The 57,671-nt window shown below is 71.3% G+C and carries 46 protein-coding genes and 1 pseudogene (1 of these 47 running past the window's edge); 29 read left to right on the forward strand and 18 right to left on the reverse strand.

Going from position 1 to position 57,671, the window contains the following annotated elements:
* Window positions 1-630: 630 nt before the first annotated feature.
* From ACFVYN_RS09155 to ACFVYN_RS09180, 6 genes are all read right to left on the reverse strand, one after another.
* Entirely contained in the window at window positions 631-1,461 is an 831-nt protein-coding gene (locus ACFVYN_RS09155; RefSeq protein WP_389994733.1) for a helix-turn-helix domain-containing protein, read from the reverse strand.
* Between the two features lie 3 nt (window positions 1,462-1,464).
* Window positions 1,465-1,986: a DUF6879 family protein gene (locus ACFVYN_RS09160; protein ID WP_389994735.1), complete on the reverse strand. Its 522-nt coding sequence runs from the start codon at window positions 1,984-1,986 to the stop codon at window positions 1,465-1,467.
* Entirely contained in the window at window positions 1,970-2,179 is a 210-nt protein-coding gene (locus tag ACFVYN_RS09165; protein WP_389994738.1) for a hypothetical protein, read from the reverse strand. The genes ACFVYN_RS09160 and ACFVYN_RS09165 overlap by 17 nt, the downstream gene beginning before the upstream one ends.
* A 315-nt stretch (window positions 2,180-2,494) precedes the next feature.
* Window positions 2,495-4,042 carry a recombinase family protein gene (locus ACFVYN_RS09170; RefSeq protein WP_389994741.1) on the reverse strand — a complete coding sequence of 516 codons (1,548 nt, stop codon included), beginning with the start codon at window positions 4,040-4,042 and terminating at the stop codon, window positions 2,495-2,497.
* Between the two features lie 228 nt (window positions 4,043-4,270).
* A complete protein-coding gene (locus tag ACFVYN_RS09175; RefSeq protein WP_389994744.1) occupies window positions 4,271-4,528 on the reverse strand; it encodes a hypothetical protein in 258 nt (85 codons plus the stop codon).
* A complete protein-coding gene (locus ACFVYN_RS09180; RefSeq protein ID WP_389994747.1) occupies window positions 4,515-5,999 on the reverse strand; it encodes a PspC domain-containing protein in 1,485 nt (494 codons plus the stop codon). Before ACFVYN_RS09180 ends, ACFVYN_RS09175 begins: the two co-directional genes overlap by 14 nt.
* Before the next feature lie 178 nt (window positions 6,000-6,177).
* On the opposite strand from ACFVYN_RS09180, the gene ACFVYN_RS09185 reads away from it, so the two are divergent.
* Complete coding sequence (locus tag ACFVYN_RS09185; RefSeq protein WP_389994749.1) at window positions 6,178-7,470, forward strand: PspC domain-containing protein; 1,293 nt, start codon at window positions 6,178-6,180, stop codon at window positions 7,468-7,470.
* The gene (locus tag ACFVYN_RS09190) at window positions 7,467-8,177 is read left to right on the forward strand and encodes a LuxR C-terminal-related transcriptional regulator (protein ID WP_389994752.1); all 711 of its coding nucleotides are present in this window, start codon (window positions 7,467-7,469) and stop codon (window positions 8,175-8,177) included. The genes ACFVYN_RS09185 and ACFVYN_RS09190 overlap by 4 nt, the downstream gene beginning before the upstream one ends.
* A gap of 3 nt (window positions 8,178-8,180) precedes the next feature.
* Here ACFVYN_RS09190 and ACFVYN_RS09195 read toward each other — a convergent pair whose 3' ends face one another.
* The gene (locus ACFVYN_RS09195) at window positions 8,181-9,242 is read right to left on the reverse strand and encodes an NlpC/P60 family protein (protein WP_389994755.1); all 1,062 of its coding nucleotides are present in this window, start codon (window positions 9,240-9,242) and stop codon (window positions 8,181-8,183) included.
* Window positions 9,243-9,701: 459 nt separating this feature from the next.
* On the opposite strand from ACFVYN_RS09195, the gene ACFVYN_RS09200 reads away from it, so the two are divergent.
* Complete coding sequence (locus ACFVYN_RS09200; protein ID WP_389994758.1) at window positions 9,702-10,055, forward strand: hypothetical protein; 354 nt, start codon at window positions 9,702-9,704, stop codon at window positions 10,053-10,055.
* 18 nt (window positions 10,056-10,073) lie between these two features.
* Here the strand turns inward: ACFVYN_RS09200 and ACFVYN_RS09205 are convergent, their stop codons facing one another.
* Window positions 10,074-11,219 (reverse strand): NlpC/P60 family protein, encoded by a 1,146-nt coding sequence (locus ACFVYN_RS09205; RefSeq protein ID WP_389994760.1) that lies wholly within the window; start codon window positions 11,217-11,219, stop codon window positions 10,074-10,076.
* 498 nt (window positions 11,220-11,717) lie between these two features.
* Between ACFVYN_RS09205 and pcrA the strand changes: the two genes are divergently transcribed.
* Window positions 11,718-14,201, forward strand: coding sequence for a DNA helicase PcrA (gene pcrA / locus ACFVYN_RS09210; RefSeq protein ID WP_389994763.1), 2,484 nt, complete (start codon window positions 11,718-11,720; stop codon window positions 14,199-14,201).
* Between the two features lie 25 nt (window positions 14,202-14,226).
* Here pcrA and ACFVYN_RS09215 read toward each other — a convergent pair whose 3' ends face one another.
* Both ACFVYN_RS09215 and ACFVYN_RS09220 read right to left on the reverse strand, forming a co-directional pair.
* On the reverse strand, window positions 14,227-15,759 hold the full coding sequence (locus ACFVYN_RS09215; protein WP_389995118.1) for a M23 family metallopeptidase: 1,533 nt from the start codon (window positions 15,757-15,759) through the stop codon (window positions 14,227-14,229).
* A 361-nt stretch (window positions 15,760-16,120) separates the two neighbouring features.
* Window positions 16,121-16,984 carry a lipase family alpha/beta hydrolase gene (locus tag ACFVYN_RS09220; protein WP_389994766.1) on the reverse strand — a complete coding sequence of 288 codons (864 nt, stop codon included), beginning with the start codon at window positions 16,982-16,984 and terminating at the stop codon, window positions 16,121-16,123.
* 570 nt (window positions 16,985-17,554) lie between these two features.
* Between ACFVYN_RS09220 and ACFVYN_RS09225 the strand changes: the two genes are divergently transcribed.
* A complete protein-coding gene (locus tag ACFVYN_RS09225) occupies window positions 17,555-17,971 on the forward strand; it encodes a cobalamin B12-binding domain-containing protein (protein WP_389994768.1) in 417 nt (138 codons plus the stop codon).
* A gap of 279 nt (window positions 17,972-18,250) precedes the next feature.
* On the opposite strand, the gene ACFVYN_RS09230 is transcribed toward ACFVYN_RS09225, so the two are convergent.
* Window positions 18,251-19,867: a DUF5691 domain-containing protein gene (locus ACFVYN_RS09230; RefSeq protein ID WP_389994771.1), complete on the reverse strand. Its 1,617-nt coding sequence runs from the start codon at window positions 19,865-19,867 to the stop codon at window positions 18,251-18,253.
* Window positions 19,868-19,908: 41 nt separating this feature from the next.
* On the reverse strand, window positions 19,909-21,264 hold the full coding sequence (locus ACFVYN_RS09235) for an SWIM zinc finger family protein (protein WP_389994774.1): 1,356 nt from the start codon (window positions 21,262-21,264) through the stop codon (window positions 19,909-19,911).
* Window positions 21,265-21,421: 157 nt separating this feature from the next.
* On the opposite strand from ACFVYN_RS09235, the gene ACFVYN_RS09240 reads away from it, so the two are divergent.
* The 7 genes from ACFVYN_RS09240 (at window position 21,422) to sucD (ending at window position 32,362) form a co-directional block, all read left to right on the forward strand.
* Window positions 21,422-22,552 (forward strand): AAA family ATPase, encoded by a 1,131-nt coding sequence (locus ACFVYN_RS09240; protein ID WP_389994777.1) that lies wholly within the window; start codon window positions 21,422-21,424, stop codon window positions 22,550-22,552.
* Between the two features lie 398 nt (window positions 22,553-22,950).
* Window positions 22,951-25,473 (forward strand): DUF5682 family protein, encoded by a 2,523-nt coding sequence (locus ACFVYN_RS09245; RefSeq protein WP_389994780.1) that lies wholly within the window; start codon window positions 22,951-22,953, stop codon window positions 25,471-25,473.
* A gap of 193 nt (window positions 25,474-25,666) precedes the next feature.
* Window positions 25,667-26,938 (forward strand): VWA domain-containing protein, encoded by a 1,272-nt coding sequence (locus tag ACFVYN_RS09250; RefSeq protein WP_389994782.1) that lies wholly within the window; start codon window positions 25,667-25,669, stop codon window positions 26,936-26,938.
* 256 nt (window positions 26,939-27,194) lie between these two features.
* Window positions 27,195-28,226, forward strand: a complete 1,032-nt coding sequence (locus tag ACFVYN_RS09255) for a hypothetical protein (protein WP_389994785.1) — start codon at window positions 27,195-27,197, stop codon at window positions 28,224-28,226.
* A 172-nt stretch (window positions 28,227-28,398) separates the two neighbouring features.
* Window positions 28,399-29,790: a hypothetical protein gene (locus ACFVYN_RS09260; protein ID WP_389994788.1), complete on the forward strand. Its 1,392-nt coding sequence runs from the start codon at window positions 28,399-28,401 to the stop codon at window positions 29,788-29,790.
* 487 nt (window positions 29,791-30,277) lie between these two features.
* A complete protein-coding gene (sucC, locus tag ACFVYN_RS09265) occupies window positions 30,278-31,456 on the forward strand; it encodes an ADP-forming succinate--CoA ligase subunit beta (protein WP_389994790.1) in 1,179 nt (392 codons plus the stop codon).
* A gap of 21 nt (window positions 31,457-31,477) precedes the next feature.
* Window positions 31,478-32,362 carry a succinate--CoA ligase subunit alpha gene (sucD, locus tag ACFVYN_RS09270; protein ID WP_389994793.1) on the forward strand — a complete coding sequence of 295 codons (885 nt, stop codon included), beginning with the start codon at window positions 31,478-31,480 and terminating at the stop codon, window positions 32,360-32,362.
* 226 nt (window positions 32,363-32,588) lie between these two features.
* Here sucD and ACFVYN_RS09275 read toward each other — a convergent pair whose 3' ends face one another.
* A complete protein-coding gene (locus tag ACFVYN_RS09275; protein WP_389994797.1) occupies window positions 32,589-33,416 on the reverse strand; it encodes an RNA polymerase subunit sigma-70 in 828 nt (275 codons plus the stop codon).
* Window positions 33,417-33,530: 114 nt separating this feature from the next.
* Between ACFVYN_RS09275 and ACFVYN_RS09280 the strand changes: the two genes are divergently transcribed.
* Window positions 33,531-35,234 (forward strand): DUF6350 family protein, encoded by a 1,704-nt coding sequence (locus ACFVYN_RS09280; protein ID WP_389995121.1) that lies wholly within the window; start codon window positions 33,531-33,533, stop codon window positions 35,232-35,234.
* Between the two features lie 6 nt (window positions 35,235-35,240).
* Here ACFVYN_RS09280 and ACFVYN_RS09285 read toward each other — a convergent pair whose 3' ends face one another.
* A complete protein-coding gene (locus ACFVYN_RS09285) occupies window positions 35,241-36,038 on the reverse strand; it encodes a hypothetical protein (protein WP_389994800.1) in 798 nt (265 codons plus the stop codon).
* Between the two features lie 289 nt (window positions 36,039-36,327).
* Here ACFVYN_RS09285 and purN point away from each other — a divergent pair, with 289 nt between their 5' ends.
* Together purN and purH are read left to right on the forward strand one after the other, a co-directional pair.
* Complete coding sequence (gene purN, locus ACFVYN_RS09290) at window positions 36,328-36,975, forward strand: phosphoribosylglycinamide formyltransferase (protein WP_389994803.1); 648 nt, start codon at window positions 36,328-36,330, stop codon at window positions 36,973-36,975.
* Entirely contained in the window at window positions 36,972-38,546 is a 1,575-nt protein-coding gene (purH, locus tag ACFVYN_RS09295) for a bifunctional phosphoribosylaminoimidazolecarboxamide formyltransferase/IMP cyclohydrolase (RefSeq protein WP_389994806.1), read from the forward strand. Before purN ends, purH begins: the two co-directional genes overlap by 4 nt.
* Window positions 38,547-38,571: 25 nt before the next feature.
* Here the strand turns inward: purH and ACFVYN_RS09300 are convergent, their stop codons facing one another.
* A complete protein-coding gene (locus ACFVYN_RS09300) occupies window positions 38,572-40,239 on the reverse strand; it encodes a protein kinase (protein ID WP_389994809.1) in 1,668 nt (555 codons plus the stop codon).
* Between the two features lie 169 nt (window positions 40,240-40,408).
* On the reverse strand, window positions 40,409-41,077 hold the full coding sequence (locus ACFVYN_RS09305; RefSeq protein WP_389994812.1) for an RDD family protein: 669 nt from the start codon (window positions 41,075-41,077) through the stop codon (window positions 40,409-40,411).
* A 239-nt stretch (window positions 41,078-41,316) separates the two neighbouring features.
* On the opposite strand from ACFVYN_RS09305, the gene ACFVYN_RS09310 reads away from it, so the two are divergent.
* From ACFVYN_RS09310 to ACFVYN_RS09330, 5 genes are all read left to right on the forward strand, one after another.
* The gene (locus ACFVYN_RS09310; protein WP_389994815.1) at window positions 41,317-42,171 is read left to right on the forward strand and encodes a bifunctional methylenetetrahydrofolate dehydrogenase/methenyltetrahydrofolate cyclohydrolase; all 855 of its coding nucleotides are present in this window, start codon (window positions 41,317-41,319) and stop codon (window positions 42,169-42,171) included.
* Window positions 42,161-42,823 (forward strand): DUF3017 domain-containing protein, encoded by a 663-nt coding sequence (locus ACFVYN_RS09315; protein ID WP_389994818.1) that lies wholly within the window; start codon window positions 42,161-42,163, stop codon window positions 42,821-42,823. The genes ACFVYN_RS09310 and ACFVYN_RS09315 overlap by 11 nt, the downstream gene beginning before the upstream one ends.
* Window positions 42,824-43,063: 240 nt before the next feature.
* Entirely contained in the window at window positions 43,064-43,537 is a 474-nt protein-coding gene (locus ACFVYN_RS09320) for a helix-turn-helix domain-containing protein (protein WP_389994821.1), read from the forward strand.
* A 217-nt stretch (window positions 43,538-43,754) separates the two neighbouring features.
* Window positions 43,755-45,035: a DUF2690 domain-containing protein gene (locus ACFVYN_RS09325; protein WP_389994824.1), complete on the forward strand. Its 1,281-nt coding sequence runs from the start codon at window positions 43,755-43,757 to the stop codon at window positions 45,033-45,035.
* 328 nt (window positions 45,036-45,363) lie between these two features.
* Complete coding sequence (locus ACFVYN_RS09330) at window positions 45,364-46,353, forward strand: malate dehydrogenase (protein ID WP_389994827.1); 990 nt, start codon at window positions 45,364-45,366, stop codon at window positions 46,351-46,353.
* A gap of 179 nt (window positions 46,354-46,532) precedes the next feature.
* Here ACFVYN_RS09330 and ACFVYN_RS09335 read toward each other — a convergent pair whose 3' ends face one another.
* A complete protein-coding gene (locus ACFVYN_RS09335; protein WP_389994830.1) occupies window positions 46,533-46,730 on the reverse strand; it encodes a hypothetical protein in 198 nt (65 codons plus the stop codon).
* A 34-nt stretch (window positions 46,731-46,764) separates the two neighbouring features.
* Between ACFVYN_RS09335 and ACFVYN_RS09340 the strand changes: the two genes are divergently transcribed.
* Window positions 46,765-47,397, forward strand: coding sequence for a hypothetical protein (locus ACFVYN_RS09340; protein ID WP_389994833.1), 633 nt, complete (start codon window positions 46,765-46,767; stop codon window positions 47,395-47,397).
* 196 nt (window positions 47,398-47,593) lie between these two features.
* Window positions 47,594-48,181, forward strand: a pseudogene (locus ACFVYN_RS09345) (LysR substrate-binding domain-containing protein); the annotation flags it as partial.
* Here ACFVYN_RS09345 and ACFVYN_RS09350 read toward each other — a convergent pair.
* The gene (locus tag ACFVYN_RS09350) at window positions 48,133-49,029 is read right to left on the reverse strand and encodes a GNAT family N-acetyltransferase (RefSeq protein WP_389994835.1); all 897 of its coding nucleotides are present in this window, start codon (window positions 49,027-49,029) and stop codon (window positions 48,133-48,135) included. The pseudogene ACFVYN_RS09345 and the gene ACFVYN_RS09350 sit on opposite strands and share 49 nt — an antisense overlap.
* A gap of 140 nt (window positions 49,030-49,169) precedes the next feature.
* Between ACFVYN_RS09350 and ACFVYN_RS09355 the strand changes: the two genes are divergently transcribed.
* From ACFVYN_RS09355 to ACFVYN_RS09385, 7 genes are all read left to right on the forward strand, one after another.
* On the forward strand, window positions 49,170-50,939 hold the full coding sequence (locus ACFVYN_RS09355; RefSeq protein ID WP_389994838.1) for a hypothetical protein: 1,770 nt from the start codon (window positions 49,170-49,172) through the stop codon (window positions 50,937-50,939).
* Entirely contained in the window at window positions 50,926-51,282 is a 357-nt protein-coding gene (locus ACFVYN_RS09360) for a hypothetical protein (RefSeq protein ID WP_389994841.1), read from the forward strand. Before ACFVYN_RS09355 ends, ACFVYN_RS09360 begins: the two co-directional genes overlap by 14 nt.
* A gap of 95 nt (window positions 51,283-51,377) precedes the next feature.
* Entirely contained in the window at window positions 51,378-52,541 is a 1,164-nt protein-coding gene (locus tag ACFVYN_RS09365) for a hypothetical protein (RefSeq protein ID WP_389994844.1), read from the forward strand.
* Window positions 52,542-52,727: 186 nt separating this feature from the next.
* Window positions 52,728-54,254: an aldehyde dehydrogenase family protein gene (locus ACFVYN_RS09370; RefSeq protein ID WP_389994847.1), complete on the forward strand. Its 1,527-nt coding sequence runs from the start codon at window positions 52,728-52,730 to the stop codon at window positions 54,252-54,254.
* A gap of 50 nt (window positions 54,255-54,304) precedes the next feature.
* Window positions 54,305-55,834, forward strand: coding sequence for a GMC family oxidoreductase (locus tag ACFVYN_RS09375; RefSeq protein ID WP_389994850.1), 1,530 nt, complete (start codon window positions 54,305-54,307; stop codon window positions 55,832-55,834).
* Window positions 55,834-56,967, forward strand: coding sequence for a glycine betaine/L-proline ABC transporter ATP-binding protein (locus ACFVYN_RS09380; RefSeq protein ID WP_389994853.1), 1,134 nt, complete (start codon window positions 55,834-55,836; stop codon window positions 56,965-56,967). Before ACFVYN_RS09375 ends, ACFVYN_RS09380 begins: the two co-directional genes overlap by 1 nt.
* Window positions 56,967-57,671, forward strand: partial view of an ABC transporter permease gene (locus ACFVYN_RS09385; protein WP_389994855.1) — the start only. The gene runs 1,248 nt beyond the window's last position; only the first 705 of its 1,953 coding nucleotides appear in the window; the start codon lies at window positions 56,967-56,969; the stop codon falls past the right edge of the window. The genes ACFVYN_RS09380 and ACFVYN_RS09385 overlap by 1 nt, the downstream gene beginning before the upstream one ends.

Raw genomic sequence — 57,671 nt, forward strand, 5'->3', positions numbered from 1 at the left:
GAGGTCTACGCTGACCTCCTGAACAGTGGTGATGCGCTGACCGCTTGAGCTCGCCAAGGTTTCTGAGAGGCTCTCCGCTCTCCCCTCAGGGGAGCACCCGCGGGTAATGAGGGTGACGATCCGCATCGGGACCGCAGGGGGCAGGTTCCTTCGATGCTGTACGGGTTTCAGGACTTGCCGAGCCTCGTGCACCGTGTGCACTGACAGGGAGGCCAAGCCAGGGTGATGAGAGGCTGAAGATCGTCCGCCGTGGACACGGTTCGCTCGGGTTCCCAGGTCTTACCCGAGTCGCGGGAGACGCGCATGGTCATTGAGGGGCGGTCGTCGAAGAGTCCAACCGCCTTCTCGGGGCTCATGAGTTGTGCGCCTCGGAGCGATGCCGGCGCAGCTCGACGTTCGCATCAGAGACGGCGCTGTAGTCGCCTCTGGACCGGGAATTCTTTCGACGTACGCAGAGGTCGAGACAGGCGCTGCATCCTGGTGCCGCTCTAGGTTCTGGCGGCAGTTCGGTGAGTCCGTAGCCCTGAGGTTGCGGTGTGCTCGCCATCAGTCCTCCCCGGTTTCGTGACCCATCCATGGTCCACCGGTTGACGAGCAATGCCGATCATTATTCCCGTTGCTGACTAAAGATCATCGATAGTGGTCTGCGCACTGCTCAAGCAACTCCCTTGCTTCGCCTCCGAATAGAGCGTGACGCTCGAACGAGGTAAAGACGGCAAGGTACTCGGAGATGTCACGGGGATCGCGAAAGACCATGCGGCCAGTGAAGTTCTCGACCGTGGCCAACCGGTCGTCATAGATGGTGAAGGTGTTCATCGGTCCTCGTGGTATCACCGTCCCCATCGGGATAACTCCCATATGGATGTTGGGAAGGTGGGAGACTGATGTGAGACGGTCAATCTGAACGGCCAGGGTGGGGTGGGGGACGGCTGCCCACCTGATTGCCTGTTCCGTGAGGAGAAACATGAATGTCTTCGCCGTGTCGTAGAGAACGGCCTGACGCTCCAGTTTCCTCATGATGGTTTTGGAAGGGTCGCCTGGCGTGTGACTCAGGCTGGCACGGATGTATTCAGGTGTCGCCAACAGCCCTGTGATCATCGCTGGCAGAAAGTACCGCAGCTCCGTCGCTTCGGACTCCAGTGAGGCCAACTCCGTCTGACGCTTCTCCATCCCCCTGCGCCAGGAAGAGCGCTTGGCCTGCCACTCGGTGTTGGCGATTCGAGCAAGGGCGGTAACCTCCGGGACCAACTCAGGGGGAGCGTCCAGAGCGCGAAGGATGCGTTCGACGTCGACCAGCTTCGGTGTCTTCTTGCCGGTCTCGAACTTGCTGATCTGACTCTGGGACATGTTGCAGCGACTTGCGAGCCGATCTCCCGTGAGACCGGCTCGCCTACGCAACTCGCGGAGCTTTTCTGCCAGATCAGTCTTCGACTGTCCTAGCTGCTCAGGATCGAACGTCACTCGTCACTCGGCATCTTTCATGTACTCGAAGAACGGTACGGAGTGGGCCAGGGCTATGCGCTTCCACTCCAGATACGGAGTGACGTCACCAGTGAACAGTTCACGGTTGATCTGTGTCCCGTCCGGTCGGAAGTTGAGGTGCACCACTTGTGTCTCGTCGAACATCCACCAGTCGGTTCCCAAGCACGGCAGTCCGTAGTCATCGTGCGTGACATCCAGGATACGGATATCCTCCCCAGCTTGGATGTTGCCGGGGATTCCCCAAGAGAACTGGTATCGCTGATAGTCCGTCAATGGCCGTCGTACGATCCGTACTCGCCCGATGCTCCGACCCGATGCCACGTAGTCGTGAACACGCTCATGCCAGCGTGAATTGTGGTCAGCAGGCTTGGGTTCCCCCCGAAGGAACCGACCAACGTTCTCGGCTTCCTTGGGCATGGTGTACGTGGGCTGAGCCTCGAACCGCCAGGCCTCACGCTGGAAGGCGTCGAACGTCCTGCGCCACTCATCACCATCCAAGAGCACGTACGGCCTCCCTGAGCACTGATTCGGGGATCTTCACCAGGGCCTCACCCTCGGGGGGCTGGAAGGCGCTGGACGCGTCCCCCTGGACCACGATGGAACCGCTTGCCGTGCGGTAGACGTTCGGGCAGTCGTCGTCATCGCAGTTGGGTCCGCCGAACTTGCCGGTGAGCCGGGTCAGTTCCTCACGTGCCATGGTGCCCCCTCGTCTGTGGCCCCTGTCGGGGCTCTTGCTGATCGACGCTACGTAGGCCGTTGTTCCTCGTCTATGCCGACTCCGAACTATTCCGGTTGCGGAATAAAGGATCTTGAGAGACTCCCTGAGGTAGGTCTCGGTGCCCCAGCCGGTCGCCGCGTGATCCCGCTCTCACTCCTGTGGTTTCAGTCCCAGACTTCAGTAAAGGACACGTACATATTTATTGTGGGGGGTTGTATATGCCCCCCACGAAAAGACTCTCCAGGAGTCACTAGCGCCTAGTGGGCATCCCATTCAAGAGGGATGGCCTCCGAGTCAGTGAACAGTGAATGGCTCACTTCGGTTTCCTAGGTCCACTTCTCCACCGAAGTCGGTGGTGTTGGAGACTCCCTTGGTGAGGGGATTTAGTCGGATGGTGATTCCTGCCTTCAGTAGGTGACGTGTCCTCTCGACCTCATTGTCTTTGTTCCTTTCCCACATGTGACGGAAGGTCTCCCCGGTGTCCCGGTACTCGTACCTATCCGGCTTGTCTCCTTCGGCGGCCAGAGAGTCATGTTCCTCATAGAGAGCCGCAATCTCTTCCTCTGTGGCCTTCTTTGCGAATCCCGATGAGTTCTTGCCGCCAGGGCGGAGGGACCTCTGTAGTTCCGTTACGTACTCTTCGATCTCCCGGAGCCTCTGAGAGTTGTTCGACCCCTTTACGTAGTGGCGCTCGTGCATAGGGAAGTCCCCGATGGTTCCGAGGATCATTGTCTCGACAAGTTCCTCCACCTTCTCGGCACGGAAGGCGTACCCCTTGCCGCAGGACTCCCGATTCGCTGCTTTATTGCATCGGTACACCGGCTTGCCTTGCTGTCTCTCCGGGTTGAATAGGTACAGGTTTTTGCCGCACCCGCCGCAGAGCACAACTCCGCGATAGGTGGTTGTGTTCTTGGTGGAGCGGCGGGCGGCACCAGGACGTCCGTTCATCTCATCCTGGAGCTTCGCCCATTCATCGTCTGTGAGAATGGGGTCTGCCATCCGAATCTTCCCCTCGGAAGTGAGGATGGCTTGGGATACCCCGTACTTCTTTCCGGGAACCTTCACCTCTTCGCATTTCCAGCCGAGGATGGTTTCTGACCTCAGAATGTTAGTGATGGTGCGGCTCCGCCATACAGGAACCGATGTACCGTTTTTCTTTCGGCGATCCGACATCCTCTCACCCGCAGGGGAGGGAATCCCCCTGGCGTTGAAGTCGTCGCAGATGGTCGAGTAGGGGTCCCCGTCCTCAACTACTCGCTTGTACATCTCCCGGATGACTTGCCTTTGATTCTCCCGGACTCGAAGCCTCATCGCGCCGTCGGTGTCTCGGAAGGACTCGTATCCGTAGGGCGGGTTTCCCTTGGCCCAGACGTTCTTTGACTTGGCGTAGCTCTGGAACGACTTGACTCGCATGGAGATGTTCTGGGCTTCAGTCTCGGCAATGGCAGCGAATAGATCGATGATGACGTGCCGGAAGGGGCCGATCATGTCGAGTACTGGTTCCTTGACCGAAACCAAGGCCTTGCCGCCGTGTGCAGTCGCCCATTTGATCACGTCCTGCATGTCGACGACCTTGCGGACGAACCGGTCCATCTTCCAGAACAGTAACAGGTCGAATTCTGGAGCCCGGTTGTTCAGCCACCTCCCGAGTTCCGGTCTCTCGAAGGGGTGTGACTTGGTGGCGGAGATGTGGGCGTCTCTGGCTACGCCCACCACCTGCCACCCAAGGTGCTGCCTCTCGTTCACGTAGGCCGTGCAGTCCTGGAGCTGTCGTTCCAGCGAGGTGGACGCATCGGTCTCATTGCTGATCCTGAGGGCGATCAGTACACGCACAGGCTTCATGGATGGTGACCCTATAACAGCTGTACGCAAGTGACCTCGCCTATCTGATGGCCTGCCGCTTGTCCTCGCGGGCGCCTCCGTGTTCTCCGTGGACGCCGCCTTGCGGGCCCGGCGACGGCGGCGAGTGGGTGGTTACCGGTAGCTCCGGTCGGGGGATCCGGTCAGTGATCAGTGATCAGTGATCAGTGATCGGCGGTCAGGGGCAGTGATCGGTGATCAGTGGTCTGGTCAGGGGGTCAAGGGCGGCTGGGGTGTCCGGTCGGCCTCCAGAGGTGTGTTCGTACGGCGGCTGTCGCGGCGGTTGCGCACGGTCCGGGCCAGCAGGCCCACAGCGCCCGCGAGGCAGAGGCCGCCGACGACCATGGGGATCACCGCGAACCACGGGGTGTCCCAGGCGTCGCCCGCGTCACCGGCGTAGGTGATGCCCGCGACGGTCAGGAAGAGGCCGGCGACCAGTTTTCCCGGCTGGAACTCATGACGCAGCACGGCTCACCTCCGCCTGGCCGATGCCCACCCGTAGGTCGAGGTCGAGGGTGGCGGTCTTCTCGGTGCCCGGCGCCGGTTTCAGGGTGATCTCCTTGCGCTTGCCCGGTGCCACGTCCACGTCCGCCTTGTCGTCGCCCGGCAACTGGATGTCGCCCACTCCCACGTCGATGACCGCATTCACGGTCACGCCCGGGGGCACGATCACCACAAGGCGGCCCACTCCGACCTCGCCCCGGGTCGTCACCGTCCGGCCCTTGGTGAAAGCGACGCGCGACAGGTCCAAGGTGCCCACGCCGGTGCCGAGTTCGTACTGCGTGCGGATGTTCTGCGTCGCTGCCGGTGTCCAGTTGGTGCGGACCCAGTGGGTGGTGATGTCCTTCGGGAGAGCGGTGGACGTGGCGAGCAGGCCCGCTGTGATGATCGCCAGGAAGACCGAGCCCGCTCCGGTGCGGCCCAGGAAGGAGCTGGTCGCGATGCCCAGGCCCAGGACGATCAGCGTGCAGGACAGGCCGGTCTGCAGGCTGGTGCCCAGGGCGTGGTCCTCCCAGGTCGCTGCTGTGCCGAGGCCGCCCGCCAGCAGGGCGAGCAGGAAGACCCAGCCGCCGATCCAGCGGGGACCGCGGGGCTTCGGCGGGTGGATCCGGGCCGCGTCGATGTCCTCGCGCCGGCTCCAGGAGACGCCCCGGCCGATGTTGACGGCCGCCGCGATGTCACGGTCGCGGGAGTCGCTCGGGCCCCACAGATAGCCCGTGCCGCCGACGTGGGTGCCGTCCTTGACTATGGGGTCGCGCCACCAGGACGGGTAGCCGGCGGGCACCGGCGGGGCCTGGGCCTCCGGCGGGGCGTCGGCGACGGCCTGGGCGGCGAGCGGGTCGGGGTCCGGGGTGCCGCGGTTGCGCGACCAGTACCCCGCGCCCGCGAGGAGCAGGGAGAGCACCACGGCGAAGGCCAGCACGCTGGTGTTGCTCAGCATGGTGAGGAACACCCCGCAACCCACCAGGGCGAAGAGCACGCCGGTCAGGGCCTGCCCGTCGACCCGGCCGGTGAGCAGCTTGCGCACCTCGTTCTCCTCCTCGTCCTCGTAGGGGACGAAGAGCCAGGCGAAGCCGTAGAAGATGAGACCTATGCCGCCGGTCGCCGACAGCACGGCGAGTGTGATCCGGAAGATCACCGGGTCCATGTCGTACTGCCGCCCGAGTCCGGCGCACACCCCGGCGAGCAGCTTGTGCCGCCGGTCCCGCCGGAAGCGCGGGGGGGCCGGGGGCGCGTCCTCGGCGGGGGCCGTGTCCTGGGGGGTGACGGTGGGTGGGGCCGGTGTGCCTCCTTCTCTCCGCGTGCCCGCCCGCCCGTGCGCGCCCGAAGCCCGGCCGGGGGCGGCGGCCGTGCCCGCGCCGAGGCGGGTGCCGGGGCCGGTGCCCGGGTCCGGGCCTCCGCCGGATCCGGCGCCCGCGGCGTGCTGGTGATCTGTCATGTGTCCATGGTGACGGGCGCCGGGTCGTGACGGGAGTCGGAACGACCCTGGCCGGACCCTGATATCGGCCCTGAGAGGGGGGAGGGAGGTGTTCGGGAGACGCGCCGTTCGAAGATCAGGGGAGTCTCGGGGGACAACCCTGATGCCCCCGCACTCCGCCCGTGTGACCATCGATGGCATGCCGGAAGCCGCAGCAGCGCCCCTCGTCGAACCGCGGCCGCCGCGCAAGCTCTACCGCAGCAGTGACGGACGCTGGCTGGGTGGTGTGGCGCGGGGGCTCGCCGGGCACCTCGGGCTGCCCGTGATCTGGGTGCGGCTCGTCTTCGTCGGCCTGTTCATGGCGGACGGGCTCGGCGCGTTGCTGTATGCCGCGTTCTGGTTCTTCGTGCCGCTCGGCATCGGCGGGGTCGGTGGCCAGCGGCTCCCGTCCCTGGTCACCACCGAGACCTCGCCGGACGGCCGCCGCAGACTGGTCGCCCGCCGCCCGGACAAGGGCCAGATTGTGGCCCTGCTGCTCATGGTCGTCGTGGCCATGGTCTTCGTCGGCAATGTCAAGGTGGGCAATGGCGCCAAGGCCTACCTCTGGCCGGCCGTCCTGGTCGGCGCGGGCGTCGCCCTGGTCTGGCGCCAGGCGGACAACGCCCGCCGGGCCCGCTGGATGGAAGTGGGCCGCCGCCGGCGCACCCTGACGCTGCTGCGCGCCGCGGGCGGAGTCCTCCTCGTCACCGCGGGCGTCTCCGGGGTCTTCGTCCTCCAGGGCTCCACAGCGCACCTCGGCTCCGTCCTCCAGGCGGCCCTCGCGGTCCTCGTCGGGATAACGCTCCTCGCGGGGCCGTATCTCGTCCGCATGACCCAGGACCTCTCCGAGGAGCGCCTGATGCGCATCCGTGCCCAGGAGCGCGCGGAGGTCGCGGCCCACGTGCACGACTCGGTGCTGCACACCCTGACCCTGATCCAGCGCAACGCGGAGAACGCGAGCGAGGTGCGGCGCCTGGCCCGCGCCCAGGAGCGCGACCTGCGCACCTGGCTCTACAAACCCGAGGGCACCGGCAAGGACGAGGCCGACGAACCCACCGACCTCGCCGACGCCGTGCGGCGCAACGCGGCCGAGGTCGAGGACAAGCACGGCGTCCCCATAGAGGTCGTGGTCGTCGGCGACTGCCCGCTCGACGAGAGGACCGGCGCACAGATGCAGGCCGCGCGTGAGGCGATGGTCAACGCCGCCAAGTACGGTGGCGAGGGTGGCGCCGTACAGGTCTACGCCGAAGTCGAGGGCAGGACGGTGTTCGTGTCCGTCCGGGACCGCGGCCCCGGCTTCGACCTCGACTCGATACCCGCCGACCGGATGGGTGTCAGAGAATCGATCATCGGCCGCATGGAGCGCCATGGCGGCACGGCCCGGCTGCGCGCGGTGCCGGGCGGCGGCACGGAGGTCGAGCTGGAGATGGAGAGGGCGGAGAAGACGTCATGAGCGACGAGGCGACTGGCACGACGGAGGGTACAGGGGGCGCGGACGAGCGCCGGGTGCGCGTGGTCCTCGTCGACGACCACCGCATGTTCCGTACGGGCGTCCAGGCCGAGATCGGCCGGACCGAGGAGACCGGCGTCGAGGTGGTCGGGGAGGCCGCCGACGTCGACCAGGCGGTCACCGTCATCACCGCGACCCGTCCCGAGGTCGTTCTCCTCGACGTCCACCTACCGGGCGGCGGCGGCGTCGAAGTGCTGCGCCGGTGCGCCCCGTTGATGGCCGACGCCGAGCAGCCCGTCCGCTTCCTCGCCCTGTCCGTCTCGGACGCGGCCGAGGACGTGATCGGAGTCATCCGGGGCGGTGCGCGCGGCTATGTGACGAAGACGATCACCGGCACGGACCTCGTCAACTCCGTCTTCCGCGTCCAGGAGGGCGACGCCGTCTTCTCGCCGCGCCTGGCCGGCTTCGTCCTGGACGCCTTCGCCTCCACCGACGCCCCGCCGGTCGACGAGGACCTCGACCGCCTCACCCAGCGCGAGCGGGAGGTGCTGAGGCTCATCGCGCGCGGCTACGCCTACAAGGAGATCGCCAAGCAGCTGTTCATCTCGGTGAAGACGGTCGAGTCCCATGTCTCCGCGGTCCTGCGCAAGCTCCAGCTCTCCAACCGCCACGAGCTGACCCGGTGGGCGACGGCGCGGCGGCTGGTCTGACGCTCACACCACGCGCGTGGCGCCCGCGAACGGCATCTGGTCGATGGGCGCCACCCGCACCGGTGCCGACGGGTTCGGAGCGTGGATCATCTGCCCGTTGCCGATGTACATGCCGACGTGGCTGATGCCCGAGTAGAAGAACACCAGGTCTCCGGGGAGCAGTTCGGAGCGGGAGACGCGCCGGCCGGCGTCGATCTGGGCGTAGGTCGTGCGGGGCAGGGAGATGCCCGCCGAGCGGTAGGCGGCCTGGATGAGCCCCGAGCAGTCGAAGGCGTCCGGACCGGTGGCGCCCCAGACATAAGGACTGCCGAGCTTGGCGTAGGCGTAGGAAACGGCTGCTGCGGCGCGGGAGTTGGGGGCTGCCGTGGTGGCCGCGCCAGGGGACGTCAGCTCCTCGCGTGCGCTCGCGGTGGCCCGTGAGGCGCGATCCCCGCCGTCCCCGAGCAGCGCCCGTTCCCCGGCCGGCAGCTGGGACATCAGCCGACGGGCCGCGCCCAGTTTGCCGGTGATCGTCTTCTTGTGGCGCTTCAGCTCCGCCTGGCGCGACTTCAGCGAGGCCAGCTCGATGTGCGCCGCCCCGCGCAACTGCTCGATCTCCCGCAGCTGCCGGCGTACGTTCGCCACCGAGGCGGCCTGGCGGTTACCGGCTCGTTCGGCGAACTCGGCGCTGTCCAGGTACCGGTCGGGGTCGTCGGTGAGCGCGAGCTGCATCGCGGGGTCGAGGCCGCCGCCGCGGTACTGCGCCGCGGCCATCGACCCCAGCGCGTCCCGCTCCTCGTTGAGCTGTTCCGTCCTGCGGGCCGCCTCGTCCCGCAGGCTGTCCAGCCGGGTCTCGGCCGCCTCCGCCTTCTCCTTCGCGCCGTTGTACTTCTCGGTGGCCGACTCGGCCTCCTGGTACAGCTGGTCCACCTTCGCCTTGACCTGCGCCGGTGTGAGCTGCGGCTCGGCGTGTCCGATCCCGTCGAAGCCCGTCGCGGTCGCCGCCCCTGCGAGGGCGATCGTCGCTGCCGTACGGACCGTGTGGCCGCCGGCCGAGCGGCTGCGGGGCTTGCGGTGCGCTGCCACGTGGACTGCACATCCTTTCCTGCGATCGTCAGCCCCGGGGCTCAGGGACGTACGAACGCCAGGGGTGAGCGGCCGTACGACCGCCCGGGGCGGTGGTGCGCGTCCGGCGACGGCCCGCACAGGGGGAGCAGACCGCCGCCGGACCTTTTTCGGCGGTGGTGGCCGACTGCCGCCCCTGGCCCGGGCGGCGGTGGGGAGCCGGTCACCTGAGGGAGGACGCTAAACCTGAGCGTGTCCGGGAGGTAACGCGTTGTGCGGAACTGCCGCCAGGGGATCGCCGGGTGACCGAAGGTGACCGTGATGCCGGGGTGGCGCCGTCGACTTCGCGCGGGGCGCTGACCGAAGTAGGGATTCCGGGGCTCGCGGCGGGCGTGGAGTGCTATGGGCCGCATATATGCAAGATCCGCTCAGAGGGCCCGGTGCGTGTGCCCCTCGGGCCCCGGAATAGGCTCCGGCCTCATGGACGTACTCATCCATCTCTTCGTCGGCCTGCACATCATCGGCATCGCCGCGCTGCTCGGTGGCTTCCTCACCCAGATGAAGGCGATGGGCCGGGGCGCCGCCCGGTTCGTCCCCGCGATGCTGCACGGCGCCGCGACGATGCTGGTCACCGGAATGATCCTGGTCGGTCTCAACCAGGCCGACGACCAGCACGTCAACAACATCAAGATCGGCGTGAAGCTGGCTCTGCTGATCGTGATCCTCGGTCTCGTCTACGTGAAACGGGACGACGAGAAGGTGGACAAGAGCCTGTTCGGCCTGGTCGGCGCGTTGACCGTGGCCAACATCTTCATCGCGGTGCTGTGGACCTGACGGCGACGCCGGCAGGCCTCAGGCCGGGCGCACCACGCTGTGGATGCCCGACTCGCCGTCGTAGTAGATCGACTCCTCGCGGACGTACGCGCCCGGCTTGGGAGCGTGAATCATCATGCCGTGGCCGATGTAGAGGCCGACGTGGCTGATGTCGTCGTAGAAGAAGACCAGGTCACCGGGTTGGGCGTCGGCCAGGGAGACCGCGGTGCCGGCGTCGGCCTGGTCGTAGGTGACGCGGGGGAGGTCCACTCCGGCGGCCTTCCAGGCGGCCTGGGTGAGCCCTGAGCAGTCGTAGGAGTCGGGGCCGGTGGCGCCCCAGACGTACGGCTTGCCGATCTGCGCGCGGGCGAAGGCGAGGGCCTTGGCGGCCCTGGTGGCATACGAGGAGTCGGCCGCCGGGGACGTGCTCTCCTGCGGGCCGGTGACCTTCTGCGCGGCCTCCTGCGCGGCCTTCTCCGCCGCCGCCTGCTGCCGCGCCAGCTCCGCCGCCCTGCGGGCCGCCTCCTGCTGTTTGCGCTTCTCGATCGCCGCGAGACGCGCCTTCTCCTGCGCAGTCAGCTCCGACAGCAGCTCGCGCGCGTCGGCGAGCTTCTTCTGGACGGTCGCCTTGGCGGTCCTCAGGTCGCTCTGGGTGTCGGTGAGCGTCCGAAGGCTCTGGGAGGCCTCCTGGCGCTTCTTCATCGTCGCGGACTGCTCGGAGACGTAGTCGTCGACCGCGCCCTTCTGGCGGCTGGTCAAGCGGCCCATCAGCTGCGTCTGGTCGAAGTAGTCCTGCGGGGTGTCGGCGAGCAGGAAGGTCGCCGTGTCGGGCGCGGCGGCGCCGGTGCGGTACTGGGCCGCGGCGAAGGAACCGAGTTCCCCGCGCGCCTCGTTGAGCTTCTGCGTGCGCTGGGCGACGTCGTCGAGGAGGGTCTCGACCTGCTTGCGCTGCTTGGCCGTCCTCTCCTTGGCCGCGTTGTAGGTGTCGGTCGCCGACTCGGCCTGGCGGTAGAGGTCGTCGACCTTCTTCTCGACCTCTTCGAGACTCGGCTTGTCATCGCCCGGCGCGGCGTTCGCCGACTGGGACAGCAGGGCCACGGAGGTGAGGGCGGCCGTCGCGAGGGCCGGGGTCCGTATGCCTGCTACGCGCGTACCGACGGGACGCGACTTGCGGTGCGACGCCAAGGGAGGCGACTCCTTCCGTGCTCCGCCTACCGGGTTGGCGATGGGGGTCCTCCCAGGCCGTTCAGGCACTGGGGGAGGGTTCGGGCGGGAAGGGTTGCCCTACGGCGCTCCCGCGGGCGGGAGTCGGCCGATTCACCCCGGGTTCGGTGGGTCCCCGGCTCCGGGCGCGCGGCGGCGCCTGTGGACTCGGCGGAGGCCGTGCGGCCCGGCGACGTTCGCCGGAGGGGGTCGTACGGCCTGCCCGGAACGGTAGCCAACTGGTGTGGCGCGTGTGAAGGTTGATGTTCGATATGCCCGATACATTTTCGTGACCTTCGTCGCGGGCGTCGCTCGGTGGAGTGAGTTTCGGGTGATATGTCGCGGTGTGGGGGTGTTCCCCGTCCCCGGCGCCCTGGGCGTGACACGCAGTCCCCAGGTCCGTCACGGAACGTGACCGCGCGGTGGATGTTCTCAGGGCGGCGGCGGGCTGTCAGTGGGGCACCCTAGACTCGGAGAGCGATGAGCAGCCTCTTTGACGACAGCTTCCTGGCGGACCTCCAAGCCCCTCGCGGGCACGCGGAGGAGCCCCCGCCGCCGCCCGAGGACGACCACGTGCCGGAACCCGTTCCGGACGACCTGTTCGGTGGGAAGTTCGACGTGCCCCCGGACCGGGACGCCTACTACCGCGACGGCGCCCCGCGCCCGGTGGTGGACCCGGCCGCGCTCCTGGAGGGGCTGAACGAGAACCAGCGCGCGGCCGTCGTGCACTCCGGTACCCCGTTGCTCATCGTGGCCGGCGCCGGTTCCGGCAAGACCCGGGTGCTCACCCACCGCATCGCCCACCTCCTCGGCGAGCGCAAGGTCCACCCGGGCCAGATCCTCGCGATCACCTTCACCAACAAGGCCGCGGGCGAGATGAAGGAGCGCGTCGAGCAGCTCGTCGGCCCGCGCGCGAACGCGATGTGGGTGATGACCTTCCACAGCGCGTGCGTGCGGATCCTGCGGAGGGAGTCGAAGAGGCTCGGGTTCACCTCCTCCTTCTCGATCTACGACGCCGCCGACTCCAAGCGGCTCATGGCCCTGGTCTGCCGCGATCTGGACCTCGACCCCAAGCGCTACCCGCCGAAGTCCTTCAGCGCCAAGATCAGCAACCTGAAGAACGAGCTGATCGACGAGGAGGACTTCGCCGCCCAGGCCACCGACGGCTTCGAGAAGACCCTCGCCCAGGCCTACGCGATGTACCAGTCGCGCCTCCGCGAGGCGAACGCCCTCGACTTCGACGACCTGATCATGACGACGGTCAACCTGCTCCGGGCGTTCCCCGACGTCTCCGAGCACTACCGCCGCCGCTTCCGGCATGTCCTCGTCGACGAGTACCAGGACACCAACCACGCGCAGTACGCGCTGGTCAGGGAGCTGGTCGGGACCTCCGAGCACCCGGTGGACGTACCGCCGAGCGAGCACGACCTGCCGCCCGCCGAGCTCTGTGTCGTCGGTGACGCCGACCAGTCGATCTACGCCTTCCGCGGCGCGACCATCCGCAACATCCTCCAGTTCGAGGAGGACTACCCGGACGCGACGACGATCCTCCTGGAGCAGAACTACCGCTCCACCCAGACGATCCTCACCGCCGCCAACGCCGTCATCGAGCGCAACGAGTCCCGCCGCCCCAAGAACCTGTGGACCAACGCGGGCGCGGGCGCGCGCATCACCGGCTATGTCGCCGACACCGAGCACGACGAGGCGCAGTTCGTCGCCGACGAGATAGACCGCCTCACCGACGCGGGCGACGCGAAGGCCGGCGATGTCGCCGTCTTCTACCGCACCAACGCCCAGTCCCGTGTCTTCGAAGAGGTCTTCATCCGCGTCGGCCTGCCGTACAAGGTCGTCGGCGGCGTCCGCTTCTACGAGCGCAAGGAGGTCCGGGACGTCCTGGCCTACCTGCGCGTCCTCGCCAACCCGGAGGACTCCGTTCCGCTGCGCCGGATCCTCAACGTCCCCAAGCGCGGCATCGGTGACCGTGCCGAAGCGATGATCGACGCCCTGTCCCAGCGCGAGAAGATCAGCTTCCCGCAGGCGCTCAAGCGCGTCGACGAGGCGTACGGCATGGCCGCGCGCTCCACCAACGCCGTGAAGCGGTTCAACGTCCTGATGGAGGAGCTCCGTACGATCGTCGAGTCCGGCGCGGGCCCGGCGACCGTCCTGGAAGCCGTCCTCGAACGCACCGGATATCTCGCCGAGTTGCAGGCCTCCACCGACCCGCAGGACGAGACCCGCATCGAGAACCTCCAGGAACTCGCCGCCGTGGCTCTGGAGTTCGAGCAGGAGTCCGGCGAGGGCGAGGAGACCGGTTCGCTCTCCGACTTCCTGGAGCGGGTCGCGCTCGTCGCCGACTCCGACCAGATCCCCGACGAGGACGAGGACGGCTCCGGCGTCATCACCCTGATGACCCTGCACACCGCTAAGGGCCTGGAGTTCCCGGTCGTCTTCCTCACCGGCATGGAGGACGGCGTCTTCCCGCACATGCGCGCCCTCGGCCAGACCAAGGAGCTGGAGGAGGAGCGGCGCCTCGCCTACGTCGGCATCACGCGCGCGCGTGAGCGGCTGTATCTGACCCGGTCCTCCCTGCGCAGCGCGTGGGGGCAGCCGTCGTACAACCCGCCCTCCCGCTTCCTGGAGGAGATCCCCGCGCAGCACGTCGACTGGAAGCGCACGGGGGCGGCCGGCGCTCCCGCGGGGCCGGTATCTGGGGTCGCCGCGTCGCTGTCGTCGTCCCGTTCCCGCTCCTCGACGTCGGGCGCGTCCGGCTTCGCGACGCGCAGGACCTCGGAGAAGCCGGTGGTGTCCCTGGCCGTCGGCGACCGTGTCACCCACGACCAGTTCGGTCTCGGCACGGTGGTCGGAGTGAAGGGCACGGGCGCGAACGCCGAGGCCACGATCGACTTCGGGGAAGCCAAGCCGAAGCGGCTGCTGCTGCGGTACGCGCCGGTGGAGAAGCTGTAGCTCGAGGGACCCTGGACCCGAGGGACTACGTCGGGTCCAGGCCGTGGCTGCGCAGCCACGGCAGCGGGTCTATGGCCGAACCGCCCGCCGGGTGCACCTCGAAGTGCAGGTGGGGCCCGGTCGAGTTGCCGGAGTTGCCGGAGTAGGCGATCGGGTCGCCGGCCTTGACCGTCGTACCGGAGGCGACGCGGTAGCTGGAGAGGTGGCAGTACCACGTCTCGGTGCCGTCCTTCGCCGTGACGACCAGCATGTTGCCGTACGCGCTGTTCCACTGCGTCCGGACGGTGCCGTCGGTCGCGGCCATCACCGTCGTGCCGTACGAGACCGGGAAGTCGATGCCGGTGTGGACGGACATCCAGTTGACGCCGGCTTGGCCGAAGTAGGCGCTCAGGCCCCGCTGCGTGACCGGAAGCGCGAACTTCGGGCGCAGCCGCTCCTTGCGGGCCGCCTCCTCCGCCGCCTTCCTCTTCTCGGCCAGTTGCTGGGTCTTGAGGTCGATGCGTTCCTGTGTGCGGCTGGCCCGGTCGGCGAAGTCGTCGGCACCGGCCCTGAGGCTCTCGAGCTGGGTGTCCAACGTGTCGTTCGCGACGGCCGGCTTGGCGGCGGTCGTGTCCGCGAGAGTCGTCGAGGTGTTCTTGTCGTCGCCGGTCAGCGTGCCGACCGAGGCGGCGGCGATCCCGGCGACACCCATGACACACGCAGAGGGGACGGCGATCGTCAGCAGCGCGGAGCGCTTGGCGGGCATACGGCGGCGGGAGCGGCCCGCGTTGCGCGCGGCGGAGCGGGAGCCCGGGGCGGGCGCCGCGGCTCGGGGTGCCTCTTCCTGGTCGTCCAGGAGCGGGGCGTCGGCGTCGTGGACGGCGGGCATCTCGCCGGTGGCGGCGGTGTCCGTGGCGTCCGCGATGTCCGTCGTGGCGTTCGACTCGCCGTCGTGCGAGGTGTGTTCGGCGTAGGCGTCGCCGTAAGGATTCGCCTCGCCGTACGCGTGGCCCTCTTCGTACCCGTCCTGCTCGAAGGTGGCCGTCGGCTGCGGGTCGGTCGCCGTGCCGTCGGAGTTCCACTGCGTGGCGTCGTACGCACCGGTGTCGAAGGCCTGCGTGCCCCATTCCCAGTGCTGGGTCTGGTCCGCCGGGCCCGTGGACCGGTCCGGCTGGTGCCAGGAACCGGTGTCCCACTGTCCGCTGTGATCGACGCTGCCGGCCTGCGGCGGGATCGCGGCGAGCTGCTGCTGGTCGGCGCCCCACTGCGTGGCGTCGTACGCGCCGGTGTCGTAGGCGGCGTGGTGCTGGGCCGCGTACATGTCGTAGTTCAGGGTCTGGTGACCGCCGGTGGTCCACGTCGAGGCGTCGTACGAACCGGTGGCGTCGTCCGGCATGTTGCCGAAGAGCGGGTCGGTCGCGAAGGTGCCGGTGGCGTGCGCGCCGGTCGTGCCCGTGGCGTCGAAACCGGTGGCGTCATAGCCGCCGTACGTGGTGAAGTCGTCGTACTGGGTCTCCTGGTTGCCGTACGACGCGTAGTGCGCCGAATCGGCGTCGGAGGCCGGGGCCGGGGTGGTCATGGTCCCCGACGGGTGACGGTCGTTCACCAACTTCTCTTTCGCCTCGACAACAGGGGCTGCCAGAGCAGTGCGGCGACTGTACCCGGCGGTACGCGGGCGCGACAATCTTCAACTGGTTTCGGGCGCGCAGGAAACGGGCATTCGGCCGTGTTTCGGGGGACCGCGGGTCGGACTTTGGCTCTGTGTTCGAAGAGCGTTCGATGCTGGTCCGCGGTCCGACGGCTGTCGATGTGCTGTCGGAGGCCTGTGTGACGCGGCGTCGGAGGTCTGGTTGGGGCGCCGTCCGAGGTCTGATCGGGGCGCTGTCGACGGCCTGGGTGAAGGGCTGTCGGCGGCTTGTGTCCGGTGGCCGATACGACCGTTACGCCACGGTCAGTCCGCTTGCGCGGCCGGCCGTCTCCTCCCCGGCCCGCGCGGCGTCGAGCACCTGCCGTATGCCGGTCGCGACGGCGGGGTGCACGGGCAGGGCGAGATGCCCGATCCCGCTCACCCGGACGTTCTCCACCATCAGGTCCTCGTGGTCGATGCAGGCGGTCTCCAGCGGGTCCATCACGTGGTCGAGGTCGCTCCAGAAGCTCACGAAGTGCGTACGGCAGCCCGGGGCCGGCCGAGTGAGCTCCTCGAGCAACTCCGAGCCGGGGCGCATCTGGCGCACGATGGGGTGCGCGTTCGCCAGCGGCACCACCCGCGTGCCGGAGTGCGGGGTGCCGAGCGTCACCAGGGTGCGGACCCGGGCGTCGCCGCCGAGACGCTGTACGTAGTACCGCGCGATCAGGCCGCCGAGGCTGTGCCCGACGACGTCGACCCGCTCGCTGCCCGTGCGCTCGCAGATCCCCTCTATGTGCCGGCCGAGGAGCTCCGCCGCGGCGCGGATGTCGCAGGTCAGCGGGGAGTAGTTGAGCGACTCGATCTGCTGCCTGCCGTGCTGGGCGAGGCTGCGGCGCAGGAGCACGAAGACGGAACGGTTGTCGATGAAACCGTGCAGCAGGACGACCGGGGGCTTGGCCTCCGTCGGCAGCTGTGCGGCGCCGTCCTCCGGGAGCGGGGGCAGGGGGGAACGGCGCTCCTGGACGATGCCGGACGGATAGAGGAGGAGATGTCCCGCGAGGATCGCGATCTCGAGCGTGGTCGCCTTCAGGAGGGCCAGGGAGAGTCCCGCCAGCCTGCCGGGAAGCAGACGCTGACAGAGCGGGAGAAGGGGCAGCGCCGCCTTGGTGACCTTCATGGCCGACCTCCTGTCGGCACACGGGAGGACAGCTCCGTCCCCCGTGTGCGCTCGTGGGGAGTCGCGGCGAAGATCGCTGACGCCGACATGGCACGAGTGGGGCGCGGGGAGTGGGTACGGCGGTCGGCGCTCGGTTCCGGGGCCGCCGGGCGGGCCGACGGAGCCGGTGGTGCGGGCGATGCCGACGGTGCCGGTGCTTGTTCCGGTCGTATCGGTGGTGCCGGTGCTGCTGGCGGAACTGGTGGTGCGCCGGTGACGTGACGAGCCGCCCTGTCGGTGTGGCGACGAGGCTCCCCGCTGTCGTGCCTTACCTGTCCTACGTGCCCTTCGTGCCGTCGCCGGCGCGCCGCGCCCCCGTGACGCGCGGCTTGCGGCGCGGCGGTGCGGCGACCTCGTTGCGGCTCCCGAACGTGTCCCACCATATGATTTCCCCCTCGGTGCCCACTGCGAAACTGCATGGTGCGAGATGGCGGCGATAACGTTCGTTCACGTTCCCGGTCTGTGCGGTACTAGTCGGTGGGAGCGGTACCGGTCGGTGGGAATGGACGCAGTCGCTTCATGGAGGCAGTGATGGGTGTGACAGCCGGTCCGATCCGCGTAGTGGTGGCCAAGCCGGGGCTCGACGGTCATGATCGCGGAGCCAAGGTGATCGCGAGGGCACTGCGCGACGCGGGCATGGAGGTCATCTACACCGGCCTCCACCAGACTCCCGAGCAGATCGTCGACACGGCGATCCAGGAAGACGCCGACGCGATCGGGCTCTCCGTCCTCTCCGGTGCCCACAACACGTTGTTCGCCGCGGTGATCGACCTGCTCGGGGAGCGGGACGCCGAGGACATCCTGGTGTTCGGCGGCGGGATCATCCCTGAGGCGGACATCCCTTTGCTGAAGGAGAAGGGGGTCGCGGAGATCTTCACGCCGGGGGCGACGACCCAGTCGATCGTGGACTGGGTGCGGGCGAATGTGCGGCAGCCGACGGGGGCGTAGGGGGCCGCCGGTCCCTGGTCGCGCTGGTGCGCCGGTTGGATGCCGGGTGCGGGCCGGTGAGGGCTGGTCGCGCAGTTCCCCGCGCCCCTGAGTGGGTGCCGTCAGGCGTGTCCAGCTGTGCCCTGCCTGGGCGCGGGGCTGTGACGGCGGCGGGCTCCGCGGCGGGGTGTGGCCGGCGGCGACGAACCCGCAGTCGCCGGACGGCATGACGTGGCGCCCTGCAACGGCCACGACGAACCCGTACTGCCGGGCCGTATGACCTGGCACCCCGTTGCGTGCCTACGCGCCTCCCAGCTCCTCCCTCATCGCCGCTCGCAACCGCAAGGTCGTCACCAAGCGCTGGAACGCCTCGGCCCAGTAACCCCCCGCCCCGGGACTCGCGTCCTCTCCCTCGTCCGGCACCGCCATCAGCCCCTCCAGCCGCCCCGCCTCGGCCGGATCGAGACACCGCTCCGCCAGCCCCATCACCCCGCTGAAACTCCACGGATAACTCCCCGCGTCACGGGCGATGTTGAGCGCGTCGACCACCGCCCGCCCGAGCGGCGCGGTCCACGGCACCCCGCAGACTCCCAGCAGCTGGAACGCCTCGGACAACCCGTGCGTCGCGATGAACCCTGCGACCCACCCGGCCCGTTCGGAGGAGCCCAAGGTGCCGAGCAGCTTGGCCCGCTCCGCCAGTGACACCGCCCCCGGCCCCCCGGCCTCCGGTGCCGCGGGGGCTCCGAGCAGCGCCCGCGCCCACTCGGCGTCCCGCTGCCGTACGGCGGCCCGGCACCACGCGGCGTGCAGTTCGTTCCGCCAGTCGTCCGCCACCGGCAGCGCCACGATCTCCGCGGGCGTCCGCCCACCGAGCCGCCCCGGCCACCCGCCCAACGGCGCGGCCTCCACCAACTGCCCGAACCACCACGACCTCTCCCCCCGCCCCGAGGGCGCCTTCGGTACGACGCCGTCGCGCTCCATGCCCGAGTCGCACTCGTGCGGCGCCTCGACGACGAGCGTCGGCGTGTCCTCGGTGTGGTCGACGGCCACGCACGCCCCTGCCCGGACCGCCATCCGCGCCGCCAGCGCCGAACCCGGCAGCGCGGACAGCAACTCCGCGGCCGTGGCCCGTACGTTGCGGCTCCGGTCGGCCAGCGCCTGCTCCAGGAACGGCTCGTCGTCCGGCCCCAGGCCCGTCCGCAGCGAGTCGAGGAACATCAGCCGGTCCTCGGCCCGCTCGGTCGCCCAGGTCGCCGCGAGCAGCTCCCGTGCCGCGGCGGGCTCGCGGGCCCGTATCGCCCCGAGAAGGGCCACCCGCTCGGCGAACAGGCCTTCCTCCCAGAGCAGTCGGACCCCCGTGGTGTCACCCGACGACGGCAGCGCCGCTCCGCCGCCGGGCGCCGCTCGCAGGGCGAACCGCCAGTCCGGGTTCAGCCGGGCGAGCCAGGTGGCCCGCGAGCCCGCGAACGCCAGCGCCGCCGGCCGCAGATCCGTACGTCCCCGGGCCGCGTCCAGCAACGTGGGCAGCAGCTCCGGAGGCGCCGCGTAACCGCGGGCGTTCGCCGTCGAGAGCCACTGCGGGAGCAGCTCCATCAGATCCGGTGCCGTACCCCTGCGGCCGCCGCCACCCGTGCCCGGCCGGTCGGCGAGCAGCATCGCGAGCCGGCGGGCCGCCGCCGCGGGCAGCGGAGCGCGCGGGTCCTGGGGCGCCGGGTCCGGCCGCTGGGCCGCGCGCGTGGGCCTGAGCCCGGCCCGCCGCCGTACGGTCTCCACGGCCGCCGCGTCCAGCAACGCCACCGGAGCCTCGGGGCCGGGCGCCACGCCGGGCGGCGTGCGGCGCGCGGTGCCGAGCAGGGCCGAGGTGACGAGCTCCTCCCAGGCGTCCGGCGCGGAGGTCCTGTCCGTGCTCCTGTCCATGCGGTTCCTTTCCGTGCGGTCGGCTGCCAGGTCGGTTCCGTTCAGCACAGTCGCACCGCCTCGCCCGCGTCCTGCGGCCAGGCCGTGAGCGGGGTGAAGCCGCGGTGGCCGCACTCGCCGAAGACCTTCACCGGGGCTCCGCCCGAGAGCGAGACCAGGCGCCACAGGCCCGGACGGGAGCGGGCGGAGGCGGTGAGCGGCAGCGCCAAGTCGCCCTCGGCGTCGGCCAGTTGCCAGGAGTCCCCGTCCGGGGCCGGTATCACCCGGTCCAGGGTCACGGGGACGGAGTCGAGCCACGGATCGTCCCGCAGCGCCGCGCCGTAGCGGGCGGCCGCCTGCTCCGTCGTCACTCCCGGTGGCCGGGTCGCCGAGGGCGCGGGCGGCGCGAACTGCTCGCCGAGCGCCGCCCGCAGCTGACCGGTACCGGGATAGGCGGACACCTCCGCCTCCAGCTCAAGACCCACCGGCAGCGCCAGTTCGGGAGCGCGGCCGGCCGCGCCGTAGGAGAGGAGCAGGGCCGTGCGGCCCGAGTCCGTGCCGTGCAGCCAGATCCGGCGGGTCGTCAGACGGGCGTCCGCCGTGTCGTACTGGGCGAGGACCAGCCAGCGGTCCCGTATCGCGGGGCCGTCCGCCGAGGCGGGCAGGCCGATCCGGGAACGGACCGTCGACGCCAGACCGTCCGGCAGCCGCTCACGGCGCAGCCAGCCCTGGTCGAGGAGGTGGATGAGGGCACACTCCTCCAGCAGCCGCACCGGCCAGCCCGGACCGGACGACGGGATCGACCCCAACTCCCGCACACGGCCGGCGAGTCCCGGCGCCTGGGCGTCGACCATGCGCGCGGCCGTCTCCTCCCACATGCCGTATCCCGCCTGCTCCGCCCCCGCCAGACCGCCGCGCAGCAGATCCGCCAGCCGCTGCTCCAGCTCCGTCGCCCCCGCCGTGATCCGCGTGGCCCGGCGCTCGGCCCTGCGCCGCGCCGCCTCCGGATCACCGGCCCCGGCTGCCGAACCGGCCGCGTCCGCCGCCCGCTTCTCCTGCGCCCGCTGCCTTCTCCCCGCTGTCCACTGCTCCGCCCAGTCCGGCGCCTGGCCCCGCGGCACCGCTCCCTCCCCACCCGCCCAGAGCAGCAGCAGCCCGAGCGCGTGTTTGCACGGGAACTTGCGGCTCGGGCAGCTGCACTTGTATGCCGGACCCGCGGCGTCCGCCACGTCGATGACCGTCTGATACGGCTTGCTGCCACTGCCCTTGCACAGCCCCCACACCGTCCCCTCGTCGGAACTCCCCGCCTCGGACCACGGCCCGGCCGCGCCGAGTTTGCTTCCCGCTTTGCGTGAGGCGGCGTCAGGAGCCAGTGCCAGCACCTGATCCGCCGTCCAGCGCACCCCCTGCTGAGTCATGTCATCGAAGGTAGATCCCCCCACTGACAATCGGCCCCCAACCGATGGCCGCTGCGACCCCCGTGAGCACGTTTCCGCAGGTCGGATCGCATTGTCAGTGGCGTGGTGCACGGTTGGTGACAGATCCGAACCGGCCGAGCTGGAGGGGGCCTCAGCCATGTCTGTGTCTGTGGAACCGACGAACGTGGAACCGAAGCAGGGATCACCGGCCGAGGCGTTGCGGCCGCATGCCGAGGAAGCCTTCGCCGGTGAACTCGCCGCGCTGGCCGCGCAGGACGACCGTCCGCGCCCGGCCCGGTGGAAGCTGTCGCCGTGGGCGGTGGCGACGTACCTCCTCGGCGGCACCCTGCCGGACGGCACGGTGATCACACCGAAGTACGTGGGCCCGCGGCGCCTCGTCGAGGTCGCCGTCACCACCCTCGCCACCGACCGCGCCCTGCTCCTGCTGGGCGTGCCCGGCACCGCGAAGACCTGGGTCTCCGAGCACCTGGCCGCGGCGGTCAGCGGTGACTCGACCCTGCTCGTTCAGGGCACGGCCGGTACTCCGGAGGAGGCGATCCGCTACGGCTGGAACTACGCGCAACTGCTCGCCAACGGCCCGAGCCGCGACGCCCTCGTGCCCAGTCCGGTGATGCGGGCCATGGCGGAGGGGATGACGGCGCGGGTGGAGGAGCTGACCCGTATCCCGGCCGACGTGCAGGACTCGCTGATCACCATCCTGTCCGAGAAGACGCTGCCGATACCGGAGCTGGGCCAGGAGGTGCAGGCGGTGCGCGGCTTCAACGTCATCGCCACGGCCAACGACCGCGACCGCGGGGTCAACGAGCTCTCCAGCGCCCTGCGCCGCCGTTTCAACACAGTGGTGCTGCCGCTGCCGGAGAGCGTCGAGGCCGAGGTCGCCATCGTCTCGCGCCGCGTCGACCAGATCGGCCGCTCCCTCGACCTGCCGGCCGCGCCCGACGGCATCGCAGAGATCCGCCGGGTCGTCACGGTCTTCCGCGAACTGCGCGACGGGATGACGTCCGACGGCCGTACGAAGCTCAAGTCACCCAGCGGCACGTTGTCGACCGCCGAGGCCATCTCGGTCGTCACCAACGGTCTCGCCCTCGCCGCCCACTTCGGCGACGGCGTCCTGCGGGCCGGGGACGTCGCCGCGGGCATCCTCGGCGCCGTCGTCCGCGATCCGGCGGCCGACCGGGTCATCTGGCAGGAGTACCTGGAGGCGGTCGTCCGCGAGCGGGACGGCTGGAAGGACTTCTACCGGGCTTGCCGGGAGGTCAGTGCGTGAGCGATGGCCCGGGGCCGAGTACGCGGACCGGAACCCTCGCGGTGGCTTCGGTGAGGGTCGTCCAAGGGCGTGGAGACGGCGGAGACAGGGGACGGTCGTGACGGGTGTGGAGCGAGGCGGCGGCAACGGGACCGGGCGGGGCGGCGAGGACGACTCCAAGTGGCCACGGAGGGGAGGGGGTCGGTGTGACGGACGTGGGTGAGGTCGAGAGCGGGGCGGCGAGCGGCTCCGCAGGGTCCGGGGACGAGGGGGCGACCGGTGTGAGAGGGCCGGAGGACGGGGGAGTGGCTCGGGGCGGTGCGTCCGGGGGCGGGAGTCTGGACGGCGTGGGCGTTCACAGCAGTGAGGGGGCGGCCGGCGCCGACGTTCAAGGGAGGCGGAGAGAGGGTTCCGGGCCGTTGCTGCTGGGGGTGCGGCATCACGGGCCCGGGTCGGCGCGGGCCGTGCGGGCGGCGTTGGACGCGGCGCGGCCCCGGGTCGTGCTGATCGAGGGGCCGCCCGAGGCCGACGCGTTGATTCCGCTGGCCGCCGAGGAGGACATGCGACCGCCGGTGGCGCTGCTCGCCCATGCCGTGGACGAGCCCGGCCGTTCGGCGTTCTGGCCGCTGGCCGAGTTCTCCCCGGAGTGGGTGGCGATCCGCTGGGCGCTGGAGCACGAGGTCCCGGCCCGTTTCATCGACCTGCCGGCCACGCACACGTTGGCGTGGGGCAGGGACGTGGCGGACGAAGGGCCGGCGGACCGACCGGACGAACCCGCCACCGAGGACCCGCGTGGGCCCGAGACGGGGCCTGTTCCAGCCGACGAGAACGCCGCCCCGGGAGAAGCTGAGACCTCTTCCACCGGTGGGGACACGACTCCCGACGATCAGCCCGCCGTTCACGAGGCCGTGCGTGTCGACCCGCTCGGGATGCTTGCCGAGGCTGCCGGATACGACGATCCCGAGCGGTGGTGGGAGGACGTCGTCGAGCACCGGGGAGCGGGGCAGGGCGACGTGTTCGAGCCGTTCACCGTGCTGGAAGAGGCGATGGGGGTGCTGCGGGAGACGTACGGGACCGGCGGACACGACCGGGACCTCGTGCGGGAGGCGTACATGCGGCTCCAACTACGGGCCGCGCAGCGGGAGTTCGGGGACGACGTGGCCGTGGTGTGCGGGGCCTGGCATGTGCCGGCGTTGCGGCGCAGGAGCACGGTCGCCGCCGACAAGGCCCTGCTGAAGGGGCTTCCCAAGGTCAGGGCGGACATGACCTGGGTGCCGTGGACGCACCGCAGGCTCTCGCGGCACAGCGGCTATGGCGCCGGGATCGACTCGCCCGGCTGGTACGGGCACCTGTTCGGCGCGCCGGACCGGCCTGTCGAGCGGTGGCTGACCAAGGTGGCGGGGCTGCTGCGGGACGAGGACCGGATCGTGTCCTCGGCGCACGTCATCGAGGCCGTACGGCTGGCCGAGACGCTCGCGGCGATGCGCGGCCGCCCCCTGCCCGGCCTGAGCGAGACGACCGACGCGGTGCGGGCGGTGATGTGCGACGGCTCGGACGTGCCGTTGGCGCTGGTGCACGACCGGCTGGTGGTCGGGGACGTCCTGGGGGAGGTGCCGCAGGCGGCGCCCGCGGTGCCGTTGCAGCGGGACCTCGACCGGATCCAGCGGCGGCTGCGGCTCAAACCGGAGGCCCTGGAGCGGGAGTTGGAGCTGGATCTGCGCAAGGAGAACGACGCGGGGCGCAGCAGGCTGCTGCACCGGCTGCGACTCCTGGGCGTGGCGTGGGGTGAGCCGGCGGCCTCGCGGGGGAGCACGGGCACGTTCCGCGAGACGTGGCGACTGCGGTGGGAGCCGGAACTGTCGGTGCGGGTCGCCGAGGCGGGGGTGTGGGGCACGACCGTGCTCTCCGCCGCGACCGCCAAGGCGGAGGCGGACGCCGTGTCCGCGCCGGGGCTCGCCGACGTCACCGCCCTCGCCGAGCGCTGTCTGCTGGCCGGACTCCCCGACGCCCTGCCCACAGTGATGCAGATCCTCGCCGACCGCGCCGCGCTGGACGCGGACGTCGGACACCTCGCCCAGGCCCTGCCCGCCCTCGTCCGTTCCCTGCGCTACGGCGATGTGCGCGGCACCGACACCGGCGCCCTGACGGAGGTCGCCGCGGGCCTCGCCGAGCGCGTCTTCGTCGGCCTGCCCCCGGCCTGTGCCGCGCTCGACGCGGAGGCGGCGGAGGAGATGCGGCGCCATGTGGACGCGGTGCACGGGGCGGTGGGACTGCTGGGCGAGGCGGCGGCTCCCGAGGACGCGACCTCGGGTCCGGCACAGGGCGGCAGGGGTGACACGCCGGCTCCGGCTCACCATGGTCTCCGTGGCCGTTGGCAGGCCGTGCTCAAGGTGTTGTCCCTGCGGGACACCGTGCCCGGTGTCATTCGCGGGCGGGCTGTGCGACTGCTGCTGGACGACGGGGAGTTGGCGCAGGACGAGGCGGCCCGGCTCATGGGGCTCGTGCTGTCGCCGGGGACGGAGCCGGGGGACGCGGCCGCGTGGATCGAGGGTTTCGTCGGGGGCGGGTCCGGCGGCGGGATGCTTCTCGTGCACGACGAGCGGCTGCTCGGGCTGGTCGACGCCTGGCTGACCGGGGTGTCGGCGGAGGCGTTCACCGATGTGCTGCCGCTGCTGCGCCGTACGTTCTCGGCGTACGAGCCGGGAGTGCGGCGGACCCTGGGCGAACTGGTCCGGCGAGGCCCGGGACAGCGGGGGAGCGCGGCGGGAGCCGGTTCCGGGATACCGGGTTTCGGGGCGGACCTCGACAGCGACCGGGCCGACGCCGTGCTGCCGGTGGTGCGGCTGCTGCTGGGCCTGGACGACGACCACGACAACCACGACGACCACAACGACCACTTGGCGCACGACGACGACAACGACTTTGTGGGGGCGGCGGGATGATGACCGAGGTATCGCGGACACCCAGGAGCGGGGCCGGCAGGGCAGCCGCCGCTGACGGGGACGGGCGCGAAGTCGCACTCGGGAACAGGACCGGGTCCCGGGCGAAGCACGGCTCGCGGACGAGCGTGGCCGTGGTCCCGCTCTGGGACCGGTTCCGGACGGGGGAGCGGGCATGACGACGGAGCCGAACGATATGACGAAGCGGTCGGCGCGCGCAGGTGTTGATCCCGTTGCCACCCCGGTCGCAGCGAGCGCCGCCACCACGGCCGCTTCCCCCACGGCCGCTTCCCCCACCCCTGCTTCCCCCGCCCCCGCTTCCCCCACCGACGAGCGGCTGCGGCGCTGGCGGCTTGTGCTGGGTGGGGAGGCGGCCGATGGCACCGGGTGCGCGCTCAGTGGGCAGGATGCCGCGATGGACGGGGCGTTGGCCGCGCTCTACGGCAGGGGGGACGGGAAGGGACGGGCGGGGAAGGAGCGTTCGGCGGGGCTCGGGGCCTCGGCACCGTCCGTGGCGCGATGGCTGGGGGACATCCGGACGTACTTCCCCTCCTCCGTCGTCCAGGTCATGCAGCGGGACGCCATCGACCGGCTCGGGCTGTCCACCCTGCTCCTCGAACCGGAGATGCTGGAGGCGGTCGAGGCCGACGTACACCTGGTCGGCACCCTGCTCTCGCTCAACAAGGCGATGCCGGAGACGACGAAGGAGACGGCACGGGCCGTCGTGCGCAAGGTCGTCGAGGATCTGGAGAAGCGGCTCGCCAGCCGCACCCGCGCCACGCTCACCGGTGCCCTCGACCGCAGCGCCCGGATCAGCCGGCCGCGCCACCACGACATCGACTGGAACCGCACGATCTCGGCCAACCTCAAGCACTACCTCCCGGAGTACCGGACGATCGTGCCCGAGCGGCTCATCGGCTACGGCCGGGCGTCCCGTTCGGTGAAGAAGGAGGTCGTCCTCTGCATCGACCAGTCCGGCTCGATGGCGGCGTCCGTCGTCTACGCGTCCGTGTTCGGGGCGGTGCTGGCGTCCATGCGGTCGATCGACACACGGCTCGTCGTCTTCGACACGGCGGTCGTCGACCTCACCGACCACCTCGACGACCCGGTGGACGTGCTCTTCGGCACGCAGCTCGGTGGCGGCACGGACATCAACCGGGCGCTGGCGTACTGCCAGTCGCAGATCACCCGGCCCGCGGAGACGGTGATGGTGCTGATCAGCGACCTCTACGAGGGCGGCATACGCAACGAGATGCTCAAGCGGGTCGCGACGATGAAGGCGTCCGGGGTGCAGTTCGTGACGCTGCTCGCGCTGTCGGACGAGGGGGCGCCGGCCTACGACCGGGAGCACGCTGCCGCGCTCGCCGCGCTGGGCGCACCAGCCTTCGCCTGCACGCCCGACCTGTTCCCCGAGGTGATGGCGGCGGCCATTGAGAAGCGGCCGCTTCCGATACCGGACCCGATGTGAACCCGGGCTCCCCATTGGCGATTTGTCGACCCGGTGACCTGCGGCTTCGCTCAGCAAAACGGACATGACTACGCATCGGTAACAGGGGGCTTGCGCGACCTCGGGCACCCCGTGCAAGGATCGGCTTTCTCCAGAGTCTTCACCCTTCCCCTCCGTTTCCCTTTCGCCTCCGTTCCTGTTGGCCGCCGTTCCGTTTCACTTCGTTCCTTTTCGCTTCTCTTCACTTCGTTCCGCCGTACGGAAGGACCCGCCCCTCTTGAGCTGGTCAGCAGCCTTTCCCGATGCCAGCGTGCGCGTGCTGCGCGCGGTGGTGGGGCGGCGAGCGCTGCAAGTGGGGCTGCTGGTGGGCGGGTTGTTCCTGCTCGGCTTCCTCTGCGGGGAGCAGGCGCAGGCGGCGGACGGCATCGGAGCGTTGCCGGGCAGGACGGTCGGTCAGCTGGTGAAGCCCCTGGCGGAGCCGAAGGCCACGCAGAGGCACACGGCCACGATCACGGACGCGGAGACGGAGGCGGCAAAGGGCGGCGCCCTCCAGCCGGCTGCCCCCGCACCCGGCACCGACCCCCTCACCGACCCCCTCATCGACGCCCTCGCCCCCGCCCCCGCCCTCACCCACCCGGACGACGACAAGGTTCTCCGCCCGGTGACCGAGGACGTCGTCGGGGTCGTGGCCGACCGTGTCGTACAGCCGGTCGGTGATCTGGTCGAGACGGTGACCACGGGGTTGACCGAGACGGTCGGGATACCGGCGCAGTCCACGCCGCCGGGGTGGCCGACGCTGCCGGCGTTCCCGGCGCCCCCGTCGTGGCCGACCCTGCCGACGGTGCCGGGTGCCCCCACGGTGCCGGGCCTGCCGGGGGCCCCGGGCCAGACCTTGCCCGCGCCCGCGCCGGTCACCTCGGCGCCGCAGCCCCAGCCGGGCGATCACGCGACGGAGAAGTCGTCCGGTGACGAGGGCTCCGCGGACGGCGGTGCCGTGTACGGGCCGCGGTTCGCCGGTCACGTCACCGTGACCGATCCCGTCGCGCGCCCCTCCGCCCACCGCACCACCTCCCCCTCCACCTCTGCCTCCACCGCCCACGCGCCCGCGCACCAGGCGCCCTCCGACAACCGGGGCGGAGCCCTGGGCGGCAAGTCGGCAGTGGACAACGGCTCGTCGCGACACGGCGACGCGCATGCCGTCACCCTCGACCACCGGGCGCCGCTGCGGCTCGTACCCGGTGCCGCCGCGAGCGTCGACGCGGCCGGGACCCAGGACAGGCACCGGGACATCCCCGTCTTCCCCGGCTAGGGCAGACCTTCCCCCGCCGACCTGCCGCGCGGGGGCGGAACAGGTCTGCCCAGCCGTTCGGACACCCCCCAGATCTCCTCAGATCGCCGGACGGATCCCCCCTGGAGCCCTGTGGCTCCGGATGTCCCCATGCCTCTCCAGGCCTCCCAAGATCCAGGGATCTGACGCACTCATGAACAAGAACATCCGCCGTTCCATCGTCATAGCCGCAGGCGTCACCGGTGCGTGGGCACTCGGCTCCGCCGTGGCCAGCGCGGACGAGCTCCCGGCGAGCTCCCTCGCCGCGACGGACACCGCGTCCGACACGACCACCACCGTCGCCGACACCCTCGACGGCACGGTCGACGGCGTCGTCTCCGACGTCACCACCACCGTGCGAAAGACAGCAACCGGCACCACCGATCAGGCCCACCGTCCCGCAGACGCGAAGGCCACCGTCACCCCGCGGGTGGCCCAGGCCGCCAATACGAAGGTGTCCAAGGTGAAGGGTGCCGCGGCCATCCAGGGCGCGAAGGCGGCCCGGGCCGCGCAGGCCGAGGCGAAGGCGAACGCCGCGCAGGCAGCCGCCGCCAAGGCCTCCGACGTAGCCGCACCCACCGCTCCCAGCCCCACCACCCCTCAGCACAGCGTCGACTACCTCTTCGGCCCCCTCTCCGCCTTCGCCCCAGAGGTGGAGCGGACCTTGGCCGCCGTCCCCGGCAACGCTACGCCCGTCGTCGACCAGACGGGCGCCGCGATCGTGCCGCCCGTCGTGACGGCCACCGTGGACGGCGCGGTGCCAGTCGCGACGCGGACCGTGGGCGGGGTCGTGCAAACCGCCGGGCACAGCGTGGGCGCCGCGACCGCGCTGGCGTACGGCGTCGTCGGGGACGTGTCCCCGGTCGTCGGCGGCGCGGTCGCCGGGGTCGGGGGGATCCAGGAGGGCGTGGCCGGGTACGCCACCGGCACGGTCGCCGGTGTGCTCCCGGTCGCAGGCGCTGTCGTCGCCGACGTGCCGCCGTACGCCACCGGTCTCGTCGGGCAGGTCGCCCAGGACACCACCGACGCGGTGCTGCCGCCGGTCGTGAACACCGCTGTGCACGGCGTGGTGCCGGTCGCCGGGCAAGCCGTCGCGGACGCGAGCACCTTGGCGTACGGCGTCGCGCAGGACGTCCGGCCCTTCGCGACCGGGGTCGTCGGCGACGTCACGCCACTCGCACACGGTGTGGCGGACCACACCACCGACCTGGCCTACGGCGTCACGGGGCAGGTCCAGGTCTTCGCGCACGGTGTCACCGGAGCAGTCCAGCCCGTCGTCGACACCGTCACCCGCACGGTGGAACCGGTCGTCGGCAGTGCCACGACGTTGACGTACGGCGTGACGGGTGACCTCGCTCCGTTCGCGTACGGCGTGGCCGGCGAGGTCACCCCCGTCGCCGGGCAGGTCGGCCCGTTCGCCGGCGACCTGACCGGGACCGTGCAGGACACCGCGGGACCGCTCGCCGGGCACGCCGTCACCGGCGTCCAGGGCGTGGCCGAGTCCCTCACCCCGGGTTACGCGCAGGACGTCCGTCACCGCGCCTGACCCTCACCACCGACTCCGTGAGGTGACGGGCCCCCGGACGGCCGAAAGCCGTCGGTCTGTCCTGCCGGAACCTCACGGACCGGGCGGAGAGGTCCCCATTGGGGTGGGGATCTACCGCCCAGGCCCCTTGAGAAGTCGGAAAGGGGCTGCACCAAGGGCCTCACCGGGACAACCCCATCCCGGTGAGGCCCTTCCCATCCCAGGCAGCAGGCTCCCCGCGACCGTGCCCAGGCAGAAGGCTCGCCGGCCCTCACGCACGGCACGCCGTGCCAGTGAGCGCGGCATCATGTGACAGGTATCACCGCTCAGGTGTGACCCTCGATTTAGGGGCCTCCCGTAAGCAGCGATAACCTGCGAGACGGACATGCCGCGCGCTCGGACACCGTGTGCGCCTCCCTTGTGACAGACACGGTCGGACGTCACGTTGCCCTCGCGGCACGCCCACGCAGACAACGAACCGCGAGATCACTGATAGGGACGGAAGCGCGTGGACCTGTTCGAGTACCAGGCGAGGGACCTCTTCGCCAAGCACGATGTACCGGTGCTGGCCGGTGAAGTCATCGACACGCCTGAGGCGGCCCGCGCAGCCACCGAGCGCCTCGGTGGCAAGTCCGTCGTCAAGGCCCAGGTGAAGGTCGGCGGCCGTGGCAAGGCGGGTGGCGTCAAGCTCGCCGCCTCCGCCGACGAGGCCGTGGAGCACGCGACCAACATCCTCGGGATGGACATCAAGGGCCACACGGTCCACAAGGTGATGATCGCCGAGACGGCCCCGGAGATCGTGGAGGAGTACTACGTCTCCTTCCTCCTGGACCGCGCCAACCGCACCTTCCTCTCCATCGCGTCCGTCGAGGGCGGCATGGAGATCGAGGAGGTGGCGGAGAGCCGCCCCGAGGCCGTCGCCAAGACGCCGATCGACGCCAACGTGGGTGTGACCCCCGAGGTCGCCCGCCAGATCGTCGAGGCCGCGAAGTTCCCGGCCGAGGTCGCCGACAAGGTTGCGAACGTCCTGGTCACCCTGTGGAAGACCTTCATCGAGGAGGACGCTCTCCTCGTCGAGGTCAACCCGCTGGCCAAGGTCGCCTCCGGTGACGTCATCGCCCTGGACGGCAAGGTCTCCCTGGACGAGAACGCCGAGTTCCGTCAGCCGGGACACGAGGCCCTCCAGGACAAGGACGCGGCCAACCCGCTCGAGGCCGCCGCCAAGGAGAAGAACCTCAACTACGTCAAGCTCGACGGCGAGGTCGGCATCATCGGCAACGGCGCGGGTCTCGTCATGAGCACCCTGGACGTCGTCGCGTACGCCGGTGAGGCCCACGGCGGCGTCAAGCCCGCCAACTTCCTCGACATCGGCGGCGGCGCCTCCGCCGCCGTCATGGCGAACGGCCTGGAGATCATCCTCGGCGATCCGGACGTCAAGTCCGTCTTCGTCAACGTCTTCGGCGGCATCACCGCGTGCGACGAGGTCGCCAACGGCATCGTGCAGGCGCTGCAGCTGCTCGCGGACAAGGGCGAGGACGTCACCAAGCCCCTCGTCGTCCGCCTCGACGGCAACAACGCCGAGCTGGGTCGCAAGATCCTCTCCGACGCCAACCACCCGCTGGTGCAGCGCGTGGACACCATGGACGGCGCGGCCGACAAGGCCGCCGAGCTCGCGGCTGCGAAGTAAGGAAGAGGGACAGACACAGCCATGGCTATCTTCCTCAACAAGGACAGCAAGGTCATCGTCCAGGGCATGACCGGTGCCACGGGCATGAAGCACACCAAGCTCATGCTGGCCGACGGCACGAACATCGTCGGCGGTGTGAACCCCCGCAAGGCGGGCACGTCCGTCGACATCGACGGCAACGAGATCCCGGTGTTCGGCACGGTCGCCGAGGCGATCGAGAAGACGGGCGCGAACGTATCCGTCCTCTTCGTACCGCCGGCCTTCGCCAAGGCCGCCGTCGTCGAGGCCATCGACGCCGAGATCCCGCTCGCGGTCGTCATCACCGAGGGCATCGCGGTCCACGACTCGGCCGCGTTCTACGCGTACGCGGTCTCACAGGGCAACAAGACCCGGATCATCGGCCCCAACTGCCCCGGTCTCATCACCCCGGGCCAGTCGAACGCCGGCATCATCCCGGGCGACATCACGAAGCCGGGCCGCATCGGCCTGGTCTCGAAGTCCGGCACGCTGACGTACCAGATGATGTACGAGCTGCGCGACATCGGCTTCTCGTCCGCCGTCGGCATCGGTGGCGACCCGATCATCGGTACGACGCACATCGACGCGCTCGCCGCGTTCGAGGCCGACCCCGACACCGACCTGATCGTGATGATCGGTGAGATCGGCGGCGACGCCGAGGAGCGGGCCGCGGCCTTCATCAAGGACAACGTGAAGAAGCCGGTCGTCGGCTACGTCGCGGGCTTCACCGCGCCCGAGGGCAAGACCATGGGCCACGCCGGCGCCATCGTCTCCGGCTCCTCCGGCACGGCCGCCGCGAAGAAGGAGGCCCTCGAGGCCGCCGGCGTCAAGGTCGGCAAGACGCCGACCGAGACGGCGAAGCTGGCGCGGGAGATCCTCGCCGGCTGAAGCACCCAGCTGCACGTCGATGGGCTCGCTCCGTGGGTTGGGGCGGGCCCATCGACGCGTTCCGGGGTGCCGGGCCGGGGCGTCGGGCGGGTGCAGGTGCGTTGTGGCTGGTCGCGCCCCGCGGCGGAGCCGCTGATGTTGCAGCCCCGCGCCCCTGAAGGGGCGTACAGCGGGACGCGCTCAAGGGGCGTGGGGAACTGCGCGACCAGCCCCCCACCGGCCGCACTCAACCACCGATCGGAACCAACCTCTCCGGACCGCTCGCCGTCTCCTCCCGCAGCTTCTCCCGCAGCTCCACCTCCTCCTCCGACAGCGCGCCCGGCCCCACCCTCCCCGGCACCCCCCGCACCTCCGCCCCCGGCGGCACCGGCGGCTCGTAGTGCGTCGGAGCCGTCCGCAGCGTGAGCGCCGTCGTTCCGATCAGGGCCACCGTGAAGGCGATCGCCGCCCGGGTCCACAGGCGCGCCCGGCGCTCGCTCCCGGCCCGCACCGCGGGTGGCTGCGCGGCACGCAACCCCTGTGCGGAGGCCAGCGAGACCAGGCGCTCGTGCAGGTCGGACGGGTCGGCCAGGTCGGGCAGCCGGGCCGCGATCACCGACCGCGCGTTCATCAGCCGGTAGGCCGTCGTCGGCGTGCTCGCCTCCGTCTCCGCCGCCGTCTCCGGAAGGTCGAGGCCCACACCGTCGTACAGCAGGAGCGTGCGCCGCTGCGCCGACGGGAGCTTCAGGAGTACGGCCATCAGCGCGCGGTCGGCCGGATCGGGGACGGGTTCCCCGGGGCCGCGGTGGCGGGGGCGGAAGCGGTGCCAGGGAGAGAGGGCGTACTCGTACGCCATGACCCGTGCCCAGCCCGCCGGATCCCGGTCCACCGCTACTTCGGGCCAGCGCTGCCAGACGAGGTGGAAGGCCCGTTCGACCGACTCGCGGGCGAGTTCGCGGCGGCCGGTGAGCAGATAGGTCTGCCGGACGAGCGCGGGCGCGCAGAACCCGTAGAGCGCGTCGAAGGCCTGAGCCGGTGTCAGGGGAGCGGTGGCGAGCTCCTCGCTCTGCTTCACGGGGCACCCCTTCGTCCGAAAAAGTACATAGTCATATATTGGGCGACACATCCGAGGTTCGGCTGTTACGACGAGAAAGCGCGTGTCGTTGGGAGCATTGCGGACGTGATCCAGATGACCGCTCGCCGCACCTCGCTGTCGCCCCTGCTCATCCGGTTGCGCGACCGGACGCCCGGCCTGGCCGCCGGCCTCCTGGGCGGTGCGGTGGCCGCCGGGCTGGGGCTCGGTGTGTTCGCCGTGCTCGTGATCGCGCTGTGGATCAGCTCGCCGTATCCCGACAGCGGCCCCGGAGGCGCGCTGCACGTGGCCGCGGCCCTGTGGCTGCTCGCACACGGGACCGAGCTGATCCGCACGGACACGCTCTCCGGGGTGCCGGCGCCCGTCGGTGTCACCCCGCTGCTGTTGCTCGCGCTGCCGTTGTGGCTGGTGCACCGGGCGGCGCGGGACCTGGCCACCGGTGACGAGGCGCCCCCGCAGGCGTCCGCGCGGACGGCGTGGGCCGGGGTCGTGCTCGGGTACCTCGCCGTCGGCTCGGCCGTCGCCCTGTACGCGTCCGGCGGGGCGCTGCGGCCCTCCTGGACGTGGACCTGCGTGTGTCTGCCGGCCGTCGTCATGGGCGCCGCCGGGGCGGGGGTGTGGACGGCGTACGGCCGTCCCGCCGAGGCGCTGGACGGGGTGCTGGTGCTGCTGCCCGCGGGGGTGCGCCGACTCGTCCTCGGGGACCGGGCGCGGGCGCGGCTCGCCGCGGCGGCACGAGCCGCGGGGGCCGGGGTCTGCGTGCTCGTCGGGGGCGGGACGGTGTTCCTGGCGGTGTCGCTGGTGGCGCACGGTGGTGCTGCGCGGGGTTCGTTCCTCCAGGTGACGGAGGGGTGGTCGGGACGGTTCGCCGTCGTGCTGCTGTGTCTGGCGCTGCTGCCGAACGCGGCGGTGTGGGCGGTGAGTTACGCCGCCGGACCCGGGTTCGTCCTGGGTGCGGGGCATGTCGTGGGCCCGCTGTCGTCGGACCCCGCGCCGATGCTGCCGCCGTTTCCGCTCCTTGCGGCGGTACCGGAAGCCGGGGTCGGCGGGCCGGCGCACTGGGCGGCGGGGGCGGTGCCGGTGGTGGCCGGGGTCGTGGTGGGGTGGTTCGTGGGGCGGGCCACGGACGCGGGGTGGTCGCGGGGGCGGACGGCGGGTGCGGTGGTGTGGGCGGCGGTGCTGTGCGCGGGGGCCATCGCCGCGCTGACCGCGCCGGCCGGCGGACCGCTCGGGGTGGGCGTACTGGCCCGGTTCGGGCCGGTGTGGTGGCAGGTCGGTGCGGCGGTGGCGGGGTGGATCACGGTGGCGGGGCTGCCGGTGGCCCTGGCGGTACGGGCCTGGCGGGGCTTCTCGGCGGGCGGGCCGCGCACATGGGTGCCCTCGGTCCGGGTCCCGCTCTCGCGACGCAAGGCGACGGACGGGGCTGGAGCCGTTTCCGCAACCGCGGCCGGGACCCGCACCGACGGCACCACATCCGCGACAGCGGCCGGGACCCGCACTGACGGCGCCACTTCCGGGACCGCACCCAGGACCGCCCCCGTAATGACCGGCCCGGCGCAGGAGAGCCCCCCGCAGAACGCCCCCGGCGACCAGGACGACACCTACGTCCCCTACGGCCGGGACGACTCCTACGACTCCTACGAGCCCTACGACTTCCTGCCCGCCGCACCGCAGACAAGCCCGGGAGCTTCGCCGACGCCCTGGCACGACGACGCCTCACGCGAGTCCCGCTGGGCGGTCCTCAAGGAGGCGGCCACCCCGCCGGAGGACTCCCCGGAGAAGTCTCCGCCCACCGACTGACCGTCGTCAGCCGTTCGCGCTGAGCACGCCCCGCAGTTGCTTCGGGAGCAGATCCGCGCAGGACTGCTGGGCCTGGTTGGTGAGGGAGTCGTTCACGCAGGTGTAGTAGTCGTCGTAGACCAGTCTCGCGGTGAAGCTCGCCGCCACGAAAAGCAGGGCCAGGGAGGCCGTGACCAGGCCGCTGATCGCCGCGGAGGTCTGGGGGCGGGCGGACTGGGACGGGGCGGGGGTGTCGGGGTCCGGGGTGCGGGGCTTGGCGCGCACGGCGCTGATGCCCCAGTACAGGGCCAGTGCGCCCAGCAGCAGGCTCACGTACGCCCAGCCGTACAGGACGAAGAAGACGGCCCACATGCCGCACAGCAGGGAGTAGCGGGCGCGGCGCTGCGACGGGTCCGTCGGGTCCCAGCGCGACCCCGGTCCGCCGCTGCCCTGTCCTCCCGGACCGCCACCGGGGCCCGCGCCCGGGCGGTCGCCGAAGCCGCCGTCGGAGCGGCCCGGCTGGCGGTCGCTCCACTGACTGCCCCACGGGGTGCGGCCGCCGCCCTCACCCTCCCCGCCGTCCGAGTCCTCTCGGCGGCGCGGCTGCCACGGGCGGTCCGGGGTGCCCTCGGGCGGCGGCGCGAAGGGGTTGTCGTCCTCGGCCGTAACGCCCCGCCCCTCACCCTTCTCCGTGCCGGACTGCGTGCCGGAGGACGGGGCGTCCGGCGGCGAGGCGGGCTGCTCCCGCAGCAGCAGGCCGCTGCGCGCTCCTCCCTGCACCGACTGCTGGGGGAGTGTGAGGAGTCGCAGGCTGCGGTCCGACATCAAGTGAGCGTCTTCCCTTGGAGGATGTGACTTGCCATGGCTTACGTGGATCGAACGGTTCGGTGGGCCCGTCGGCGCGGGCCTCACCCCGTGAACGCACCGCACACCACCCGCGTTCCCGGACCGTCCCTCCCAGACGCTACCTTCCGGCCACGCCCCCGTCCCGTGGGGGCCTTCCGATGTGCCGGTATCGTTGCTGGCGTTCGGCCGCTTCGTAGACTTCCCCGTATCCCGGGGCTCGAAGCATTCGTACGACCGTACAAACGCTCCCCCGAGAAAGGGCCCCGCCGTGGCCGCCAAGCCCGTGGCCGAGCAGGCCAGGCCGGTCCAGCGCCTGGTCGTGCTGGTCTCCGGATCCGGTACGAACCTCCAAGCACTGCTGGACGCCATCGCCACGACCGGCGCGGCGGCCTACGGTGCCGAGATCGTGGCCGTCGGGGCGGACCGCGAGAACATCGAGGGGCTCGCGCGGGCCGAGCGGGCCGGGATTGCCACCTTCGTCCGCAAGGTCAAGGACTTCGGGACCCGTGAGGAGTGGGACGCGGCCCTCGCCGAGGCCGTCTCCGCGTACGAACCCGACCTCGTGGTGTCCGCCGGGTTCATGAAGATCGTGGGCAAGGAGTTCCTCGCGCGCTTCGGCGGGCGGTTCGTGAACACCCACCCCGCGCTGCTGCCCAGTTTTCCGGGGGCCCACGGAGTGCGCGACGCGCTCGCGTACGGGGCCAGGGTCACCGGCTGCACCGTCCACTTCGTCGACGACGGCGTCGACACCGGACCGATCATCGCCCAGGGCGTGGTGGAGATCCGGGACGAGGACGACGAGAGCGCTCTGCACGAGCGCATCAAGGAAGTCGAGCGAAGGCTGCTCGTCGAGGTCGTGGGGCAGCTCGCCCGCAACGGCTATCGCATTGAGGGACGAAAGGTAGTTATCCAGTGACCGCCGAGAGCATCGAGAGCGGCAAGCGGGCCATCCGTCGCGCGCTCGTCAGCGTCTACGACAAGACCGGCCTCGAAGAGCTGGCCCGCGGACTGCACGAGGCCGGTGTCGAGCTCGTCTCCACCGGGTCCACCGCGGGCCGTATCGCCGCCGCCGGCGTCCCCGTCACCAAGGTCGAGGAGCTCACCGGCTTCCCCGAGTGCCTGGACGGCCGCGTCAAGACCCTGCACCCGCGCGTGCACGCCGGCATCCTCGCCGACCTGCGGCTGGAGAGCCACCGCGAGCAGCTCGCGGAGCTGGGCGTCGAGCCGTTCGACCTCGTCGTCGTGAACCTCTACCCGTTCCGTGAGACCGTCGCCTCCGGTGCGAGCCCCGACGAGTGCGTCGAGCAGATCGACATCGGCGGCCCGTCCATGGTGCGCGCCGCCGCGAAGAACCACCCCTCGGTCGCCGTCGTCACCAGCCCCCAGCGGTACGCGGACGTCCTCGCCGCGGTCAAGGACGGCGGCTTCGACCTCGCCACCCGCAAGCGGCTCGCCGCCGAGGCCTTCCGGCACACCGCCGAGTACGACATCGCGGTGGCGAGCTGGTTCGCCAGCTCCTACGCCCCCGCCGACGAGTCGCTCTTCCCCGACTTCCTCGGCGCCACCCTGGAGCGCCGCAGCACCCTGCGCTACGGCGAGAACCCGCACCAGCCCGCCGCGCTCTACGTCGACGGCACGGGCGTGGGCCTCGCGGAGGCCGAGCAGCTGCACGGCAAGGAGATGTCGTACAACAACTACACGGACACGGACGCCGCCCGCCGTGCCGCGTACGACCACACCGAGCCGGCCGTCGCGATCATCAAGCACGCCAACCCCTGCGGCATCGCGATCGGCGCGGACGTCGCCGAGGCGCACCGCAAGGCACACGCGTGTGACCCGCTGTCGGCCTTCGGCGGCGTCATCGCCGTCAACCGGCCGGTCAGCAAGGAGATGGCGGAGCAGGTCGCCGAGATCTTCACCGAGGTCATCGTCGCGCCCGACTACGAGGACGGCGCCCTCGAAGCCCTCGCCAAGAAGAAGAACATCCGCGTCCTGAAGGCCCCGGCCGCGCCCGCGCACCCCGCCGAGGTCAAGCCGATCGACGGCGGCGCGCTCCTCCAGGTCACCGACCGCCTCCAGGCCGAGGGCGACGACCCGGCGAACTGGACGCTGGCGACCGGCGAGGCCCTGAGCGCGGACGAGCTCGGCGAGCTCGCCTTCGCCTGGCGGGCCTGCCGGGCCGTCAAGTCCAACGCCATCCTGCTCGCCAAGGACGGCGCGTCGGTGGGCGTCGGGATGGGCCAGGTCAACCGCGTTGACTCCGCGAAGCTGGCCGTCGAGCGGGCCGGTGCCGAGCGCGCGCAGGGCTCGTACGCGGCCTCGGACGCCTTCTTCCCGTTCCCGGACGGCCTGGAGGTCCTCCTGGAGGCCGGTGTGAAGGCGGTCGTCCAGCCGGGCGGCTCGGTCCGCGACGAACTCGTCGTCGAGGCCGCGAAGAAGGCCGGCGTCACGATGTACTTCACGGGGACGCGGCACTTCTTCCACTGACGGAAGAAAGACCCACCTGGCGGCGCTACGTCGAACTGCGTAGCGCCGCCCACGTGTTGGGCCCCACCTGCCCGTCCACCTCCAGCCCCTTCGCGCTCTGGAACTGCTTGACCGCGGACCGGGTGTCCTTGCCGAACTCGCCGTCCACGCCCGAACCGCCCACGCTGTAGCCGCGCTTGGTGAGCATGCACTGCACCTGCACGACCCGCTGGCCCTTGTCGCCGTACTCGGTGAGTTCGGTGCCGGTGTAGTAGGTGCAGCCGGAGATCCAGGCGGGGGTGGCCGGGGGCGCGGCCGTCTTGGTGACGGTGGCGGTGGGCGTGGGGGTTCCGGTGCGGCCGCCCGCACCTGCGCCGCCCCCGTCGGATGTGGCGGTCGCGGAGGGTGTGCTGTCGGGCGCGCTGCTCTTCTCGGCGGCGGCCTGCTGTTCCCTGCTCTCGTCCTTCTTCTTCCCGCTCCCGCTCGTGCCGGAGGGTGAAGGGGAGGAGCTGGGCCGGGACGAAGTCGGTGCGGCGGAGGCGGTGACGCCGGCGGAGCCCGTCGGGGCGGCGGCGGCCGGGGAGTCGAGGCCCGGGCGGGTGAGCAGGAAGGCGCCGACGGCCACGGCCCCGACGGCGATGCCCGCGACGGCGGCCAGGAGGGGCCTGCGCCGCTTACCGGAACCGGTGGCCGGGGCGGGGACCGGTGAGAGCACCGGCTCCGTGGGCGTACGGAAGTGGGGGGACTGCCGGACGGGCATGCCCTCCAGCACCGCGCACCCCTGCTGTCGGTCGCGGAGCCGGGCGGCCAGGGGCTCGTGCCAGTCGGACGCGCGGCCGTGCCCGGCGGCCGTGGCCGCGTCGATCAGCTGTCGCGGGTCGGGGCGCCCGGCGGGGTCCTTGGCCAGGCAGGCGGACAGCAGCGTGGCCAACGCCGGGTCCCGCTGCGCGAGTTCGGCCATGATCTCGGTGTCGGGTGCCTCGAAGGCGACCCGGTGCATGACGTCCACGCCGGTCCCGTCGCCGAAGGGGGCGTGCCCGGTGGCGGCGTAGACGAGGGTGCAGCCGAGGGAGAAGACGTCGGAGGCGGCGTCGCAGCGGCCCTCGCGCAGATACTCGGGCGCCATGTAGGCGGCCGTGCCGACCCGGTTGCCGGTCGTGGTGATCGCGCTGCTGTCGGCCGCGCGGGAGATGCCGAAGTCGATGACGTGCGCGCCCCGGGGCGACAGGATCACGTTGGACGGCTTGAGGTCCCGGTGCACGATCCCGGCGGCGGTCAGCGCCGACAGGGCCTCCCCGAGTTCCGCCACCAGCCGCCAGACCCCGGCCGGCTCCGGCAGCCCGCACTCGCGGACGGCCTCGGCGAGGTTGAGTCCGGGCAGGTACTCGGTGGCCATCCACAGCAGCGCGTCGTCGAACCCGGTGCCGAGCAGGTGCGGCGCGCGCGGGGTGCGCACCCGCCCGTGCACGGCGGCCTCCCGCTCGAACCGCCGCCGGAAGTCCGGGCCGTCGGCGTACTCGGGCCGGATCACCTTCACGGCGGCGAGCCCCGGGGCGTCGTCGGCGCGCCGGGCCAGATAGACCCGGCCCATGCCGCCGCTGCCGAGCAGCCCGAGCGGGACGTAGGGTCCGATTCGCCGGGGATCGGCGGGCAGCAGCGGAACCGCGCCCGCCTGCCGCAGCGCGGTGCCACCGGCCGCCGGTATGTCTGTCACGCGCCCCCGACCTGCCTCTTCTTTCACAACGTGCTCTCAGGGCACGCAAGTTGACGGGGAGAGGCTATCGTCCGGCGCCGGGGAGCGTCCGGCATACGAGGGAACGCCCCGGGGCCGTGTCACGACGTGACACGGCCCCGGGGAAAGTACGGGGAGAACGGGGGAGAACTCAGTTCGTGCGGATGACGATGGACGAGCAGACCTTGTCGGCGAAGGTCTGACGCTTGGCGTCCCAGGCCGGCCACAGCCAGCCGAGGTAGCACGCGAGGCTGTCCAGGAAGTGCGCGAGGCGGCGGACGAAGGCCATGCCGACGCCGAGGGGCTGCCCGTCGCTCTCCCGCACCAGACGGATGCCGAGCGCCTTCTTGCCGAGCGTCTGGCCGTTCTTGCCCTCGATGATCAGCTGGTAGATCGCGAGACCGAGGAGCGCGAGACCGCCGATCACCGACAGGATCGCCGTCTTGGCGTTGGCGCCGACGATGACGAGGATGTACGGAACCGCGAACACGAGCATGTCGACCAGGGTGCCCAGGAAGCGCTGGCCCCAGTTCGCGTACGGGGGCTGGGCGCCGTAACCCGGCTGCTGCGGGTAGCCGTAGGCGGAGGCGGGGACCTGCGGCGCCTGCGGGTAGCCGTAGCCGGGCTGCTGCGGATAGCCCTGCTGCTGCGGGTATCCCTGCTGCGGCGGCACACCCGGAGGGGCCTGCTGGGGATAGCCGTAACCAGGCTGCTGCGGCTGCTGCTGGGGGTAGCCGTAACCGGGCTGCTGCGGCGGCTGCTGGGGGTCCTGCGGATTCTGCGGCTTTTCGTAAGGGTTGTTGGGCGAGCCGAAACTCATGGCGATCCTCCGTTGGCCTGCTGGGGACGATGCGGACTGCGCGGAGGAACGTCACGGTCTGAGCGGTTTGCCCCCCGAACATCAACCGCGATACTGCGCCAGACATCGTTCTAGGCAGGTGTGTTGTTGTCCACCCTCATTCGATATGTGTTGTGCAAGTGCAACCTCGTCGATCTTGGACGGGGCGATGGCGGGACCCGGATTGGAACCAGGGCCCCGTCATCCGGGAGGATGGGGTCATGACCGCCCAGATTCTCGATGGCAAGGCCACCGCAGCCGCGATCAAGTCCGATCTGACCGCCCGCGTGGCGGCGCTGAAGGAGAAGGGCGTCACGCCCGGCCTCGGCACGATCCTCGTCGGGAGCGATCCCGGCAGCCAGAAGTACGTCGCCGGCAAGCACCGCGACTGCGCGCAGGTCGGCATCGCCTCCATCCAGCGTGAACTGCCCGAGACCGCCACCCAGGAGGAGATCGAGGCGGTCGTCCGCGAGCTGAACGACGACCCGGAGTGCACCGGTTACATCGTCCAGCTGCCGCTGCCCAAGGGCATCGACGAGAACCGCATCCTGGAACTCATGGACCCGGACAAGGACGCGGACGGGCTGCACCCGATGAACCTCGGCCGCCTCGTCCTCAACGAGCCGGCGCCCCTGCCCTGCACCCCCAACGGCGTCCTCACCCTGCTCCGTCGCTACGGCGTCGAGATCAAGGGCGCGGAGGTCGTGGTCGTCGGCCGCGGCGTGACGATCGGCCGCCCGATGCCGCTGCTGCTCACCCGGCGCAGCGAGAACGCGACCGTGACCCAGTGCCACACCGGCACCCGCGACCTGTCCGCGCACCTCAAGCGCGCGGACATCATCGTCGCCGCCGCCGGTTCCGCCCACCTGATCCGGCCCGAGGACGTGAAGCCGGGCGCCGCCGTCCTCGACGTCGGCGTCTCCCGCAACGCCGAGGGCAGGATCGTCGGCGACGTCCACCCCGGCGTCGCCGAGGTCGCCGGCTTCATCTCCCCGAACCCCGGCGGCGTCGGCCCGATGACCCGTGCCCAGCTGCTCGTCAACGTGGTCGAGGCGGCGGAGCGCAGTGTCGCCTGAGCCCCACGGCCCCGAGGAGCGGGGAGCGGCGGCGGGGGCGACCGCGGCGCGGGAGTCGGGTTCGACAGGTCCCGGCTCCCAGGAGACCGGCGTGGCGTCGGTCGAGGCCGGCGAGCCGGTCCGTGCTACCGACGAGGACAGCGCTCGGGACACCGGACGTGCCGAAGTGCCGTCGGACGCGGTGCCGGATTCCACGGAGCAGGACGAGCTCGTCGTACGGGATCCGATCAGCGCACCCGATGCCGACGGGCGGCCGCGGCGGGTGACACGGCGGTTTCCGCTGTTCACCAGGGACACCGCGCAGCCCGAGGGCGGTGGCCGCGCCGCGCCGCGGGACGCTCCGGCGCCCGCCCGGCAGTGGCCGGTGCTCGCCGTGCTGGCCGTGGTGGGCCTCGGGCTGCTGCTGACCGCTCTCGACCGGTTCCGCCTCGGCACGCTGCTCATCGGTGTCGCCCTGCTGGCCGGTGCCGTGCTGCGCTGGCTGTTGCCGGACGTCGGCATGCTCGCGGTCCGCTCCCGGTTCACCGACATCGCCACCTACGGCGTGCTGGGCGCCGCGATCGTCCTGCTGGCGATGATGGTGCAGCCGCACCCGTGGCTGGAGATCCCCTTCCTCAAGGACACCCTGCACTTCACGGTCAGCAGCAGCTGATCCGGCGCGGGCAGGACGGCGGTCCGCCCCCACCCCCGATGAGGGACGGGCCGTCGTCACGCTCCAGCCTCCCGCGCCCCGGACAGCCTGTTCAACCGCTGTCCGTTCGCTGTGGCACAGCGGTGACGGTTCCGGCACGGTGTGCGTGACGTGCCACAGCCGCCCGTCGGCAAGGAACCGTTCAGCCCCCTGACGTCGTCAATTGCCTGGAAGCAGGTGAGGACGCCGCGGAGGTGGGCGATGAGTGGCTGGCAGGCGCTGCCCGACGATCTGCCGCCGGAGGCGCGGCACTTCGTGGAGCAGCTCAGGCAGCTCAAGGACCGCACGGGGCTCAGCCTCGTCGCGCTCGGCGCCCGCACCGCGTACAGCAAGTCCTCCTGGCACCGCTATCTCAACGCCACCCAGCCCCCGCCCCGTCAGGCCGTCGCCGCCCTGTGCCGGATCGCGGGCCTCGACACCACCGACGCCCAGCGCTTCGATGTGCGCTGGGAACTGGCGGTCCAGGCCTGGCCCCGCCCGGCGACGCCCGCGCGGACCGCCGAGGGGGAGCAGGGCGGGACAGGGGAACAGTACGAGGACGAGCCCACGCTGCCGTGGTGGGACGAGCCTCCGGGCGAGCGCGCGAGCGGCATGAACCGTCTGCTGCCGGCCGCCGCGCTGCTGCTCGTCCTGGTCCTGCTGCTCGGGGTGGCCGGTGCCGTTGCGTCCGGGTGATCCGGAGACTTCCGTGGCGGCCGTTATTTCCGGTGTGTTCCACCTGTGATGATGTATCGACAAGTTTGCGCATTTGATACGGAGCTGTTCGACAGCGCGGCTAACGTGTCGAACTTGCGGATGCTCCCGTGCGCCCCCGCCCCCGGAGCTGAGATCCTTGGGGCAGGGGGAAGAGCGGGGAACAGCCAGCACCGACCGGGGGAAAAGAGGGGGAGCAATGCCTCGTTGGAGGGCCTTGCCGGATGAACTGGATCCGCAGGTCAGGGAGTTCGCGAGCCAGCTGCGGCGGCTCGTGGACCGCAGCGGCCTGAGCATCGCGGCCGTCGCCGACCGCACGGGTTACAGCAAGACGTCCTGGGACCGGTATCTCAACGGCCGGCTGCTCGCGCCGAAGGGCGCGATCGTGGCCCTGGCCGAGGTCACCGGCACCAATCCCATTCACCTGACCACGATGTGGGAGCTCGCCGAACGCGCCTGGAGCCGTTCGGAGATGCGCCACGACATGACCATGGAGGCCATCCGGATCTCCCAGGCGCGGGCCGCGCTCGGCGAGTTCGGGGCGCCGCCCGCGAACGCCAAGGGCGCCAAGGGTGCCAGGACGGCCCGCAGAAGCGGCAGCGCGACGGCGACGCCGGGGGTCGCGGGACCGGCCGGGGTCGCCCCCACGGTGCCGCCCCAGCCGATGTCCTCGGAGACCGACAGCGCCGAGGCCCGGCGCGCCGCGTCCTCGGGGAGCAACTCCTGGGGAATGGCCGGCTACCAGGGGCCGTCGCAGGCGACGGGGCGTACGGCGCCGGCCGCACCGGCCGCACCGGCCTCCTCGGACGGTCCGGGATGGACGCCGGGGGCGCCGGTGGCGCCGGGGACTTCGGGCACACCTGCGACACCGGGGCCGTACGGCGAGCCGCAGGACGCGCGTCCCGGGGACCGGCTCTCCGGCGGCTCGGGTGCCTCCAGCGCCTCCACTGGTTCCGGTGGCCCCGGTGGTTCCGGTGGTTCCGGCGGCGGCAAGCGGCGGCTGACGATATTCCTCGCCGGGGTCGTCGGCGTGCTGGTCGTGGTCGCCGCCGTGTACTTCCTGACCGACCCGGGCGGGGACAAGAAGAACCAGGGCGAGAAGTCGCCGTCGCCGTCCGCCAGCGCGAGCGTCTCGCTGCCCGCCGGGGTGAAGTGCAGTGGTCAGGGATGCACCGGCAAGGACGCCGAGGCCATGGGGTGCAGCGGGGACCTGGTGACCACCGCCAAGACCGCGACGGTGGGGGCGACCGTGGTCGAGGTGCGCTACAGCAAGGTCTGCGGGGCCGCCTGGGGGCGGGTCACCCAGGCCGGCCAGGGGGACAAGGTCGAGGTGAGCGCGGGCAGGCTGACCCAGCGGAGCGGGAGCATCACGGAGGCCGGGGACACGATCGCCTACACGCCGATGGTCGCCGTGAAGGACGCGGGTGAGGCGAAGGCGTGCGTGACGCTGGCTTCCGGACAGCGGGGGTGCACCGGCTGAGCGAGCGCCCAGGGACACACCCGCGTGCCTCTGGGTGGGTGAATCCTCGCGAGGTGTGCATGGGCTCGTGAATCCGGGGCACGCGAACCGTACCCCCACGGGAGTCCGGAAACGGTACCCCCATACGGCGGCCGCCTCCGTCCCCCTCTCCCGGACGGGCGGCCGCCTCTCTGTCGGGGCGGCGGTTTGTGGGGTGGGCCACACGGGGCCGGACGTCCGGGGTCCCGGATGCGCGATAGCCTGACCGCGGAGATCTCTTGACGCCGAGAGATCGATCAAACGTCCGGGGCAGGGACGCCCCACCGCCAGCTGTCATACGGAGAACGCCATGACCCGCACTCCCGTGAACGTCACCGTCACCGGCGCGGCCGGCCAGATCGGTTACGCCCTGCTCTTCCGCATCGCCTCCGGCCAGCTGCTCGGCGCGGACGTGCCGGTCAAGCTCCGCCTCCTGGAGATCACCCCGGCGCTCAAGGCCGCCGAGGGCACCGCGATGGAGCTCGACGACTGCGCCTTCCCGCTGCTCCAGGGCATCGACATCACGGACGACCCGAACGTCGCCTTCGACGGCACCAACGTCGGTCTGCTCGTCGGCGCCCGCCCCCGCACCAAGGGCATGGAGCGCGGTGACCTCCTGGAGGCCAACGGCGGCATCTTCAAGCCGCAGGGCAAGGCCATCAACGACCACGCCGCGGACGACGTGAAGATCCTGGTCGTCGGCAACCCGGCCAACACCAACGCGCTGATCGCCCAGGCCGCGGCCCCGGACGTACCGGCCGAGCGCTTCACCGCGATGACCCGCCTGGACCACAACCGCGCGCTGACCCAGCTCGCGAAGAAGACGGGCACCACGGTCGCCGACATCAAGCGCCTGACCATCTGGGGCAACCACTCGGCCACCCAGTACCCGGACATCTTCCACGCCACGGTCGCCGGCAAGAACGCCGCCGAGACCGTCAACGACGAGAAGTGGCTGGCCGAGGACTTCATCCCGACCGTCGCCAAGCGCGGCGCCGCGATCATCGAGGCCCGTGGCGCGTCCTCCGCCGCGTCGGCCGCCAACGCCGCCATCGACCACGTGTACACCTGGGTCAACGGCACCGCGGACGGCGACTGGACCTCCATGGGCATCCCGTCGGACGGCTCCTACGGCGTCCCGCAGGGCCTGATCTCCTCGTTCCCGGTCACCACGAAGGACGGGCAGTACGAGATCGTCCAGGGCCTGGACATCAACGAGTTCTCCCGCGCCCGCATCGACGCGTCGGTGAAGGAGCTGGAGGAGGAGCGCGAGGCGGTCCGCGCGCTCGGCCTCCTCTGAGCCCTCCCCGGCCCCCGGCGTCCCTCGGCGGCCGGGTCTTCTCGACGACTCTGTCACGAGCCTGCACGGGCCCTGTTCCGGTTCCTTCCGGAACAGGGCCCGTGGCTGTTTTTCGCCCTACGGTCGAACCCTTACCCGGTGGGGTGATGCGGGGGGTACGCGATGAATGGCTGGAACGGCTACAGCTCCGGTTCCGGAGCGGGACACGAGCCGAGCGAGGAGAGCGGCCGGTCGCCCTGGAACTCGGGGGAGACGGGGGCGACCGCTCCGCCGTGGGCCTCCGCCGAGACACACACCTCGTTGGCACCGCCCTGGGCGGCGGCCCGGACACAGGCCTCGCCGGTCCCGCCCTGGACCCCGCCGGCACCGGCTCCCACGGGCCCTGCGCCCGCGCCCCATCGGGTCCGGCGGGTGCTCGCCGCCCTCGCGGTGGCCGTCCTGGTCGGGGTCGCGGTCGGCGCCGGTGTCTGGCTGCTCCTGCGGGACACCTCCCTCGGCTCCGCTACCCGCCCGGGCGCAGGACCCGCGCCGAGCGTCAAGGCACCCAAGGCACCCAAGTCCACATCCCCGTCCCCGTCCGCCTCCACCGCCTCGGGATACCGCCGCGTCCAGGACCCCGTCGGCTACACCGTCGACGTCCCGCGGGGCTGGACCCGCACCGAGAAGCAGGGCCGGTCCGCTCCGGTCGTCGTCTACGACGCCCCCGCCGACGGCCGCCGCCTCCAGGTCTTCCGGATCGCGGAGGACACCCCGGCCCAGTCCCTCGACCTGGCCGAGAACGACCCCGGCTACGGCTTCGTCCGCCAGCGCGGCTACCAGGTCCTCGACCGCGCCTCCGGCACCACCTGGGCCGAACTCGTCTACCGCTACGACGACACCGACCTCGGCGCCCGTCAGGTCGTCGACCACCGCTTCCAGGCCGCCGACGGGACGCTGTACGCGATCCGAGCGACCGGACCCGCCGCTCTCACCCCCGCCCTGGTGCGCGAGCCGCTCACCAGGGCGCTGGCCTCCTTCTGCCCGGCAGACACGGAGTGCCACTGAGCGGCCCTGGCAGGAGCCGATCCGTTCACCGCGGCAGACAGGGCGGGCGGTGCCGGGCGGGGCGTGACCGAATCCTCGAATGCGCGGACCCGCATCTGCCGGCCCACCGGGACCCCGCACGCCGACCCCGCTCCCGACCCCGGCACGGCGTCACCCCGGCCGCACAACTCGCCCCCACCGCCCGGCCCGTGGTCCCGCACCGCGCGTACGTACGAGGGGCGGGGCCCGGCCCGGCCAGGACGCGGACCTGCTCCCCGGGCCGGACCTCGGAGCCGTGGGCCCCGCGGCTCCCGAGGTGTACGTGGAGACGCTCCCAACGCTCCCCGAGGACCGCATGATGGGGGTCGTGCGGGCCGGACACCCTTTGGTGGAAGGGGAGTTGACGGCGGAGCGGTTCGCGACGGAGGCCGGTCACCTGATCGTGTCCCGGCGGGGCAGGCTGCACGGGCCGGTCGACGAGGCGCTCGCCGAACTCGGCCTGGAGCGCCGGGTCGCGGGCGTGGTCGGGACCTACCCGTCCTCCCTGTTCGTGATCCGGGACACCGACCTCGTCGGCCTGACCAACTCCTGGGCGCTGCCGCTCGCGGCCGCCCTCGACCTGGTCACCTTCGAGGTGCCGCTGCGCCTGCCGCCGCTGAGGCTGGGGCTGGCCTGGCATCCGCGGCACGAGGCCGACCCGGCGCACGCGTGGCTGCGGCGGACGGTGCGGGAACTGCTCGCGCAGTGGTCGGACGGTCAGCTCACCGGGCCGGACAGCCGCTTCTCGAACCAGTGGTCGCCGTAGACGTGCTCGGTGTAGGGCGGGATCTCCCTGTAGCCGCACGACCGGTACATCGCCTGCGCCTCGGTGAGCGAGGCGTGGGTGTCGAGCCGCAGGACGGTGAGGCCGCGGGCGGCGGCCTCCGTCTCCAGGGCGCTGAGGATCCGGCGGGCCAGGCCCAGGCGGCGGGCGTCCGGGTGCACCCACACATGGCGGAGCTCGCCGATGCGCGGCTCCAGTCGGCGCAGTGCGCCGCAGCCCACGGGGCGGCACTCCTCGTACGCCACGAAGAACGCGCCCGCCTCCCCCGAGACCTCCTCGGGACCCACCAGGTCGGACGGGTCGAAGCCCTCCGGGAAGCGGGCGTCGATGTCGGCGGCGTAGGCGTCCAGACAGGCGCGGGCGTCGGGGGCGGCGCCGTCGACCGGGGCCACGGTGATCGCGGCCAGCCGCAGCAGGCGCTGTGCGGTGCTCATCGCGTCGGTGAGTTGCTCGCGCTGGGCCCTGGTGAGTCCGTCGAGCAGGCCGGCGGCGAGGGCGTCGGCCCGGCGGTTCTGCTCCTTGAGCTCGGTCCGTCCGGCGCGGGTCAGCTCGATCATGCGCAGCCGGCTGTCGTCCGGGTGGACGCTGATCCGGACCAGGTCCTGCGCCTGGAGGGTTTTCGCCATCCGGCTCAGATACCCGGCGTCGAGGCCGAGCCGGGTCCTGAGCTCGCGCAGCGAGACGCCCTCGCCGATCTCGAACAGCAGCCGCGCCTCGCCGAGCGGGCGGTCCTGGCCGAGGTAGTGGTCGTCCAGGGCGCCGATACGGCGGGTGAAGTAGCGGTTGAACCGGCGGAACTCCGCCACGTGCTGTGCCGACACCGGATCCATAATCTTTGACTGTAGTCAAAGGATTGTGGAGGCGTCCACCATCCTGACATTCCGGTTTCCTGACCCCACCCGCACCCCTATGCTGATGGTTTGTCAACAACGGACGTGAGCAAGGCCTTTGCACGCATCGGGGGAGTCGCGTGACTACTACATCTGTGCCTCGGCAGCCGCAGTCGGCTCCACCGGGCCCCGCCACCCCGCCGCACGCCAGTGAGGCGACCCGGCTGCTGTGCGCGGGCACCTATCTGGATTCCGGTTACCGGGACCGGGTCATCGAGCAGCTCCACCTGAACGAACAGCGGATCGTGGCGCCCTCGCTCGGCCTCGACGCGGCCCGGGTGCTCGCGCACGCCCTGCGGGCCCGGCGCCAGGAGCTGCTGTGGGCCGGGCTGATCCTGGGCCTGTGGGTGATCGGGGTGCCGCTGACCGGCGGACTGCTGTTCGGGTTCCTCGTCCCCAGCCTGCTGCTCGCGGCCGCCTCGTGGGTCCGGGGCAAGGGCGCGAACCCGCCGCTGTACCGGTGGCTGCCGGCCTTCGTCATGCGCTGGTGGGGGCGCCTGTTCTTCGCGATCTTCCTGATCCTGGCCCTCGTCGTCGCGTTCGGCGGAGGCGAGGACGACTCGTCGTCCTACGGCGGCTCGGGGTCCTTCGGCGGCTCGTACGGCTACGGCGATTCGTACGGCTCCTACAGCGGCTCCTCCTCCGGCCTGTCCGACCTGCTGTTCCCGAACGTCGACGGGGTGAGCGGGCTGATCGGTCCGCTGCAGGCCTGGCTGCTGATCGTCGTCTTCGCGCTGATCGCGGTGTGCGTGGCCGCGCAGCGCGGCCAGTTCGCCAGGGCGGTCGGCGCCGAACTGTCCCCGCAGCGCTTCCCGGACGCGGCCGGCGACCCCGCCGAGCGCGCCGAGGGGCAGCGGTTCCAGCGGCTGAAGCGGCGCATCCGGACCGAGCAGCACGCGCCGCTGGTCATGTACCACGAGAAGCGTCCCTTCTGCGGCGCCGGGTTCGCCTACGAGACCTGGGTTCTCGCCGTCGAGCTCAGGCCCGACGCGACGAAGAAGGAACAGCTGCCGCTGAACAACCGCGCCGTCCTGGAGAAGATCCGTCCGCTGCTCGAACAGCTGCGGCTGCCCTCCGAGTTCGCCGGGCACACGGTCCGCGACCGGCTGCGCTGGCTGGAGATCGACGAGTGCGTGTTCCTGCCCGCGGAGGGGCTGCGCCGGCGCGAGGAGGCGCCGTACCACCCGCAGGCCTTCGAGGACCACCGGGCGCGCGCGGTCGAGGAGGGCGCCGAGAAGCGACGGCACTTCCTGCGGATCCGGGTCGGCGGCTGGGAGGAGGAACTGGTCGTCACGGTCTTCGTGCGCGTCCACACCCAGGGCCGCATGCTCATGCTGGAGATCGCCCCGCATGTGCTGCTGCCGGTGCGCGAGGACTTCAAGGACGCCGACCGCACGGCCCACACCTACCGGCACAACAACGCGCTCGGCAAGGCGGCCTGGGCGGTCGCCCGGGTGCCGGGCTCCGCGGCCCGCTCCCTCGTCACCCTCGGCCGGGGCGTGGCCTACGCGTGGAAGCTGCTGACCGGCGGCTACGCGGGCGCGCTGCCCGACGGCCCGGCGCTGTCGGTGCGCGAGCTCGGCTCGATGGACGAGGGGTCCCGCTTCCAGGAGATGGACGCCTACCGCTACCTCAGGAGCGTGCAGGACCGCATCGCGCACGGCGTGCTGAGCGCGCTGGCCGAATCCGGTTACGAGACCGGCGAGTTCGTCCAGAAGATCGTGAACATCAACAACGGCGTGCACGTCGAGGGCGGTGTCCACGGCAGCACGTTCGCGGCGGGCACCCACGCCACCGCGTTCTCCACCACCGCCTCGCAGAAGGGAACCAGCGCCCATGGCAACGGATGAACCAGGCGTCAGCATCAGCGGCGGTGTCCACGGCAGCACCTTCGCGATCGGCAGCCACGCGCACGCCGAGAGCCACCACGGCACGGCGCCCGGGCGGGACGAGGCCGCCGAGGCGCTCCTGACCGCCGTACGGGAACTGCGCGAGGACCTCACGCGCCTCAGGGCCACCGACGAGACGGCCGCGCTGGACACCGCGCTGGCCGAGACGGAGGAGGAGATCGTCACGACAGGGCAGGCAGGACCGACCCGCCGGGAACGCCTGCGGGCGCTGCTGGACGACTCGCAGGCGCTGGTCGGCCTGGTCGCGTCGGCGGCTGCGGTGGCCGGGCTGCTGGGGTTGTGAGCGCAGGCGTACGGTGCCCTCTGTGCGGGACACGGTGAGCCGGCCCGCACGGCACGGGCGTGAACGGGGGACGCGGTGAGTGGGAAGGGGACGCCATGAGCGGGGGCGTGCGGTACTGGAACGAGGAGACGCAGCGGTGGGAGGAGGGTGACGGGAGCCGGGCCGCGACCGGTCCGGTCACTCCGCCGCCCCCGGCCCGGCCGGACGCGGTGCCGTCGGCCGACGCCGCGCCTTCTGCGGGACCGGCCGCGCCCGTGTGGCCGCCGGCGGCCGGGTCCGACCGGGCGGGGGCGGGTCCTGACACGGCCGCGGGGTCCGGCTCCGCGGAGCCGTCGGCGTCCACCGTCCCTTCGCCGCCCGCGAGTTGGCCCGGTGCCGGTGACGGCAGTACCTGGCACGGGCCCAGTACTCCCGACGCTCCCACCGCCCCCGGCGGCGGCTGGTCCTCCGTCGAGCAGATCGGCGGCGGATCCGTCCCGTCGCCCGAGTGGTCGGGGTCCGCCTGGTCGACCGGAGGTCAGCCGGCCGTCCCCGAGCCGCCCGCCGGGACGAACCGCAGGCTCCTGTGGTCCGCGCTCGTCGGTGTCGCCGCCGTCGGGGTCGCCGTGACCCTGGTGCTGACCCACGTCGTCGGCGGCGGCCAGAACGACGACAAGGCCGGGCCGAGCCCGTCCCCCACCGGGGTCGTCTCGCAGCAGAGCGGTCCCTCCGGGTCGCCGACCCCCTCGCCGACCGAGGACACGGCGTCCCCGCTCGCCTCGGCGCCCGAACTCCCCGCCGGGTACGAGCTGTACGAGGACAAGGAGGGCTTCCGTATCGCACGGCCCGAGGGCTGGTCGCGCACCAGCGTCGCCTCCAAGTACGGCATCGACGTGGTCAACTACCGCAGCACGGACGGCAAACGCCGGCTGCAGGTGTACCAGGTCGCGGAGGAGTCCCCCGAGGCGTCCTTCAAGCTGTACCTCTCCGCCGACACCCCCAAGCCGGACGGTTTCGAGAAGCTGGACCTCCAGCCCGTCGAGGAGGACGGGTTCACCGGCGAACGTATGGAGTACCGGGCCGACACCCTCAGCGGCGAGCCGGACATCGGCCCCTGGCACGTCTACGACGAGCGGTTCGTCGCCCAGGACGGCTTCATCTACGCGATCGCCGCCTACGGCCCGGAGAGCGACGGCGGCCAGGACGAACTGGAACTCCTCACCACCGCGCTCTCCGGATTCTGCGCGCCCTACGCCTGCGACGCCGCGTCGATCGACTGAACCGGCGCCGCCCACACCTCCTGCCATACCTTTCGCCCTGTTCTGCCTGCATTTTCAGTGAGCCAGCCCACTTTCGGCCAGCGGTTGCGCATGCAATCGAGGCGCGGGGGAATGCGACGACGGTCCCCGTCAGTGACACCCGTGTGACACAGGGGAACCGAACAGGAACGGAAGGCAACACCGATCATGGCCGGACAGCACGTGCGGCAGGAGCCGCAGACCATCCACGCGGGCGGCGAGTGGCGCGCAGCCGTCTCCGGAGCCACCCGCGAGATCCTCGATCCCGCCGACGCGCGGCCGTTCGCCGTGATCGCCGAGGGGGACGAGAAGGACACCGATCTGGCGGTCGCCGCCGCCCGCCAGGCCTTCGACTCAGGACAGGGCCCCTGGCCGCTCACCCCCGTCGCCGAACGTGCCGCGCTGCTGCGCCGCGTCGCCGATCTTCTCGTACGCGACCGCGAAGAACTCGGCCTCCTGGAGAGCCGGGACGCGGGCAAGACGGTGGAGGAGGGCCGGGTCGACATCGACTGTGTCGCCGACGCCTTCCGCTACTTCGCCGACCTGGCCGCCGGTGAGTCGTCCGGCCGGGTCGTCGACGCCGGCTCGACCGACATCCACAGCGTCGTCGTCCACGAACCCGTCGGCGTGTGCGCGCTGATCACCCCCTGGAACTACCCGCTCCTCCAGGCCAGTTGGAAGATCGCCCCCGCGCTCGCGGCCGGCAACACCTTCGTGGTCAAGCCGAGCGAGATCACCCCGATGACGACGATCGCGCTCATCGAGCTGCTCGTCGAGGCCGGCCTGCCCGAAGGCGTGGCCAATATCGTGACCGGTCCCGGCCACACCGTCGGCGCCCGGCTCGCCGAGCACCCCGACGTCGACCTGGTCTCCTTCACCGGTGGCCTGGTCAGCGGCACCAAGGTCGCGCAGGCGGCCGCCGTCTCGGTGAAGAAGGTCGCCCTCGAACTCGGCGGCAAGAACCCCAACGTGGTCTTCGCCGACGCCTGCGCCACCCCCGAGGGCTTCGACACCGCCGTCGACCAGGCCCTCAACGCCGCCTTCATCCACAGCGGCCAGGTCTGTTCCGCCGGCGGCCGCCTCATCGTCGAGGAGTCCGTGCGGGACCGCTTCGTCGCCGAACTCGCCCGCCGGGCCTCGAAGATCCGCCTCGGCCGCGGCACCGAGGACGGCGTCGAGTGCGGGCCGCTGGTCTCCGAGCAGCAGCGCGCCAAGGTCGAGTCCTACGTCGCCTCCGCGCTCGCCGAGGGCGCGGTGCTGCGCTCCGGGGGGCAGCGCCCCGCGCCGTCGCCCGAGCGCCCCGCCGACGGCTACTTCTACGAGCCGACCGTCCTCGACCGCTGCCACCGCGAGATGCGGGTCGTGCGGGAGGAGGTCTTCGGGCCGGTCCTCACCGTCGAGACCTTCCGCACCGAGGCCGAGGCGATCGCCCTCGCCAACGACACCGAGTACGGCCTCGCCGGTGCCGTCTGGACCGCCGACGCCGGACGCGCCCGCCGGGTCGCGGGCCGGCTGCGCCACGGCACCGTCTGGATCAACGACTTCCACCCCTACCTCCCGCAGGCGGAGTGGGGCGGCTTCGGAAAGAGCGGAGTGGGCCGCGAGCTCGGTCCCGCCGGACTCGCCGAGTACCGCGAGAGCAAGCACGTCTACCAGAACCTGGCGCCGAAGCCGGTCCGCTGGTTCGCAGGCTGAGCGCACTCGCCCTCCTCTCCTCTCTCTCAAGACCTCCCTGGAGTACCCCCATGTCCGAGATCAAACAGGAGTACGACTACGTCGTCGTCGGAGGTGGAACGGCAGGCTCCGTCATAGCAGCCCGCCTCACCGAGAACCCCGATGTCACCGTCGCCGTCATCGAGGGCGGCCCCAGTGACGTCGGCAGGGACGACGTCCTCACCCTGCGCCGCTGGATGGGCCTGCTCGGCGGCGAACTCGACTACGACTACCCGACCACCGAGCAGCCGCGCGGCAACTCCCACATCCGGCACAGCCGCGCCCGGGTCCTCGGCGGCTGCTCCTCCCACAACACCCTGATCGCCTTCAAGCCGCTGCCGTCCGACTGGGACGAGTGGGAGGAGGCCGGCGCCAAGGGCTGGGGCGCGGTGCCGATGGAGGCGTACTACGCCCGGCTGAAGAACAACATCGTCCCGGTCGACGAGAAGGACCGGAACGCCATCGCCCGTGACTTCGTCGACGCGGCCCAGAAAGCGCTCCAGGTCCCCCGCGTGGAGGGCTTCAACAAGAAGCCCTTCGACGACGGCGTCGGCTTCTTCGACCTGGCCTACCACCCGGAGAACAACAAGCGCTCCTCGGCGTCGGTGGCGTATCTGCACCCGGTGATGGACGAGCGGCCCAACCTCACGATCCTGCTGGAGACCTGGGCGTACAAGCTGCAGTTGGACGGCACGCGTGCCGAAGGCGTGCACGTGCGGGCGAAGGACGGCCAGGAGAGCCTGATCAGGGCCCGCCGCGAGGTCCTGCTGTGCGCGGGCGCCGTCGACTCGCCCCGTCTGCTGCTCCACTCCGGCATCGGTCCCCGCGAGGACCTCGAAGCCCTCGGCATACCCGTCGTCCACGACTTGCCGGGCGTCGGCGAGAACCTCCTCGACCACCCCGAGTCGGTGATCGTCTGGGAGACGAACGGCCCGATCCCCGAGAACTCCGCGATGGACTCCGACGCGGGCCTGTTCGTGCGCCGCGACCCGGACCACGCGGGCCCCGACCTGATGTTCCACTTCTACCAGGTCCCCTTCACGGACAACCCCGAACGTCTCGGGTACGAACGCCCGGCGTACGGCGTCTCGATGACCCCGAACATCCCCAAGCCCAAGAGCCGCGGCCGCCTCTACCTCACGAGCGCGGACCCGGAGGTGAAGCCCGCCCTCGACTTCCGGTACTTCACCGACGAGGACGACTACGACGGCCGCACCCTCGTCGACGGGATCAGGATCGCCCGCGAGATCGCGCGGACCGAACCGCTCGCCGGCTGGCTGAAGCGGGAGGTGTGCCCCGGCCCCGACATCACCGGTGACGAGGAGCTGAGCGAGTACGCCCGCAAGGTCGCGCACACCGTGTACCACCCGGCGGGCACCTGCCGTATGGGTGCCGCCGACGACGAACTGGCCGTGGTGGACCCCGAGTTGAGGATCCGGGGCCTGGACGGCATCCGCATCGCCGACGCGTCCGTGTTCCCGACCATGACCGCCGTGAATCCCATGATCGGGGTGCTCATGGTCGGTGAGAAAGCCGTAGACCTGCTGGGAGGTGGTGCGTGATGAGTACGACCGCGACCATGGAGAAGCCGCCGACGACGGACGAGGCGGTCTTCTCCGTCGACGGCCTGTGGAAGGTCTTCGGCCCCAAGGCGGACCGTGTTCCCGAGGACGCCGAACTGTCCGCCCTCGACCCCGCCGACCTGCGTGCGCAGACGGGCTGCACGGCGGCCGTCCGCAACGTGAGCTTCGACGTCCGCAAGGGCGAGGTCTTCGTCGTCATGGGCCTGTCCGGCTCCGGCAAGTCCACGCTGGTGCGCTGTCTGACCCGGCTGATCGAACCGACGGCCGGCACCATCTGCATCGACGGCGAGGACGTCCGCGCGATGGACAAGGCCAAGCTGCGCGAACTGCGCCGCCACCGCGCCGCGATGGTCTTCCAGCACTTCGGCCTCCTCCCGCACCGCACGGTCCTCGACAACGTCGCGTACGGCCTGGAGGTCCAGGGCATGGGCAAGGCCGAGCGCCGGGCCCGGGCCGCCGAGGTCGTTGCCAAGGTGGGCCTGGAGGGCATGGAACAGCGCAAGCCCTCCCAGCTCTCCGGCGGCCAGCAGCAGCGCGTCGGCCTCGCACGGGCGCTCGCGGTGGACCCGCAGGTCCTCCTCTTCGACGAGCCCTTCAGTGCCCTCGACCCGCTGATCCGGCGGGACATGCAGGAGGAGGTCGTCCGCCTGCACCGCGAGGAGGGCCGCACGATGGTCTTCATCACCCATGACCTGAGCGAGGCGCTGAAGCTCGGTGACCGTATCGCCCTGATGCGCGACGGCAAGGTCGTCCAGCTGGGCACCCCGGAGGAGATCGTCGGTTCCCCGGCCGACGGCTATGTCCGCGAGTTCGTCCGGGACGTGCCGCGCGAACAGGTCATGACGGTCCGCCGGGCCATGAAGCCGGGCGACTGCGCGGGACCGACCCACCCGGGCGCACTGGCCCCGGACTCCGTCGTCGCCGACGCGATCAAGGTCGTCGCGGGCAGCGGCCGGCCGGCCTGCGTCGTGGAGAACGGACGGTGCCTCGGCGTCGTCGACCACGAGCGGCTGCTCGGCGTGGTCGCAGGAACCGAGCTCGGCAGGGGAGCTGCCGGAACCGAGCCGGGCGGGGGAGCTGCCGGAACGGAGCTTCGCAAGGAGGCCGTCTGATGGCCACCGTCACCGCGTCCGCGCCCCGCGCGTTGCCCACCGGACTGCTCAAGCACCGCGCCGTCCAGAAGATCCTGCTCATCGCCCTCGCCGCCGCCGTCCTCGTCCCCCTCGCCAACGCCCGCTGGGCCAGCGGCAGTTGGCCGACCGCCCTCACCGTCGACCTCACCAAGCCGCTGGGCAGCGCGAGCGACTGGATCATCGACAACCGCGACAGCCACCCGCTGTTCCTCTACTTCTTCGGCTACATCAGCAACGCGGTCGTGATCTCCGTACACGCCGTGTACCTCGTCCTGCTCGGCGCGGGCTGGGCCGGGGTCACCGCGCTCGGCGCCCTCGTGGCCTGGCGTGTCGCCGGCGTCCGGCTGGCCCTGGGCACGGCGGCGGCGTTCCTCGCCTGCGGTCTGCTCGGCATGTGGGTCCCGACCATGCAGACGCTCGCCCTGATGGTCGTCGCCGTGCTCGCCTCGGTCGTCGTCGGCGTCCTGCTGGGACTCGCCGCCGGACTGTCCCGCCGCATGGACAAGATCCTGCGCCCGGTCCTGGACACCATGCAGGTCATGCCCGCCTACGCCTATCTCCTCCCGGTGGTCCTGGTCTTCGGCATGGGCGTGCCCGCCGCCGTCCTCGCGACCGTCGTCTACGCCGCCCCGCCCATGGCCCGCCTCACCGCCCTCGGCCTGCAGGGCGCGGACAAGGAGGTC

The sequence above is a fragment of the Streptomyces sp. NPDC058307 genome (assembly GCF_042880295.1).
Lineage (GTDB): Bacteria > Actinomycetota > Actinomycetes > Streptomycetales > Streptomycetaceae > Streptomyces.

Excerpts from the sequence above, each read along its gene's own strand:
- ACFVYN_RS09185 (WP_389994749.1), top strand. The coding sequence starts at position 6,178 with ATGCCGGAAGCCGCAGCAGCGCCCCTCGTCGAACCGCGGCCGCCGCGC.
- ACFVYN_RS09200 (WP_389994758.1), top strand. The coding sequence starts at position 9,702 with ATGGACGTACTCATCCATCTCTTCGTCGGCCTGCACATCATCGGCATC.
- ACFVYN_RS09215 (WP_389995118.1), bottom strand. The coding sequence starts at position 15,759 with ATGACCACCCCGGCCCCGGCCTCCGACGCCGATTCGGCGCACTACGCG.
- ACFVYN_RS09370 (WP_389994847.1), top strand. The coding sequence starts at position 52,728 with ATGGCCGGACAGCACGTGCGGCAGGAGCCGCAGACCATCCACGCGGGC.
- ACFVYN_RS09235 (WP_389994774.1), bottom strand. The coding sequence starts at position 21,264 with ATGACTCAGCAGGGGGTGCGCTGGACGGCGGATCAGGTGCTGGCACTG.
- ACFVYN_RS09325 (WP_389994824.1), top strand. The coding sequence starts at position 43,755 with ATGCCTCGTTGGAGGGCCTTGCCGGATGAACTGGATCCGCAGGTCAGG.
- ACFVYN_RS09285 (WP_389994800.1), bottom strand. The coding sequence starts at position 36,038 with ATGTCGGACCGCAGCCTGCGACTCCTCACACTCCCCCAGCAGTCGGTG.
- ACFVYN_RS09170 (WP_389994741.1), bottom strand. The coding sequence starts at position 4,042 with ATGAAGCCTGTGCGTGTACTGATCGCCCTCAGGATCAGCAATGAGACC.
- ACFVYN_RS09380 (WP_389994853.1), top strand. The coding sequence starts at position 55,834 with ATGAGTACGACCGCGACCATGGAGAAGCCGCCGACGACGGACGAGGCG.
- sucD (WP_389994793.1), top strand. The coding sequence starts at position 31,478 with ATGGCTATCTTCCTCAACAAGGACAGCAAGGTCATCGTCCAGGGCATG.
- ACFVYN_RS09280 (WP_389995121.1), top strand. The coding sequence starts at position 33,531 with ATGACCGCTCGCCGCACCTCGCTGTCGCCCCTGCTCATCCGGTTGCGC.
- ACFVYN_RS09225 (WP_389994768.1), top strand. The coding sequence starts at position 17,555 with ATGGGTGTGACAGCCGGTCCGATCCGCGTAGTGGTGGCCAAGCCGGGG.
- ACFVYN_RS09375 (WP_389994850.1), top strand. The coding sequence starts at position 54,305 with ATGTCCGAGATCAAACAGGAGTACGACTACGTCGTCGTCGGAGGTGGA.
- ACFVYN_RS09330 (WP_389994827.1), top strand. The coding sequence starts at position 45,364 with ATGACCCGCACTCCCGTGAACGTCACCGTCACCGGCGCGGCCGGCCAG.
- ACFVYN_RS09190 (WP_389994752.1), top strand. The coding sequence starts at position 7,467 with ATGAGCGACGAGGCGACTGGCACGACGGAGGGTACAGGGGGCGCGGAC.
- ACFVYN_RS09165 (WP_389994738.1), bottom strand. The coding sequence starts at position 2,179 with ATGGCACGTGAGGAACTGACCCGGCTCACCGGCAAGTTCGGCGGACCC.
- ACFVYN_RS09180 (WP_389994747.1), bottom strand. The coding sequence starts at position 5,999 with ATGACAGATCACCAGCACGCCGCGGGCGCCGGATCCGGCGGAGGCCCG.
- ACFVYN_RS09365 (WP_389994844.1), top strand. The coding sequence starts at position 51,378 with ATGAGCGGGGGCGTGCGGTACTGGAACGAGGAGACGCAGCGGTGGGAG.
- ACFVYN_RS09230 (WP_389994771.1), bottom strand. The coding sequence starts at position 19,867 with ATGGACAGGAGCACGGACAGGACCTCCGCGCCGGACGCCTGGGAGGAG.
- ACFVYN_RS09360 (WP_389994841.1), top strand. The coding sequence starts at position 50,926 with ATGGCAACGGATGAACCAGGCGTCAGCATCAGCGGCGGTGTCCACGGC.
- ACFVYN_RS09305 (WP_389994812.1), bottom strand. The coding sequence starts at position 41,077 with ATGAGTTTCGGCTCGCCCAACAACCCTTACGAAAAGCCGCAGAATCCG.
- ACFVYN_RS09320 (WP_389994821.1), top strand. The coding sequence starts at position 43,064 with ATGAGTGGCTGGCAGGCGCTGCCCGACGATCTGCCGCCGGAGGCGCGG.
- ACFVYN_RS09260 (WP_389994788.1), top strand. The coding sequence starts at position 28,399 with ATGAACAAGAACATCCGCCGTTCCATCGTCATAGCCGCAGGCGTCACC.
- ACFVYN_RS09310 (WP_389994815.1), top strand. The coding sequence starts at position 41,317 with ATGACCGCCCAGATTCTCGATGGCAAGGCCACCGCAGCCGCGATCAAG.
- ACFVYN_RS09250 (WP_389994782.1), top strand. The coding sequence starts at position 25,667 with ATGACGAAGCGGTCGGCGCGCGCAGGTGTTGATCCCGTTGCCACCCCG.
- ACFVYN_RS09240 (WP_389994777.1), top strand. The coding sequence starts at position 21,422 with ATGTCTGTGTCTGTGGAACCGACGAACGTGGAACCGAAGCAGGGATCA.
- ACFVYN_RS09350 (WP_389994835.1), bottom strand. The coding sequence starts at position 49,029 with ATGGATCCGGTGTCGGCACAGCACGTGGCGGAGTTCCGCCGGTTCAAC.
- ACFVYN_RS09220 (WP_389994766.1), bottom strand. The coding sequence starts at position 16,984 with ATGAAGGTCACCAAGGCGGCGCTGCCCCTTCTCCCGCTCTGTCAGCGT.
- pcrA (WP_389994763.1), top strand. The coding sequence starts at position 11,718 with ATGAGCAGCCTCTTTGACGACAGCTTCCTGGCGGACCTCCAAGCCCCT.